Source organism: Methanoculleus sp. UBA291, from assembly GCF_002499755.1.
Lineage (GTDB): Archaea > Halobacteriota > Methanomicrobia > Methanomicrobiales > Methanoculleaceae > Methanoculleus > Methanoculleus palmolei.
Map to the genome: position 1 here is coordinate 1 of NZ_DANC01000018.1, position 43470 is coordinate 43470.

Consider the following 43470-nt stretch of genomic DNA (forward strand, 5'->3'; position numbering starts at 1 on the left):
TACAGCAAACTCGTTACGTTACCTACCTTTCAGAGGAGTTGGGCGGCAGAAAGGCGGTAATTGCGATCGACGAATTTCCATATTTAATTGAGCTGAACCGCGGAGTTGTATCAGTCTTTCAGAAGATCTGGGATGAACTCCTTGTAGAGAGCAATATATTCCTGATACTATGCGGCTCTTCAATGGGAATGATGGAAAACGAGGTTTTAGGTTACAAAAGCCCGCTATACGGGAGGAGAACAGGAGAATGGAATGTTTCATCGATGTCATTTAGGCATGTAAAATACTTCTATCCTGATTATGAAAAAGCCGATCTGTTCAGGGTATGGGCAATATGCGGAGGCGTACCTTTTTACCTTCAAAAACTTGACGGCTCCCTGACAGTCGAAGAGAATATAAAGGAAAAGATCCTCAAAAAAGGTGAAATCCTCTACAACGAGCCCGGAGTTCTGCTCAGAGAAGAGTTCAGGGAGCCGAAAATATATACACTCATCCTGAAATATCTCTCCCTTGGGTACAATAAACAGGGGGAATTATCTTCGGTCACCGGAATAGACAGGGGCAACCTTTCAAAATACCTTTCAGTGCTTGAAAACCTCCATTTTATTGAATATATACTCCCTCTTGGGAGAAGAAAAGGCGGAATCTATGAGATCAATGACCAGTTCTTCAGGTTCTGGTTCAGATTTGTATATCCGAACCTGTCGGATCTTGAAATGAGCCTTGTTGATGAAGTCTATTCCCGTATCTCTTCCGGGCTCAATGCCTATTACGGAAAGCAGTTTGAGCATCTGGTAATCGAACAGATAAAAACCAAGGAAATCCCCCTCCCTTTCTCATTTACTGATGTCAGGCCCTGGTGGCATAAAGAACATGAGATTGATGCAATTGTCACCAACCCGGAGAACAGGGAGATTTTATACGTGGAATGTAAATGGAAAAGTCTTGACAAAACCGGTGCCGAAAGGACCCTCTCAGGGCTTGAAAAAAAGTCATGCTATGTTCAGTGGAATAATGAATCCAGAAAGGAGTATTTTGCTCTATTTGCAAAGAAGATAGATGGAAAAGAAATTCTGCGTGAAATGGGATATAGTGTATTTGATCTTGATGATCTCTGAACAGAACTATTTTGGCAAGGTATAGGCATGATATACTCTCTCCATCGGCAGGCAGAGACAGACCGAGAAATGATTATTCCTGTTTGTATTCTTTTAAGAGTGTATACAAAGTATAATACTTCTCATACAACATTTGGATGAGAAGCCGGATAAAGAGATGTCCCTGATGACGTCAAAACAGATCCCGATCGTCGCCTCTTCATCCGGTACCGGGAGGATGACGGTGACCTCCGAATCGCCGGAGGATGGACGCGTTGGAGTCTCCGGTCCTCCCCCTCTTCATCCCGCCTCTCCCTGCGCGGGGCCGACCCGCCATCCGACCGATCGGTCGATGCCGAGCGTTTGTTCTATGGGCCGCTGGCGGTGGCAGGCCGGGGCGGACCTCCCGGACCTTGCAGGAAGGAGTTGTACCCCGGTCGGTTAGGAGCGTATCCGGCGGTTTGCGCGGGACTACTTCGGGGAGTATGCCGGGTACGCGCAGGAGTGCCTCTACTGCGCCCGGGGTCCGGCACGTCGCCCCCGGTGAGGCTCACTCCTCCTTCTTACGGACGCGCTGCCGGATGATCCAGGCTGCCGCCAGCAGGGCGAGGATACCGAGCCCGACGAGGCCGGGGATGACGATATCGCTAAGGTGGATAGGCACTCCGCAAATCGAGATAACAGGCGAGGCGATGCCGATGGCGACCTATTTTCCGGGAGGGACAAACACCCTGTCAGCAGCGATATCCCGGGGCCCGCGCATCGTCGTGTTGTAAAGATGCGCCCTCGTCTCCGGGGGCATGCTCTCCAGGAATTCAGGGCAGGTCATCTCATAGTACTCACCTACGGATGCGTTCTGCTCCAGTATCCGCTGGTATACCAATGCGTGCGATTCGTTGAAGGGGCACTCGACGGCGAGCTGCTGGCCTGCGGTCTCTTCAAAAACCAGCCCCGGCACAGAAGTAAGAACCGCCAGCAGTGCAAGGAGCAGGAGAGAGATCCGGGGACTGTGTGTCATCGACCTAGAGGTGGGCGTCCGGGATATAAGGTCGTGCCGGGACCTTTTCCAGCATCCCCGGTTTCCGGGTCTCCACTATCCATGCCTTCCCCCCGCTCACCCCCCGGTGAAACTCGCGATAAACCCGTTCTCCTTCATCCCGAGCACCTCCTCCGGCGTTCCGTCGGCCAGCACCTTCCCCTCCTCAAGGAGGCAGAGGCGGTCTGCGAGTTCGAGGACGTCGCGCAGGGCATGCGTGACGACGATGCAGGGGATGCCGGCATCCCGGATCTGGTCGCGGAGCTCCGTCCGCATCGCGCCTCGCGCCCGCATATCCACGGCCGCAAGCGGCTCGTCGAGGAGGAGGAGTTCCGGGTCGAGGATCAGCGCCCGGGCGAGGGCCACCCGCTGCCGCTGGCCTCCCGATAGCCGGCCTACGTTGACGCCGGATAGGTCGGAGAGGTTCATCGCGCGAAGGTGCTCCGCCACGGATCTGGCTATCTCCGGCTTCGGCACCTTCCTGCACCGGAGGCCGAACGCCACGTTCTCAAAGACGGTCATATGCGGGAAGAGAGCGTAGGACTGGAAGAGGTGGCCGATGTTCCGGTTCTCGGCAGGGATATCGATCCGTTGTCCGTCCGAGAAGAGCGCCCGGTCCCCGAGGGTGATCTCGCCTGCATCAGGCGTAAGGATGCCGGAGACGAGGTTCAGCACCGTGGACTTGCCCGACCCATTCTCCCCGATGAGGACGAGGGTCTCCCCCGACCGGACCGAGAGCGCGACATCGAGGGGAAAGTCCCGCAACTGCCTGATAACATGGAGAGAGAGCATCAGTACCTCCTCCGGGTGACGATCTTCACCGCGGAGATCACCGCAAACGATATCACGACGAGGATGATGGAGAGGCTGATCGCGGCGTTCATGTCTCCCTGCATGGTCGTATAAATCGCAAGCGGCATTGTCTGGGTACGGCCCTGGAAGTTCCCGGCAAACATGATCGTGGCGCCGAACTCTCCGAGCGCCCGGGCGAACGAGAGGATTGCCCCGGAGACGAGCCCGCCCCATGCAAGCGGAATGGTAATCCTGAGGGCGACAGTTCCGGGGGACGCCCCGAGGGTCCGCGCTGCATCCTCGTAGAGGCGGTCGATCGCCTCGAAGCTCGCTCTCGCCTGCCGGATGTAAAACGGCGAGGCGACAAAGACCTGGGCCGTGACCACCGCGAGGGTGGTGAAGGCGATCTGGATGCCGAAGACGTCGAGGTACTGCCCGACCACGCCCCGGCGCCCGAACGCCATCAGCAGCGCGAGGCCCGCCACCGCCGGCGGCAGGACCATGGGGAGGTCGGTGAGGGTGTCGACGAGCTCCCTCCCCGCGTAGTCCCGCCGTGCGTTCACCAGGGCAAGCGGCGTCCCGAAGAGGACGACGATCGCCGTGCTCACCGTCGCGGTGACGAGAGAGAGGGAGAGCGCATCGAGGACCACCGGTGCGGCAAGTGAACGAAAGAAAGCTTCCGGCGAGATGCGCAGGAAGAGCGAGACGACCGGCAACGTGACGAAGAGGAGGAAGATAACAAGAAGGACGGAGATGAGGAGGGCAAGCGCCGCCCTCCAGAACCGCGTCCGGCTGCCGGAGAGGAGAACCTCACGCTCAGGCAGGGATCGGGTCAAATCCATAGTCTGTCAGGATGGCGCTGCCGTCCGGACCCCGGACGAATGCTATGAACGACTCTGCTTCAGTCTTGCTCGGCGATTCCGCAAGGATGCCGAGCGGATAGGTGGCCTTGACGTTGTACTGGGCCGGGATCTCGATCCGCGTCACTTTGTCCAGGTCGTCCCTGGTGACGTCCGACTTGTAGACGATCGCCGCATCCGCCTCGCCGAGCGCCAGCTTGGGCACCACCGAACTCACCGCTGTCTCCTCGGAGATGACGTTCTGCATCACGGCTTCACGGTATGCCTCGCCGTATGCAGGGTCGGCAGCCAGTTTCTCGAGCATCTGCCGGGTGTAGTCGCCGAAAGGAACATCCTTGGTGCCGATGACGATCTTCACGCCCGACTTATTCAGGTCGGCAAGACCCGTGATCCCCGCCGGGTTATCGACCGGGACGATCAGGGCCAGATTGTTCTCGAGGAATGGGGCCACGGTGCTGTTGTCCATGAACCCCCCGTCCTGGAGGGCCTGCATGTGCTTCGTGCTTGCAGAGACAAAGATATCTACGTTCGCTCCCTGTTCGATCTGGGTGCGGAGGGTCTGCGAGCCGTCGAAGACGAAGTCGACCTTGACGTTCTCGTTCTGTGCTTCATATGCTCTCCCGATATCAGTGAAGGCCCCCGTGAGCGACGCTGCCGTAAAGACGGTCAGAGTCGTTTCCCCAGGAGCCTGCGGGGTGGTCGTACACCCCGCAACCAGGAGAGCGGCAATAATTAGAAGACTTACGGCAACAAGGGTTGCCGGAACTGACATCTTCATGCTACACCTTTCCTATAAAAGGGTTGCAGTTCCAGGTATTTAATTTAGTTTATTTTATACATTTATTAAATAAAATAGATTAACCGTTTCCTACAGTATTAAAAGGTATAGTGTCGCCGGACCTCGCCGCACAGAAAGGAGGGAACAGGCGGGCCCGAACCGGGAAAATGGCCCTCATCGGAGATCGACGCCGGGGCGAACGTGAAAACAGGGAAAATTCAGGCTTTATTTGAATGATCCTTGCAGAAATGAAGCAGGTTCTGATCAGGAACACCGTCGCTTCACTTCATCCAGGAGTTCGCGACGGACCCCCTCGATGCGCTCGTTCACCATCCGGGCGAGGGGGTCCTCGCCCATGGAATCGTAAAGCATTGGCCGGTGCGGCACCTCTTCGAGTGTCCGGGCCTTTGTCAGTTCCCCAATGACGGCCTGTGCCATGTTCGAGTACTCATCGCGATCGACCTTAGCCTTCAACCACCGGTACAGGTGGCCCGGCAGTCGCACACCCACCTGTTTGCTTGAAACGGTATCGGGGGACTCCATCTCCTATTTAGGTAGCCTGCAGAACAGTTATATCCTGTCATTTTTATTTTTCTATTGCGATACCATAGGATACCAATAGATACCATTAAACCTTCTTAGACCCGATCTAAATGCATGAGATGGAGCAAGCCGGTCAGCCTGTGCCTGCCGGAAAGCGTCCGACAGGCACAAAATGAATGGGGCTGCAGCACGACAGAGGGGAGCAACCACACCGGAAACAAGAGGGCTGATACGTGCACGTAATAACCCGTACCCAAAAGACACCGGGCTCATCGAACGCCGTCGGGGATACCGATGAGGGGACGTGCACTCCCGACCCCTTCTGCGGTTGCCAGCACCAGGACCCCGTTAACGGCAGTCGGGGAGCGCACGTCGCCCACCAGTGCCCCAGGTGCGGGTCCCCGGGAGAGTTCCACGGAACCGTCGATCTCTCCGACCGGGGCCTCTATGCCCAATACCGGTGCGCCGGGTGCGGCCACGGGTTTATGGTGAGAATGAGATGATACCTATAGATAACATTCAAGAGCATGGCATTCAGGGAAATTGACGATGAACTGTGGAGGATCGTCCAGAAGCACCTTCCTCCGACGAAGCCGCACGTCGGCCGACCCCGACGCGACCCTCGCGGGTTGTTCAACGGCATCCTCTACATCCTGACCACCGGCTGCACCTGGCGCGACATTCCGGTTAAATATGGCACGAAATCGACGATTCACCGGTATCACCTTGAATTGTGCGAGAAGGAGGTGTACCAGGCGATCTTCTTCGACCTGCTCCGTTCCGGGTATGAGATCCGGAAAACACGGAAGATCAAAAACCGGAAACTGCAGAGCGGTTTTCGTGTCGATCTCTCGCGCTGTGTGACGGATACCAACGATATCCAGGCGCAACAGGGGGATCGGCCGGTTGTAATGGCAATAAACCGGTAGACGGGAAGAACAGTCCCCCACCCGGACCATTCCGGGGGTTCGCCCCCGATCACCTCCCGGTAAACGGTGAGGTTGGCCAGGAACGTCTGCCGCAAGGTGTGCCCGGGATAAAAGCCGTTTCTCCGGGTAGACCTCCGGTGCGGCCCCGGCGACAGAAATTCTACGATAAGTATCCGATCGAGATGCACCAAGGGTTTTCGGGATCTTTTGGGACGACATCAGGAGATCTCCGAAAACGCCTTTCCGGGATGGGGACGGCCTGACAACGCAACGGCTCGGCACCTCTCCGCCGGGCGTTCTTCCGGAACAAAAAAATTTACGTCCCGATCGCCCAGCTGTTCATGTAGGTCTCCTGCTCTGGCGTCAGACGGTCGATCGAAAGACCGAGCGCGGCGAGTTTCAGCCGCGCCACCTCTTCGTCGATGGCGGAAGGGACGTCGTGAACCCCGGGAGCGAGATCGCGGCCGTGTTTTGCGATGAACTCCGCAGAGAGCGCCTGGACGGCGAAACTCAGGTCCATCACCTCGACCGGGTGGCCCATGCCCTTCGGTGTTGCAAGGTTCACGAGCCTCCCCTCGGCAAGGACATGAACGGCCATGCCGTCGAGCATGTAGGTGTCGATCCCGTCCCGGTGGACGGTGGAGTCCGCGTGGGATGCGAGCCACGCGACATCGATCTCCACGTTGAAATGGCCCGCGTTCGCAAGGATGGCCCCGTCTTTCATCTTCGGGAAGTGCTGCCCGGTGATGATGCCCGCATTCCCGGTGGTGGTGACGAAGATATCGCCGAGGGCCGCCGCCTCATTCATTGTCATGACATCGAACCCGTCCATGTGCGCTTCGAGCGCCCTCCGGGGGTCGACCTCGGTCACGATGACGCGGGCACCGAGACCCCGGGCCTTGCGTGCAAGCCCCCGGCCGCAGTAGCCGTACCCCGCGACGACGAACCGCTTTCCGGCGATGAGGACGTTCGTCGTTATCATGATGGATGCAAGTGCGCTCTCCCCGGTGCCGTGGACGTTATCGAAGAAATGCTTCATCGGGGTATCGTTGACGGCGATAACCGGGAATTCGAGCGCCCCGTCCCGTGCCATGGCGCGGAGCCGGTGGATGCCGGTCGTCGTCTCCTCGCACCCGCCGATGACCGAATCGAGAACGTCCTGCCGCTCGGTGTGGATGCGATAGATCAGGTCCATACCGTCGTCGATGGTGATCGCAGGACGGGCATCGAGCACCCGATCGATGGCCGCGTAGTATTCCTCGACGCTCGCACCCCGACGGGCATAAGAATGAACCCTATCCCGAGTGTTGAGCGCCGCCGAGACATCGTCCTGGGTCGAGAGAGGGTTGCACCCCGTGATATGCACCCCGGCACCGCCCGCCGCCAGGGTCTCGACCAGCACCGCAGTCTTTGCCTCGACATGCAGGGCCATGCCGACGGTCATGCCCGAGAACGGTTTTTCCTCGATAAACCGCTTCCGAATAGACGCAAGGACCGGCATATACTGCCGCGCCCACGCGATTTTGAGATCTCCAGATTCCATTAATTCCACCAGACCGGTATCTGTCCGGAGAGTTCTCCGGTTTGCCTGTAAGGGTATCTTTCGGGATCACTTAAAACTGAGGGGAGCGGCACAGGTTTCAGAGGAGCAGGATCGCCCGCGTGGATGTGCAACATCTATTGACAGATGTCCGCGAGGAGCATCCCCGGAATGTTCATCCGATGGATACGCTCATTGAACACGGATTTTCTCCGGATATCCCCTCGAGGGGGGGGAGGGAGGAGCATCCCCCCTCCCCGTCAGCCCCGCTCCCATTGACGATATCCAATGGAATACCACGAAGGCGCAACCGTGGTCCCGGGATAACGTCCCGCACACCGGATAGTGCGTCTGCCCGGTTCCTGCGGAACCTCGCAAGGTACACCTCGCACATACCAAACCCTCATCACCTCCCGCTCCCCAACCATTACCCATGGTTCTGACGAAGCGGATCATCCCCTGCCTGGACCTCAAGGACGGGCGGGTCGTCAAGGGCACGCACTTCGTCGGGCTGCGCGACGCGGGCGACCCCGTCGAGCTGGCCCAGCGCTACAACGAGCAGGGTGCGGACGAGGTGGTGTTCCTCGATATCACCGCCACCCGGGAGGACCGGGGCACCATCGTCGACGTCGTGCAGCGGGCGGCCGATGAACTCTTCCTCCCGCTCACCATCGGCGGAGGCATCCGGACACTTGACGACATGAAGCAGCTCCTCCGGGCGGGTGCGGACAAGGTAAGCATCAACTCAAGCGCCGTCCGGGACCCGGGACTGATCTCGCGGGGCGCCGAGCGGTTCGGCACCCAGTGCATCGTCGTCGCCGTGGACGTCCGGCGGAATTATGAAATGACGCCGGGAAAAACGCCGATCGCCCTCGCCGACGGCCGGGAGTGCTGGTACGAGGTCGTGACTCACGGCGGGAGTAGGCCGACCGGGCTTGACGCCGTCGCCTGGGCGCGAGAGGCCGAGGAACGCGGGGCCGGCGAGATCCTGCTCACCAGCATGGAGACCGACGGGACGAAGGAAGGGTTCGATATCCCGATCACCAGAGCAGTCTCGTCGGCGGTCGGGGTCCCGGTGATTGCAAGCGGCGGCGTGGGCACCCTCGAACACTTCTACGACGGGTTTACAAAAGGTAAGGCCGATGCCTGCCTCGCGGCAAGCGTCTTCCACTACGGTGAGTTCACCGTCCGCCAGGTGAAGGAGTACCTGGCGGAACGGGGTATCCCGGTACGGCTGTAAGGTCGAGCGCAAGCGCCGCCACCGGATGCTCGAGGTCGAACGCGGTTAAGACTGCCGGGTGGATCTCCCCGAACACCCCCGCAATCCTCCCGCCGACGACGATGTCCCCCCGGCGACCGTCGATGAACGCCGGGTCCGCCGACTCAACGACCGTGTAGGAAAGGGAGAGTTCCCGGCAGAGGGCATCCGCCGCTGCATACGCTTCAGAAAAATCGGCCCCGGGGTGGATGCTGACCGCAGCGACCTTCTGATACGTGACGCAGGCCTCGACCACGTCGCCCACCGCAAAGAGCCGTTGCGGGAGTTCGCGGTGCTTGTTCGCCTGGAGCATCTCCATGAGCAGCGGAAGGAGGTCGGTGCGGACCACCGTCTGCTCCTCGCTGATCGGGTGGAGCACCCGCAGGGTTCCGGGCAGGGGCTCCCGCTGCATGTTCGAATAGAGCACCCGTTCGTTCGTGAGGGTGAACGGCATCATCTCGAGGTATCCGAGACCGGTCATCACCAACCGGACGGCGGCCGCGATGGCGGTGGTCGGGTGCTCCTCTGCAATGGTTGAGGTTGCCGGGAGGACGGCATCGAAGTTTTCGAAGCCGTAGGCGATCGCCACGTCCTCAAAGATGTCCCAGTCGTGCAGAATGTCCGACCGGTAGCAGGGAACGAGGACCCGGACCCGCAGGTCTCCGTCGGGTTCGGCACCGAACCGCATCCGGCGGAGGAGCCGCGCCATCTCCTCCGCCGTGAGGGGGAGACCGAGGAGGGAGGCGCACTCCCCGACCGAGACCACCCGCTCGGCCGGCGCAAGCGAAGGGATCTCCCGCCCGTCGACGGCGACCGTCTCAATCGTCGCCCCGGCCTCGGCGAGCGCGGTGCAGATGATGTTCACCGCCGTCATCACCGCCTTTTGATCGGTGCCGGTGCAGTCGAGCAGAATGTTCTTCGTTGCCGTCGTGACCCGCGTCAGTTCCCCGTTGATGATCGGGGGGAACGAGAGAACCCGGTCGTCGGCATCGACGATCAACGGGAACCGGGCGAACCCCTCAACCAGGCGGGCGTAATCCCTGCCCTTCGGGTGGTCGGTAAGGATCTCGTCGAGGGTCATCTCCCGCTCGAAGTCCAGCGGAACGAAAGAGCGGCTCCGGGGTGAGGCGATATACCGGAAGGGCGGCGTGACCGCATCGAGGTCGTGGACGCCGATCGCCACTTTGGCCCGTCCGCGCCCGACCGCCCAGTGGAGAGCCTCCTGGAGGCTCATCAGGCTCTCGATCGCCTCTTCGTCGAGGTCGACGTTCCGGATCACCGCCGAACCCAGGCACGGCCGGATATCGGCAAGACCCGGGTCGACCGAGAAGGCGATGCCCGAGGGCCGGACGGTGTAGACCGGTAGGCCCTCCTCGATCCCGAGGAACCCGCGCATCGCCCGGGCAACGCCTTCGGGCGAGTAAAGGTCCGGCCGGTCCGGGAAGAACTCGACGTCCACGTGGTCTTCCTCAATCCGCTCGATATCGGCCCCGATCATCGGAACACGGTCGATGATCGTCTGTCGGTCGGTCCCGGTCAGCCGTTCCAGGTACCGGTAGGGTAACGTGATTACTGCCATCTCACCGCCTCCCGCCGTAGGTGGGCGTCTCCCGGACCCACTCGACGTCGCTCCGGTAGAGCTGCCGCAGGTCCCGGAGACCGAGTTTCAGCATCGCAACCCGGCTTATCCCGAGACCCCACGCGAGCACCGGGTGCTCGATCCCGAAGGGTGCGGTCACCTCCTGCCGGAAGACGCCCGCTCCCCCGAGTTCCACCCAGCCAAGCCCGTCGACGTAGACCTCGGGCTCCACGGAGGGCTCGGTGTAGGGGAAGTAGCCGGGCCGGAACCGGACCTTCTCAAAGCCCATCTTTCCGTAGAACTCCTTCAGGAACCCGAGAAGGTGGCGGAAGTTGACCCCCTCGTCCATCACGACGCCCTCGAGCTGCTCAAATTCGGCAAGGTGGGTGGGGTCGATCGCTTCCCGCCGGTAAACCCTGCCGATGCAGAACGCCTTCACCGGGGGCTTCGGGTGTCTCGCGAGATGCTGGATGGAGAGGCTCGTCGTATGGGTCCGGAGCACGCACTGCTGCGCCTTTTCCGCGCTCCAGACGCCGCCCCACCCGGTGGAAGAGGTCGCGCCGCCGAATTCGTGCATATCGCGGACGCGCTCATACCCTGCCGGGAGCGGCCAGCGCTCGCCAAGGAAGAAGGTGTCCTGCATCTCCCGCGCCGGGTGGTCCTGCGGCTGGAAGAGCGCGTCGAAGTTCCAGAACGAACTCTGCACGATCCCGCCCGCCATCTCCGTAAATCCCATATCAAAGAGGATGCGGCGCATCTCGTCAAGGAGGCGCTGGTAGGGGTGGATCTTGCCCGGGTAGACGCGCTTCGGCAATTTCCCGACGTCGTAGCGCCGGAGAGAGAGACCTTTCCACGCACCGGAGAGGATCTGGTCGCGGGTGAGCGTCCCCGTCTCTTCCTGCAGGTCAAGCCCTCCGGCGAGGAGGGCCTTCCCTCCGGGCGCCATCGAGACGATGTAGGTGACGGCCTCCTCCTCTGCGACGAGCCCGCGCCGAAGAAGATCGGCAACCCCCACGCTGTCTTCGACCGCACCGCTCTCGCCGAGCCGGGCAAACGCGGCCTCGTCGGGCCCCGGGGCGGAAGCGCCGGTCTTCTGCACGACCCCGTCCCGGATGGCGACCCAGCCCTTCTTCCGCATCCAGCCGATCCCGATCTTTGCAAGCGGGTGCCTCTGGAGGTCCCGCATAGGGATCGTCTCCCCGAAACTCTCCAGTAACTGCCGCTCGGGAAGGCCCTTCCCAAGGTAGGTCCGGCCCTCCTCCGTCGGAGTGAATCGCCGGGAAATGCGTTTTTCCACGTTCACAAGCCCCCGTTCACCGGCGAGATTCGCGTACTGCACCACCGCCTCCGGGCGGGCGCTCATCTTCTTCGCAAGAATAGTCGCGTCGGCGGACCCCGTCGGCCCCAGGGCGACCAGGAGTCTCTTCTCGTTCAGCGTCAATTCCACCGTTCACACCTCTTCCGCAAGGTGCTCGACCGCGTCCATTTTCTCCCGCAGATCCACGAGAAACGCCTGCACCCGCTCCAGCGTCTCCTTCTTGCACTGCCCGCAGGTGAGTTCGCCGCTCTCGCACCGGCGGCGTAAGTCGGCGAGTTCCACGTCGTCTTCGAGCATGTGGAAGAGGTTTAAGAGATAGACCGGACAGCGGTCGGGCTCGCCCCCAAGGCGCCGCTGTTCCTCAAGCGTCATCCGCCCCCCGGTCAACGCCGCCATAATCTTCTTCTTGAGCGACCGCTCGGACTCGTAGAACCCGATCAAACTGTCGGGTACGCTGCTCGACATCTTCCCGCCCTGAAGCCCGGGTATGAAGATGTGGTAGGTCGACGAAGGGAGGTAGAACCCGAACCCGCCGTGAGCGATCTCGATCTCCCGGACGGCGCCCTCCACCCGGTCCATCGAAAGACCGGTGACGTCCACATGGCCAGCATACTTCTTTGAGCCCGGGAACGCACGGGATACGGCCTCGAGAGCCTCTTCCGGGGCGTTCTTCGACCGAACGCTGATGTGATCGCCCCGGTCCTCGACCGTAAACATCCGGAGTTTGTAGGCCACGTCCCGGGTGAGCCGGATGTGCGGGTCCTGGTCGAGGCCGACCGGGACGACCGTCGGCGCCGGGCCCGCGTCGAGCTGCGGGAAGAGGATATCGGCAACCTGGGTGGCGACACTCACGGCGTGGGAGAGCGAGGTCTCGGGCCCGAACCCGTAGATCGCCGAGAGGTCCGAGAAGTTCACCTTCGTGGACGCCTCGAACGCCAGGTCCTTCAAGCGCTCGTTTTTGCTCTGGTAATAGGTCGTTCCCTCAAACCCGAGGGCGTAGAGGGCCTTGAGGTACTCTTTCCCGAACTCGCGGCACTTCTCCCACGAGAGGCCGCGAACCGCATGCGCCTCCCGGTCGGCAACGGCCACGTAGCCGTTCCCGCCCTGCCGGATGTGCCAGACCACCTCCTTCATGACCATCAGGTGCCCGAGGTGCGGGAGGCCTGAGGGCATGAACCCGGTCAGCACGTGAAACGGTGTGCGGTTCCGGATGGCATCGACAATCAGGCCGTAGTCCCGGTGTCCGACGACAACACCCCTGCGCATAAACGACGGTACCTCGGGAAGTCTGCGTGCGACCTCACCGATCGGCCCGATGCCGAATTCGGCAAAGAGTCGATCCACATCGATGGTCTGGTTACTCGACCACGGATTCATTTCGGACTGCATGGTCTCTGCTCACAGTTTGATTCGGGCAAATTCGACGTATCGGATATCGGTAGTGTATATGCAGGCAAACAACATCTTCTTTTTGACGCTATGCGCAAGCCTGACCGAGCGTGAGACCGCACTCATCGGCAGGGTGGTCCCGGACGGGACGGCATGGACGAGCATCTCGGAGTGAGGCTTTTTCCCGGAGTAGACACGGAAGTGATGGCCGAACTTGTATCCGGTTCTCGGGATGTAGCCCCTCCCCCGGAGGTCGGAGAAGACCCGCTCCTTTTCGCGGATCTCAACGTCCTTTTCGGCCACCGAATCGAGAAACTGCTCCGCAGTCATCGGTTCGCCGTCCCGCGTGACCGCAAGACAGTGCCGGCGCATGAGGTAGATCGACTCGACCGGGCGGAGGAGCAGCCGCCGGGAGTCAAGCCGTTTGCCGTACCAGTCCTCTTCAAGCGGCGTCCCCGGCGGCAGGTGGGCCAGCGCGTAGGTCCCGAAGAGGGAAGCCTCCACCGGCGGCATGCTGCACCCGGCCGGCTCTCCGACCCGGGGGAGGTCCTGCACACGCACCTCATAGTAGGTCAGCTCGTCCTCGTCGTCGACGACCGCGAGGAGGTACTGTTTGCGCATGTTGACCGCTGCAAGCACGTCCTGACCCAGTCGGTCGAAGTCGACGAGGTCCCGCTCGGAGAGAACCCGGATCAGGTACTGGGACCTCCCGACCCCGGGCCGGTGACCACGGCGGAAGACACGAAAATCGTGCGGACCGGGCTGAATCACGTACCCCCGCTCGCGGATGTCGCGGTAGACGAGGTACCTGCGGATAAAGTTCGGCTGACCGGCGAAGAGGCCGAGCAGGGCGTCGAAGTCAAAATCCTTTACGTCAATCTTATCTCGTTCTATGAGGTAGAGCGCCTCTTCGGGAGAGAGCCGGAGGCCGTCCCCCTCCAGCCTCCCGTAACCGCCCTGCTCATAGAGCGTGCGTCCCTCACTTCCGAGGCGCACCCAGGTTCCGTCGAATATCGCCGACACGTGCTAGAACTATTGGGAGTGCACGGACATTAAGGGATTGCCGACACGGTCCGGGGTGCCGAACCACCATGTTTTTTGCGTGCTGCACCTCACCAAGTGATGATCTTATGACGGAAAGACACCGATTCTTCTGGCAGCAGGGGATGGTCCTCGCGGCGCTGCTCCTCGCGGCGGCGCTGCCGGCAGGAGCCTTCGCCGCAAGCGAGGCCGCCCCGTCGGTCTCTTGGAACGTGACGTTCTCGCCGGAGAATAACAACAAGTTCGATGCCGTTGCACCGACCGCAGACGGCGGATATATTGCTCTCGGCTCCGCCCTTACGGAGGTCTACGGCGGCAAAGAAGACCTGCTGCTCGTAAAGACCGACGGCAACGGCACGCACGTCTGGAACCGGACATTCCCCGACATAGCGCCGGCCTCCGTCACAAAGACCGCTGACGGTGGATACATCATCGGCGCATACAACGTCTCCACGACCGGGTCGGACCAGAATATCACCTATCAGGGCAGTTCTTTCCTGATCAGGACCGACGACGCCGGGACCGAGAAGTGGCGGCAGGTCCTGTCCGGGATGATGGTCTCGTCCGTCGCAGAGACCCCTGACGGCGGGTACGCTGTCATCGGATGGCTCTGGAGCCGATCCGAATCGATAGACGACACGGCGGCAGCGATCGTGAAGACCGACGGCAACGGTACTCCCGTCTGGAACCGGACGTTCCCCGGCACCGCCGCGAATGCAGGGCTTGTGACCGCCGACGGAGGGTACGTCATCGGGGGCACGAAATCCCCCTTCAATAACGACCGGGGAGATGCCTTCCTCATCCGCCTCGACGCCGACGGCAGCACCCTCTGGCACGAGAATTACGGGGCCCCGACCATCTACGACATCAAGGAGGCTGACGACGGGCGGTTCGTCTACGCAGGCAACTACTGGTACGGCCTCGTTGACGCGAACGGGGAGGAGATCTGGCTCAAGAACATGGAGGGCCTCACCGGCTACGCCGTCGGCCTGCGGCCTTCCGGAGGCTACCTGATCGCAGGCACGGACCAGAGGAGCAGTGAGGGCTTCGCCTTCGGGACCGATGGAGACGGGGCAATTCAGTGGAACACGACGTTCCCCGCAACCGGGGTCTACGCGGCCGGCAACGCTCCCGACGGCGGTTACGTCCTTGCGGGCATCCGGTTCCTCTCGCCCGACACCAGCGCCGCCTGGCTGGTCGGCCTTGAAGAGCCGGCCGAACCCGCACCGACGACGCCGGGCTTCGGCGCAGCGGTCGCCGGGACGGCGCTTCTCCTCCTGGTCGCGGAAAGAAAGATGCGAAGGTAATCTCCCGCCCCTATTTTTGTGTGAAAAAGAGTCTTTCAGGAGTTTTTCCACCTGAGGTAAAGGAACACCCCCACCCCCACGATGAGGAGGGCAGCCAGGCCCGGGACGAGGGGCAGATCCCGGGGACCCTGCCCGGTCTCCGGCGGCGGCGGGGTGCCTTCCGCGACCACCTGCACCGCGCCGGTCCCGGGCACCTCGATAAAGAGCGCATACAGGCTGAAGTGAGAGACATTGGCCGTGACGCTCCGGGTCTCCGGGTAGACGGCGGTGGGGACATCCTCCCAGTCGTCCGCCGACCGGTTGAACCACCGTACCAGGAGTTTGTTCTGCCCGCTGCCGTTGTAGACGGCGTCCCACTGCCCTTCCGTGAAGTTGAATGCCAGGGTCGCCGCAGGCGAGAAGGCGGCCCCCTCCGGGCCGAGGGTGCAGGCATACCCGGCAAATGCATACGCACCCCCACCGGGCACCGGGGGTACGTCGGCCGGATCGAGGTCCCCGAGGGTCACCGCAAGAAGCGGTCCGCCGGCGGCATCAACCGCCCGGACCCCCTCCGCAATAGTGAGGGTCGCGATGCCGGCGGGAGAGGCGATCCGGACGATCTGATCCACGACGCCGGTCTCCCGGAGAGGCAGCTGGCCGGGCTCAGCCTCATCCGGGGGGGCGGAGGTCGGCGTCGGGGTCGCTGTTGCGGTCGGAGCCGGCGTGTTCCAGTCCGGGGCAACCCAGGCGAAACCGCCTCCTCCGCCACCCCCGCCTCCCGTTGAGGTCGCCGGCGGGGGCGGGGTTGCCGGAGCAGGACGGACGGAGATATACCCGGTCTTCACCGCGGTGCTCTTCCCGGCGGCGTTTTCTGCGGTCAGGTTGACGGTGTAGTTTCCGGCGGCCGTGTAGGTGTGCTTCGGGTTTTGAGCGGCAGATGTTGCCCCGTCCCCGAAATGCCAGAGCCAGGAGGACGGGACTCCGGCGGACGTGTCGGTGAACGCGACCGTGAGGGGGGCCGTACCGTTGGGCGGTTCGGCACGAAACCCTGCAGCAGGCGGACCCAGGACCTGGATCTGCCTGGTTTTTGTAGAACGGGCGCTGCCGTCGGAGATCGTCAGGTTGACGGCATACCTCCCGGGCTCCTTGAAGACGTGAACCGGGTTCCGTTCGGTTGAGGCGGCACCGTCGCCGAAGGCCCAGGACCACGACAGAGGCCCCCCGGTCGATGCATCGGCAAACCCGACCGCGAGCGGAGCGGGACCCGCGGTTACATTGGCGGTGGAGTCGGCAGAGAGCGGCCCGATGACCGTTATGTAGTCTTTCCGGACGGTTGTATTCTCCCCCGCGGCATTTGCAACAGTGAGAGAGACAGTGTAGGTACCGGGATTCCGGTACTGGTGAACTGGGTTCCGTTCGGCCGAAGACGCCCCGTCGCCGAAGGCCCATAACCACGCTCCGGGCCCCCCCGTCGAAGCGTCGGCAAACCGGACGGCAAGCGGCGCCCGGCCCTCGGTGACGTTTGCCGAAAACACTGCGGCTGGTCGTTCGATCACGGTAATATAGCCGCTCTTCGTCTCAACGTCGCTCCCTGCCGGGTTTTCGACCGCGAGCGAGACGGTGTAGGTGCCGGCCGCCGTGTAGGTGTGCTCCGGGTTCCGGTCGGAGGAGGTGCCGCCGTCGCCGAAACGCCAGGACCAGGCATCGATCTTGCCGGCCGAAGTATCCGTGAACCTGACTGTGAACGGCGCGGTCCCGCTCCGAACGTCGGCCGAAAACGATGCGATCGGGAGTTCGACAACGGTGATGTAGGCGGATTTTGTGATGCTCCCGCTGCCCGCCGCATTGCCGACGGTCAGACCGACGCTGTAGGTGCCGACCGCCGTGTAGGTGTGCTTCGGGTTTTGAGCGGCAGAGGTCGTCCCGTCGCCGAACTCCCAGAGCCAGGTGACGGGATTGTTCGCCGATTTGTCGGTGAACTGCACGGTGAGGGGGGCGCCGCCCGAGACCGGCGCGGCGGAGAAACCGGCGGCCGGGGGTTTTGACGGCTCTGCACGGATGAGATCGGTCTTCGCGACGGTGTCGGACCCGAACCGGTTGCTCACCGTGAGCGAGACGGTGTAGTTCCCCGGGCTCCTGTAGGTGTGCACCGGGTTCCGGTCGGTCGAAGACCCGCCGTCACCGAACTTCCACTCCCATTCCTCCGGATCGTCGTCGGACCGGTCGGTGAACCGGACGGTGAGCGGGACCGTGCCGGAGGTCCGGTCCGTCGAGAACTCCGCCTCCGGGGGAGCACCGCCGGTATAGGTGAAGGCATAGATGTCCGACCCAGAGCCGCGACCGTTCTGCCAGACAATCCGATTACCGCTGACGGCAGGGTAGAGTTGCTCGGTAGAGGAAGGAGCAAGGGACATCTGCGCCTCCACCCCCAGGGAGAGGTCGCAGAGGTAGATGTTCCACACCCCGCCACGGTTATCCTCCCAGGCAATGAGGTCACCGTCGATCACCGGGGAGACCTGCCCCGCAGGGTCGCGGGTGATCCGCGACTCCCGGCCATCCTCAAGGTCGTACATATAGATGTCGGGATTCCCCCACCCATTCCGGTAATCCTCCCAGACGATCCGATTCCCGGATATAGCCGGATATGTCTGCCGCGCACTGTCCCGGGTGATCCGCTGCTTCTCCCGGGCCTGGATATCATACGCCCAGATGTCGCCGCCCCCGGTGCTCTCCTCCCAGACGACGTACCGCTCGGAGAGCGCAGGCTTCCACTCGGTCACCGGCGAGCAGTCAAGGTAGGTCTTGCGATCGGTCTCGATGTTGTAGAGGCAGATGTCGACGCCGTCTTCCTGCGTATCGTACCAAACGACGTGGTCCCCGTAGATGACCGGCATCCGCTGGGCTTCCGGATCGTCGGTAAGCGCCTTCGTTCCCGTTGAGAAGCCAAAGAGGTAGACATCCGGGCTCATGTTCCGGTTGTCCTCCCAGACGATGTAGTCGCCCGAAACGGACGGGTATTTCTGCCCACCACCCCCGTCCGTGGCTCTCCGGCCTGTGTCGCCGGGGGTATCCGAGTAGTAGATATACTTCCCATCCCGGCCGTCCTCCCAGACGACCGTATCCCCATCGACATCAGGATGCTCCTGCGGTCCACCGGCGGTGCAAAAACGTACGAGTTCTCCCGGGGCCGCCTGCACCGCCAGAGCGGGCGAGACCAGCAGTCCAAGGACGATACAGACTATAATCAGCGTTTCACGTTCAGCCATCCTTTGATCACCACGATGAGAACGCCCCCTTCGTCCCATGCGATGGTGTTTGCATGCGCGGGAGCCGGAACAGGTCGTCTCCCGGGCATACAAACGAAATTCCCGCGGAATACCGAAGAATAGCCGGTATCCCGCCGGATAAAGGGTTCGTGAGTTGCAGGATGGCGGTATAAATATAAATCCCTTGCTATGGCCGACAGCAGGGGAGAGGGAACCTGATTATTATAAGAGGCACTGAATATTAATTAGATCGGGCGCCGCCAGGGTGTAATCGGCAGGCATACGCTCATGCACCCGCAAGTTCCCGGACCTTTGCGATATTCCCGAGATCGTCCCGCCGCTCGTCCACGGGCGTTTCGCAGATCAGGGGGAGGCCCCGGACGGCCGGATGGCGGAGGATGTGCCGGAATCCCTCCTCGCCGATGGACCCGAGCCCGATGTGCTCGTGCCGATCAAGCCCGCTCCCGAGAGCGCCTTTGCAGTCGTTGAGGTGGACGACCCGGAGGCGGGCAAGGCCGATCAGGTCCTCAAGCTCCCCGAAGACCGCATCGACTCCCTCCGCAGTCCGAAGGTCGTAGCCGGCGGCAAAAGCATGGCAGGTGTCGAAGCAGATCCCGACCCGCTCTGCCGCATCGAGCCCGTCGAGGATCCGGGAGAGGTCGGCGGCGGTCGTTCCCACGCTGTTCTTCTCCCCCGCGGTGTTCTCAAGGAGCAGCATCACGCCTCCCTCTCCGGCATCGGCGAGCGCCCGGTTGACGGCGGCGACAACCCGCTTCTGCCCCGCCTCCGCCCCGGCGCCGCGGTGGTGCCCGAGGTGGGTCACCAGGTAGGGTATCCCGAGGAGGGCGCAGCGCTGGAGTTCGCGGGTGAGCGCCGCGACCGACTTCTCATAGATCTCATCGTCGGGAGAGGCCGGGTTAGGGAGGTAAGGCATGTGGTCGACAACCGGACCGAGCCCGGATGCGCTCATCGCCGTCCTGAAAGCATCGACCGAATCAGGGTCAAGGTCCTTTGCCTTCCAGCCCCGGGGGTTCCGGGAGAAGATCTGAAACGTGTCGCAGCCCCGCTCGCGCGCTCTCTCGACCGCAAAGGCGATTGAACCGGCGATGGAGACGTGGCATCCCACCATTACCATAACCGTAACTCTCGACCCGGAAGCGTTTAGGCCTTCCCACGGCCGACCTCGCGGAGCACCGCCGCACCGAACTCCCGGGTGCCGGCGACACCGCCGAGGTCGCGGGTCTGGATGCCCGCACCGAGCACCCGGCGGACGGCCTCCTCCACGGCCGCGGCGGCGGCGGCATCGCCGAGGTGCGAGAGCAGCATCGCTCCGCTCCGGATCGCTGCGACGGGGTTTGCGATATTCCTCCCTGCGATGTCGGGGGCGCTCCCGTGCACGGGCTCAAAGAGGGCATGACGCTCCCCGATGTTCGCGCTCGGGAGCATCCCGAGCCCCCCCACGAGATAGGCGGCGGCGTCCGAGAGGATGTCGCCGAAGATATTGGTGGTGACGACCACGTCGTAGCGATCCGGGTGCATCAGGAGGTCGAGAGCGAGCGCGTCGATATAACAGGTCCTGCAGGGAACCCCCGCCCGGGCGGCCTCTGCCGTGCAGACCTCGACGAAGAGGCAGTCCGACTTCAGCACGTTCGCCTTGTTGCCGACGGTGAGGTGGCGGCGGGATTTCGCGAGGGCGCAGGCGTAGCGGGCGATCCGCTCGCTCCCCCGGCGGGAGACGACCCGGACGGTGCAGGCCCGGTCGGATTCCATCCACTCGATGCCGGAGTAGAGCCCCTCGGTGTTCTCCCGGACGATGACGATATCGACCCCCTCGCCCCGGATCGGCCGGACGTTCGCGTAGAGATCGAGTTCGCGGCGGATCTGGAGGAGGACGCTCCGGTAGCCGGGGTCGGGGGGCGTCGTGACGGCCCCGAAGAGGACGGCGTCCGCCGACCGGAGGTCGGCCATCGTCTCCTCCCCGCAGGCGTTTCCGGTCCGCTTCCAGAGCCCGTAGCCAGCCTCAACCTCGAAGAACTCGAGGTCCGGGCGCACGGCTTCGATGACCGCGCGGGCGATCGGCACGACCTCGCGCCCGATGCCGTCGCCCTCAACGACCGCGATCTTCGTCATTCTGCTTCCTCCATGCGGCCGCAACGTGCCAGACCGCCTCAGCGATCATCCTGGGCGACGCACCCCAGTGAACGACCTCGCCGAACCTGCCGTTCCAGCGCCCGATGCCGGACCGCTCGCTCCGGCAGCACCGGGCGATGAAAGGCTCGTCCGCCACCGCCCCGAGCGGGCAGATGCTCTCCACCGTGACCGTCTCGTCGTACCACTCCCTCACCAGTTCTTTCGCAGTAAGACACCCCGCAACCCGGTCGCCCGGCCGGAGCCGGTCCGCGTCGAGGGTGCGGGGGAAGCCGGCCGCGCGGCAGGGGTAGACGTCGGCTTCGATCTCCCGGATATCCCGGATATGATGCTCGAAGACGACCCCGAGGTCGCCGAAGAGCCCGGTCTTCTCCAGGTCCTGGAGCGTGGCTGAGAGGTGGGGGCGGGGCGGGGTGATGTCGTAGACGTGGATACGGAGGAGCCCCGAGAGGTCCGGGTCGAACACGAACGTGGTCTGTTCGTCGTGGCCGAAGAATACGGTGCACCGGCGCCCGGACCGGGCCGCCGCCTCCATCAAGAATGTTCGATCATGGATGTTCACGCGATCCGGGTAACGGTAGACCTCGTCGCCGGCGGCGAGCACCCGGGTCGAGAGCACCGTCCGTATCAGCCCGGTCTCGCCCGGATCGGTCTCCACCTCGAGCACCTCCATGCCGCTCGCGGTCTCCCGGACCAGGTAGCGCGAGAGGAAGTAGGCCCGGTTCCCGTACGGAGTGCCGGTCGCGGACCCGACGTACTTGCAGTGCGAAGGAAAGATCATCGGTGCGACCTCCAGTAGGGGACCAGCCCTCCGGCCCGGAGGATGGCGACCATCTTCGGGGAGAGCGGACGGGCGGGGTAGCGTTCCCCGTCAACCTCCACCCACCCGCTATCGAGGTCGAACGCAACGCGGGCGCCGTCGGTGCAGGAGACCGCGGCCTCGATCACCGGCAGGCCGACGTTGACGGCGTTTCGAAAGAAGATGCGGGCGAACGACGGGGCGACGACCCCGACCACCCCGGCTTCCCGGAGGGCGACCACCGCCTGCTCCCGGGACGACCCGCACCCCATGTTCCTCCCGGCGACGATGACCGCGCCCCTGATGCGGCCGGCGAGCGTCGGGTCGAGATCCTCAAAGACGTGCTCCGCCCAGACCGAACGGTCTTTCGTCCGGAGGTAGCGGCCCGCGATGATGAGGTCGGTATCGATATCGTTCCCGAGGCAGACCGCCGATCCGGCTCCCTGCATCATACCGCCTCCGGCACGGCAATCTCACCGGCGATGGCGCTCGCGGCGGCGGTGGCGACCGACGAGAGGTAGATTTCGCCGCCGACACCCATCCGGTTCTTGAAGTTCCGGTTCGCGGTGGAGAGACAGACCTCGCCCTCCCCGAGCACGCCCGCGTGCGCCCCGAGACACGGCCCGCACCCGGGCGTCGCCACCATGCACCCCGCGTCCACGATATCGGCGAGGACGCCGGTGGCGATAGCCCGGGAAAGCACCGCGCGCGATGCGGGGACAACCAGGGTGCGGACCGCCACCTTCCTCCCCCGGACGATGCGTGCGAACCGGGCAAGGTCCTCGTAGCGGCCGTTCGTGCAGGTCCCGACGAAGACCTGGTCGAGGTGCGTGCCGGCGAGGTCCTCCGCCTCCCGGACGGTGTCCACCCGGTGGGGGACCGCGACGAGGGGGACGACATCGGCAAGGTCGATATCGAGAGTCCGTTCGCAGCGGCAGTCTTCCGGCGCCTGGGGCGACGCCGCAAGGCCGTAACTCGCGAGGTAGCGGACGGTGACCGCATCGGCGTAGAAGAGCCCCGTCTTTGCCCCCGTCTCGACCGCCATGTTGCAGAGGGTCAGCCGTCCGTCCATGGAGATCCCCGCCGCCCCTTCGCCCGCAAACTCCAGCGCCCGGTAGGTCGCCCCTTCCATCCCGAGCCTGGCGACGCAGGCGAGGGCGACGTCTTTTGGCTCTGCAGCGCCGGAGAGCCTCCCGGAGAGGTGGACCGCGATCGTCTCCGGGACCCGGAACCACGTGGCGCCCGAGGCCCAGATCGCCGCCATATCGGTCGCGCCCACTCCGGTGGCAAACGCGCCGAAGGCGCCGAGGGTGCAGGTGTGGGAGTCGGCGCCCACGACGACCGTGCCGGGCCGGACGACCCCTTCGCTCATCACCTGGTGACAGACACCGCTTCCGGCGTCCGAGAGCGCTATTCCCGACCCTTTAGCATACCCCCGGAGTTCCGCCTGGAGCGTCGCCGTCGTCCCGGTGTTTGCCGGGACGATGTGATCGAAGACGAGGCGCAGACGCTCGGGATGGGGAAGCCGCTCGACCCCCATCTCCCGGAGCGCCGCCTGGGTAAGGACGCCGGTCCCGTCGTGGGCGAAGGCGATATCGACCTCGCGGTCCACGTACGCTCCCGCCGGTGCACCGAGGACCCGCTCGGAGAGCGTGCTCACGAGGGGACCCCTCCCTTTGCCTGCCTGAGGATCGTGCAGAGCACCTCCGGGGTGACGCTGCATTTCCCTTCGCTTTTTCGTTTGATCTGTTCGAGCACCCATTGCGCCTCGCGGTCGGAGAGTTCGAACCCATAGGCCTTTGCAACGTGCTCGAGCGCCTTCCTCCCCGTATGCTTTCCGAGGATGAATCGGCGTTCGCCGCCCACCATCTCAGGGGGGACGTACTCGTAGGTCGCCGGGTCTTCAAGGATGGCGGCGATGTGGATCCCGCTCTCATGGGCAAAGGCGTTCTCGCCGACGACCGGCCGGGTGCGCTCCGGGGCCAGGCCAGAGTACCGGGCGACCAGGCGCGAGACCTCCTGCAGGCGGGAGAGGTCGTAGCGGTCGACGCCGCCCTTCATCCGCAGGGCGACGAGCACCTGTTCGAGCGCTGCGTTCCCGGCGCGTTCCCCGATGCCGTTGACGGTGGTGTGGAGCTGGAACGCCCCCGCGGCCGCGGCCGTGACGGTGTTTGCGGCTGCAAAGCCAAGGTCGTTGTGGCAGTGGATACAGAGCGGGAAGGAAGCCTCACCAAGGATTCGGGAGACAACCGCGTGGATCTCGAGCGGCGTGAGGCACCCGACCGTATCCGCAAAACTGACGAAATCGGCACCGCATTCCACGCCGCGGGCGTACATCTCGACGAGAAACGCAGGGTCCGTCCGGGAGGCGTCCTCGGCTGCAAACCGCACCTGCACCCCGTGATCGGAGGCGAACTCCACCATATCGAGGGCGGCATCGAGCACCTCCTCGCGGGGCCGCCGGTACTTGTGCCGGACGTGGAGGTCGGAGGTCGCGATGAAGATGCTGACCATGTCCACATCGCAGTCAAGGGCCGCCTCGATATCGGGCCTGAGCGCACGCGCGAGGCAGCAGACCCGCGCAGAGAGACCGCTCCGGGCGATGGCGGCGACGCATTCCTTCTCCGCAGGGGAGACCACGGGAAACCCGGCCTCGATCACCTCCACGCCGATCTCGTCGAGCGATTCCGCGATAGCCAACTTCTCATCCCGGGTAAACGAGACGCCGGGAGTCTGCTCCCCGTCTCGCAGCGTTACATCACAGATCTCGATATGCCACGGTATCATGTCGTCCACCCTCGGGGCAGGCGCCTTCGATCACCACCGTCCGGGGCCCCTCCCGCGGGGGAGTGAGAGCCCGGTGAAGCGCCCCGACGTCGTCGGCGGCAGAGACGACCGGGTCGGCCCAGGCGATGTAGCGAAGGATGTCGGGGACGGGGTGACCGCCGGTCATCCCCATCCGGTTGTTCGCAAGGACGATACAGAGGAGCGGGAGCCCTCGTTCGTAGACGTCGATGAGGGCGGCGAGGCCCGAGTGCAGGAGCGCGTAGTCGCCGGTGAGCGCAACCCCCGTGCCGGTCGCCGCCACGGCAACCGACGAGCCGAGGCCGTAGGTGGCGACCCCAAGCCGGTAGGGCGGGTTCATCGCGAGGATCGCGCACCCGGCATCGCAGACGGCCCGCATTTTGCGCTTCCGGAGGATGGCGAAGGCGGGATGAAACGGGCAGTCCCTACAGAACGTCCGCGAGAAGCCCCGCGAGGAGAACCGCTCCGGCTCTCCGGGGGAGAGAGGAGGAGCGAGCAGCCGGTGCTCTTTGAGGAAGGGGCGACCGATCTCAGGGATCGCGGTCGGGTCCGTCGGGGGCGGATAGACGACGACGGGCCGGAATCCCCCATCCGGGCGCCGGTTGAGGGGCGAGGACCGCGCCCAGGCAAACATCGCCGCCGTCCGTAGGTCGCTTGCCTGCGCGCGGCCGGCCATCGTGAGGTCCGGGTCCGCGAGGCTCCCCTCCCGGTCGTTCCGGGGCACGGAGGGGTCCGGAACATCCGCGTCCAGGAGGTCGGGCACGACCCTGACGACGGCCACCCGTGAGAAGGTCTCGGAAGCCTCGAACGCCGCTTCGACGGCCGGACCGATCGTCTCGCCGTCGGGTTCCAGAACCGGCACCCGGGCCACCTCCCCGTAGTAACGGGAGTCCTGCACGACGTCCGATGCGGCCGCCCGCACGTCGTCGCCGACGACCACCACGACGCCCGCCCGGAGGCCCTGCGCGGTGGCGTGCACGAGCGGGTCCGCGCAGGCGTTGAGGCCGACGTGCTTGACGACCACAGCGGCCCTCCTCCCGGAGAGCGAATCGCCGAGGGCATACTCGAGCGCCGTCTTCTCGTTTATCGTGATCGCGGCCCCGGCCGAGGCGGCAACCTCGGATATTGGGTAACCGGGGACGGTGTAGCAGCAGTCGGCAGACTGGAGGAGCGCGAGAGCAAGCGCCGCCGCGCCCTTCATAGATCCCTCCCCGGCGCAAGGTCGCACCCCGTGCACGCCGCGCACATCGTCAGCGCCCGACGGGGGTCGAGGCCGGCGCGCCGGAGGACCCGCGCATGGGTCCCGCAGAGCGAGAGCAGGCGGTCGGCGGACGGGCGGGACCGGCCGGCAAGAGACCCCGCCGGGGTGAGCGGGCGGAGGACCGGGATGACTCCGGCCCCGGCAAGCTCCTCCATCACCCGCTCCAGGTCTTCGTCGGTCTCCCCGAGGCCGACGAGGATGTTCGAGTAGACCCTGCCGCGCCCGAAGAGCGCGACGGACGACGAAAGCGCCTCCCGGACCGCTTCCCACGAGAGGCCCGGGCACATATCGGCAAAGAGTGCTTCCGTTGCCGCCTCGAGGTTGAACTTCACCTCGGCGACACCGAGAGCATGGAGCCGGGCCGGAGTCTCCGGCCCCGGGTAGATCGAGACCCCGATGGGAAGACCGAACGGCAGAAGCGCCGCCACGACCTTGCAGACGTATGCCTCCTCCTCCTCGATCGAGGCGGCGACGCCGCTCGTGATCGAGATAGCATCGACCCGGTCGACGACGTCCTCGACCATGCGGGCGATCTCGTCGACCTCCTTGCGCCGCCCGGGGAGACCCGGCACCGGACAGTAGCGGCAGTGGAAGACGCACGTCCCGCTGACCGTGATATAGGCCTGGCGGGGACAGTGAAGAGCGACCGGCTCGAATCGGCCGCGAATCGTATCGCCGTCGATGCTGAGGTCCGCCGCGCCTTCCCCCCGGTGGACGAACTCGATGAGGCTCGCCTCGTCGATACCGACCCGGACCCTTCGATCGCCGACGGAGAAGAAGAGTGAACCGGTCGTTCCCGCCGAGGGGCCAGCGGCCGAGCGGGAGACGTATCGGTCTATTGGTTCGCCGGAGACGCGAACCGAACCGGCCTCAAGCAGCCGGGCCTTTAACCGGACCCATTCCATAACGCCAGCGCCTCCTCATACCGCGTATAAAACGGGATCGCCGCCACCGCTCCGACCGCACCCCGGCCGTCCATGACGATCGCGAGCCGCCGGTCGGCGAGAGAGGCAAGGTCGTCGGGGGAGACCTCGCCCCGCTTTACGCGGCAACCGAACTCCTCAAGCGGGGCGGGATCGAAGCCGCGCCAGACCGCCATCCCGGTCTCATCCGAGAGCGTGTACTCCATAAGGCAGTCGCGGTAACGCCGGACCAGTCCCGCGGGATCGGAAGTGGCGAACTCGCAGGCGACGGCGACGCAGTTCTTGGTCCGGTAGGGAACCGGATAGAGCTGCACGATGGTGTGGGAGAGGTAGCGCGAACGGTCGTCCTCAACGGCCCGTGCGATGTTGTGGGCGAGCGTCCAGGTGGCGCCCTCTTCCGGGGTATCGGTGTCGTCGACCCCGATGATCACCCGCTCGCGGCGGGGAAGCCAGACAGTCGACCCCGCGAGCCGGCCGCCGCCGGCAGGGTCGCAATTCTTGCGAACGACGCCCGCCGCAGCGGCACGGCAGGCGGACGCCCCCACGCCGCCGCCGCCGAGGCCGCGGTAGGTAACGGCGATCTCGTCCCCTTTGACGGAGACGCCGGCGATCCCCGCCGGAAAGACGGAACCTTCGAGCGCGAGGTCAACGTCGCCGGTCAAAAGATGATAGCGGTTGGTCGCACCGACGGTGCGGATCGAGCGAACGAGCGGGCTCTGTGCATAGTGGCTCTTCACCCACATTGCTCCGCCGGTGCAGTCAAAGAACTCGATGAGTTCCACATGATCCCCGCTCTCGTCGGTCACCGCCACGATCTGCGGATACCGCACGATGTACGGATCAGAAAGTCTCTCCATACAGACCGGCCGCCTCAACGCCCTTGTTTCCCCAGAGAACGGTTCCCAGTGCTCCGATCCGGCCCTTTCGGGCGTTCGAGTCGATGAACCGAATACCCATCCGGGCCGCCTCCGCTTCCGCGTCGGCGAGCGTCAGAAGTTCGGTCTTGACCCGCCGGAGGTAAGGGGACTCTGCCGCAAACGCAATCCCCCGGTAGACGGCGATGCCGGTGTCCTTGCTGACCGCACCCGACTCGATGAAGTCGCGGACGTACTCAAGGAGCGCGTCCACCCGTCCCGGACGGACCGCAAAGTTCAGGGCTGACCCGACACAGTTGGTGGTCTTCTTCGGGACCTCCGGGTTCAACTGCACGAGGCGCATGTCAAGATACTCCACCCCCGGGATCTTGCAGGCCTCGGCGCATTTGAGCGCGAGCACCCAGGTGGCGCCTTCTTCGCGGGTGTCGGTATCATCGATCCCGACCGTCACCTTCTCGTAGAGCGGCGAGACGATCCGCACCCGACAGACCCGGGCGCCGCCGATCTGGAGGTCGTCCTCAGAGGGGTACTCCGCCCGGATCACGCCCGGCGCCTGCGGCAGGCAGGCGGCAACGCCGACACCGGCGCCTGCAATCCCTGACCAGGTCGTCACCACTTCGTCCCCGACGACCTCGACCCCCTCGAGCGCCTGGCCGCCGATCTCTTTGCTCGCGGCCCCGAACTTCACCGGAGATAAACCCAGCCGGGCAAGCACCGTCATCGTCGTGCCCTCGACATGGCAGGACCGGACCGCGCCCTTTGCACGCATCCGGTTCGCCGCATCCCACTCGATGGTTCCCCGGGCCCGGCAATGCTCGCGGATCTCCGCAAGACCGGCTTTCTGGTCGACCATGGCAAGGTACTTCATCGAGAATAACGACCCGAACCGGGTCCTGACTTCATCGGGCGTGAGCGTGATCATGGTTGTCACCGAAATTATCGTTAACAAGAATGTCGTTATCAACGATATTTAAGGGGATCGATCGGGGTGAAGGCGGGCAGGATGGTGTTCACCGATCGCACAGAACGAAAAAACGGTGGGATGTTCCAGAAAGGGTATTTTCAGGCATCATTTTGGCCGACCGCCATCTCTTGAACGGAAATTGTAATCCAGATCCACCTGTTCCGAAAAAGCCCATGCTCGCATCCGTGACCAGATTGCCCCCCTCTGATTTGGGGTATTAGCATATTTCTCCTTTGGAGCGTACTTCCCGTCTTCTCTGCGTTCAAGGTACCCGGTCAGATAATCACTAACTAAAACGTTCATCTCCGACTCGATCTTATTGATCAGATCATTTCTCTTCCTCGGATCGATCTTTCTGGCCAGTCGCTCAAGGCCCGCATCTGCCATCTCAGCTGCAGTCTTTCCCGTGCTGTTTGGAGCAAATATCTGCAGCACAATGTCTATTAACCCAACCCTCACCCCATTCTTATCATGGACGGACTCGGGTACAAAAGCGATAGGCAGTTCCGGCAATCTTGAAAGGAGGGTTCCGTCGGCTGCGATGAGAGATTCCCGGAGCCGCACATTCCTGACTCTCTCGGCTTTTTCGACCCTGAGTTGCTCCAGGAGCAACAACTAACAGAAATCGCCGTCATCGACATGTTCCAGCCTGCCACTCATAACATCCGGTGATCCCTGGGCGGGAGGTATACTGTAGATGGCGAGACTATTGCAGTCCAGGTATTGATACTTCTGTAGTTTTCCTGCTTTTGACTTCGTGTTTGTCGTCAGTTCCAGGACGAACCAGCCGGATTCGCCACTGGCGCAGATGTCGGGATCGAACATCTTCCCGGCATCAGGATCGTTCTCCTTTTTCAGGCTACGATACGATAGATTCACTTCGATCACATAATCACGGATGCCCGCCTGCGCAAAAGGGCCCGTAAAAGATAACTTTGGATAGATATGGAAGAGTTGAATGGCGTTTCGCCACAACAACATCCGATTATCAGGGTGTTCAGGCAAAAAGTTCGACCCCGTCGAAGGTTATCGTTGTCCTCCCTGCATTATCTTCGCCCTGAAGTGCTGCGATGCGCGGCGCAGCGTTCACACAGCCGTTCCCGGGTATCGTGAGATGAGCAAAATCCTCCCCCAGGCTTATTGAAACCCTATCCCAGGTGTGGAGATCAACTCCTTTAAACCGTTTAAATGTATCATTATCCCGGGTCTCCGTTTCAACAAGCCATAAATTCATATTCCCTTTGCCGCTTGAAACAACTTTTGAGAACGCATCGAGATCGATCCCCTGAGAGAAATCCAGTTCAAATGCACCCATCTTCTTATCTCTCAGATCCGTCGCCTCTTCGATAGCCTCCTCATACGTTCTTGCTGTGGTGATGATCGACAGGAGAACCTCGTCGATGTCTTCGGCTTTCTGAATGGTGACCTTCCCGTTGCTGTACCACTTCGCCGCGATCACCACTCTGCCCTCCCGCCTCTTCTGCCACCGGGCGCTGTGGATGGCGAATCGTTCTTTTGCCACTTCGAGAACGTCATCAAAGTCTTTGATTGCGTTACTCGCCCCATGCCACAGCTTCAGGCTGAAGTATCCGGCATCATCCTCCGGGGAGAGACCATCGGAGTATTTGATACCCAGACCTTTCTGATACCACTCGTCGCTCCTCTCCCAGTGCAGGAGTTGCTGTCTTGATAACCAGCACCTGTCAAGGCCGACGTTCTCCCTCACCCATTTTTCGACAAGCGCATCCGACTCTTTGATGCCCAGAACGCTGTACAAGATCCACACCCGGGAGCGCGTCTTATCCAAGAATATACTATAAGGAGAGGTGCCGCCGCGGTTGATGTACCACCCCTTCCGGTCCAGTGTATCCCATCTCCCGAGCGGACAGCCAAAATCGGCAAGAGATCCGCTGTTGCTCTCCAGGAGGTATGCTTTCAGCTGGGGGGACCGTGCCGCACCGTACCCTGTCGTTTCCCTGTTATCGTCTAACCCTGCCTGCAGCCAGGTCCTTAGATCGTACAGGTCATGTATTCCGGACATACTCTGCTCATCCCACGATTGGTCAGTTGAGGTTGCTCTCAGACTATGGGTGGTACCGATAGATATATATACGTTACACAAGAGGACGGCGTGTTCACAGATCAGCGCCTTTTATCCGCAAGGTCCGGCCCGACCGGAGACGCGCAGGCGAGAGACCTAGAAATCACAACAGAAAAATGGTTTAGAGGTAATCAGCCAAGACATCCTTCAGGGCAAACTTAAACGGCCCGAGGCTGCCGCCGAAGTTTCCGGCACTGATGAACTTCACGCCCGGCACCAGGCTCGCCGCACGGATGCCCTCCGCCATCGCGGTCTTGACCGAGTCCTCGTCGACGCCGTCGATGACGATCTCGTATATTGCTTTCACGCCCTCGGGGACCTTGCTTCCCTCGACTCTGTCCCGGAGCGTCGGGCAGTAGGCCTCGTTCGTGCTGGCGCCCATGAACTTGTACTTCTTGCTCCCCATCTTCGAGCCGCTCGCGACGATGCCGCCGGGGAAGGACGTGATGACGCCGCAGACGCCGCTGATGGCGTCGACCGCAGCCTCTGCAGCCATCAGAGCAGCCATCTGGTTCTCGCTCATGATGAAGAAGTTACCGCCTGCAACACCCTTGACGGCGCCGAATTCCTCCTCGCCGATATACTCCCCCTCCATGATCGGGATGGCCCATACCGTCCTGCCGCCGACCTCGCGCTTCTCCTCGAACCCGTCGCCGAAGAAGTGGAGTTTGATCGGGAGTTTCTCCGGGACCTCGGCGACGACGTCGGCGAGACCGTCGAAGACCGCCGTTGTCGGCGCGGTGAGGACGCACTCGGAGATGCGCGTCAAAACCTGCTCTTTAAGTTTCTTCTTGCTCGCACAGATCAGAATCGCGTAGCCGGGGCGTCCGTCGGGGGTCTCGTCGGGGGAGACGAAGCAGTCGATACCCGCCTCCGCCGGACATCCGATGGTGGAGGTGGCAAAGCCGACGGCTTCCACTGCTGCCCTGTACGCCCACTCCTCAGTGACAGCGGTGATGACGGGCCGTGCCACCCAGGTCGGGAACGCTTCTGCATAGGTATCATCGATTGTAACGCCATTCAGTTCCATGGATAGAACACACCTTCGTTTGCTACAATGTCACGATGTAGACAGAATAAGGTTTCTTTTTTTCCCCGGCGGCGCGGCAGACGGGCGCACGGGAACCCCGGCCGCTCACGCCGCCCGATTAATACCCGGGTACGGAGAGGTGCGGGCACGGGACCCGAACGATTTTCCCGGGCAGGTCCCGGGCATTCAACACGGAGAGAAAAACCAATGAATACAGAAACGGTTGGTATTCACACCGCGCAACGATTAACCGGCGCTCCCCGGGATGCGGACAGGCATTACACCCGGCACCCCGGAAGATCCTGTCAGTTCTCATCGCTCCATGACCGGGGAGGCCACCGATTTTCATCAGGAACCCCGATCACAAATTTAATACTTTCGATTTCCTCTCGTCCCCGGAGGTCCATCCAGCATCGAGATTTGAGGCAGCGGATTAACATAACAATTTTTTTAATTTATAAAATTTGACAGATAATCATAGTTCTTGAATATAAGACTGCCGAATTTCAGAAAGTTTATGTATATTCTTTGACTATTCTTTTTATATCGATTTTTAATCGATCAGATCTGGTGCGTGATACCATGGCATTTGCATTGCACATCAATATGGAACGATGTACAGGCTGCAACAACTGCGTGGTGGCATGTCCGGTCGACGCTCTCGAACTTTACACCGAAGATCCGGTAACGAAGGAGAAGATCTACAAGGTCAAGGACGGCAAGGCCGTCATCCTTGATTTCAACTCCGAACTCTGCGCCGGTTGCGGTGTGTGCGTCCAGGCATGCCCCTATGGAGTCATCAAGCTTGTAGGACCGTGGGAGAGTCAGGCAAAGGCCCGAAAAGTGGAAGTCTAGGAGTGATATGAGAATATGGCACTGTTTCCAAAGTATTCCAAAACGCGGGACGGACAGAATGTCATCATGGAGCAACGGCTCCTGAAGGCGGTCAATAACCTGATCCTGAACGCAGAGACCTGCACAGGTTGCGGGATCTGTGCCGACGCCTGCCCCGAGGAGGCAATCGTCCTCGGACCCGTAGGTGCGGCACGCCGTGGAGCGATTGATTACGCAGCGCCTGTAGACGTCAACCCGGAGAAATGCTCGTATTGTGGCGTCTGTGTCATCATGTGCCCCTTCAATGCAATGACGCTCAAGGTCGACGGGGAGGAGAGGCTCCCGATCCTTGAGAAGGAAGGGTTCCCCACATACGACATGGTCACCGTCATCGACGAGGAGAAGTGCGACCGGTGCACCGTCTGCGAGGAAGTCTGTCCGCGGGATGCCATTGTCCGCGATGTCCCGACATTTGAGGGCGGCGACGAATCCGGCAAGCCGCGTCAGGCGGCGCTGCAGACCAAGACCTCATTCGTCGTCGACACCGAGAAGTGCAACGTCTGCGGCATCTGCGGCGAGCTCTGCCCGAGCATCACCGTCGTTCGCATCCCGAAAAGCCCCGAGACCGGCAAGATCGAAGGGGACGTCAAGTGGGAAGAGACCACCTGTGATGCATGTAAAGTCTGCGTGGAAGCCTGTCCTCAAGAGGCAATCACCGTAGAACGCGAAGTCATCAGCGACAAACTGCCCGGCAAGGTCGACATCGAGCAGGACAACTGTTGTACCTGCACCTGGTGCGTCCGGACCTGCCCTGAGGAAGCAATCACCGTTGAGAAGCTCTTCGAGGGAGACCTTGAGATCAACCCGGAGAAGTGTCCCGGAGGTTGCTCGACCTGTGTTGAGGTCTGCCCCTGCAACGCGCTCTACCTCCCATCCCCGCTCCCGGCAAAGGAGATGAAAGGCAAGATTGAGCCGAACATCGCCATCAACAAGGACTTCTGTATCCTCTGTGGCGCCTGCGTCAATGCCTGCCCGAGCGAGGATGCAATTGTCCTGCGACGGACGGGTATCCGGATGCAGGATAAAGAGACGGACCTCTTCAAGAGGATCAAGGAGAAGCTGCTCACCCCGAGAACATCGAAGGTCAAAGAAACCGCCCCTGGCGAGATCGAGGTCAAAGTTCTGGGAGAAGCGCAAGAGGCGTGAGGGATAGCCAATGGCAGTAAAGAAAGACTATAAGGATCAGAAACTCGCTGAGAAACTCCGGGACCGGAAATACTACGTTTCCGAAAGTAATCCGGAGTTTACCAAAGATGTGGAGAAACTCGGGCAGACGGCCGCCCACATGTGCTACCAGTGCGGCACCTGCACCGGTTCGTGCCCCTCGGCACCCCGGAGTTCGTACCGTATCCGTCTGTTCATGCGGAAAGCTGTCCTCGGCCTCGAAGAAGAGGCCCTCACCGACCCGGACCTCTGGCTCTGCACCACCTGCTACAGCTGCACCGACCGGTGCCCGCGTGACCTCGCGCCGACGGACGCCATCATGGCCATGAGAAACCTCGCGTTCAGGCGGGACATCGTTCCGCGCAACTTCCTCCAGACCGTCCAGTTGATCTATAAGACCGGCCACGGCGTCCCGAACAACGACGCAAACCGGGCCGCCCGGAAGAGACTCGGCCTTGAGGAAGAACCTGAGACAACACACAAGTACCCCGAGTACCTGCCCGGTATTCGGAAGATCCTCGACCACTACAGACTGAAAGAGCACGCAGACAGAATTCTCGCGGAGGGTGAGAAACCATGAGCGGGAGCAACCATCAGTATGCATTCTTCCTCGGATGCATCGCCCCGAACCGGTATCCGGGCATTGAGGCAGCAGCCGTCCGGACCAGCAAGAACGTCGGCATCGACCTCCTGCCCCTCAAGGGCGCAAGCTGTTGCCCGGCACCCGGTGCATTCGGCTCTATCGACCTGTACGTCTGGTACGCAATGGCGGCCCGGAACCTCGTGCTTGCCGAACAGATGAAGATGGACATCGCTCTGATCTGCAACGGGTGCTACAAGTCCATCTGGGAAGTCAACCACAAACTGAAGCACAACGACGAACTCCGCGACGGAGTCAACGAAGTGCTCAAAGAGATCGATATGGAATACAAGGGGACCGCCGACGTCTGGCACCTCGCCGAACTCTACTACGACCCCAAGATCGTGGGCGTCAAGAAGCTTGCCGAAAGCGTCCGGCGTCCCCTGACCGGTTCGAAGGTCGCCGTCCACTACGGGTGCCACCTGATGAAGCCAGCCAAGGAGCGGCACTTCGGCAACACCGAGACCCCGATGTGGATGGAAGAACTCGTCGCCGCACTCGGCGCAGAGCCGGTCCAGTACCGCAACAAGATGCAGTGCTGTGGTGCCGGTGGCGGTGTTCGCGGATACGACCTCGCGCACGCGCTCGATATCACGAACGAGAAACTGACCAATATGGAGGAGGTAGGCGTCGATGCAGTCACCGAAGTCTGCCCGTTCTGTCAACTCCAGTTCGACCGCGGCCAGCTCGAGATCAAGGAAAAGTTCGGAACCGAACACAGGATCCCCGTCCTGCACTACAACGAACTCCTGGGACTGGCACAGGGCATGAGCCCGGACGAGCTCGCACTCGACCTCCATGCCGTAGACGTTGAACCGTTCCTGAAGAAGATCCTGTGAGGTGCAAAGACATGGCAGAAGTCAAGAAGAACGAAGAGCCAAGAATTGGCGTTTTTGTGTGCCACTGTGGTACCAACATTGCGGGCTCCATCGACGTCGAAGCGGTAAAGGAGTACGCCAAGACACTCCCGAACGTCATCGTCGCCGATGACTACCAGTACATGTGCTCGACCCCCGGCCAGAACAAGATCGCGGAGGCCATCAAGGAGCAGAACCTTACCGGTATCGTCGTTGCGGCATGTTCACCCCGTCTGCATGAGCCCACGTTCCGTAACGCAACCAAGACAGGCGGCTTGAACCCCTTCCGGTTCGAGATGGCGAACATCCGCGAGCAGAACTCATGGGTGCACATGCACCAGCCGGAGGAGGCTACCGCAAAGGCTAAGGACGCAGTCAGGATCGCCGTAGCAAAGGCATCCCTCCTCGAGGACCTCGTCCCGAAGAGCGTCCCCGTGGAGAAGACCGCGATGGTCGTCGGCGGCGGTGTCGGCGGCATGCAGGCAGCGCTCGACCTTGCGAACGCCGGGATCAAGACCTACCTCGTGGAGAAGAGCCCCACGATCGGCGGCAGGATGTCCCAGCTCGACAAGACTTTCCCGACGCTGGACTGCTCGCAGTGTATCCTGACCCCGAAGATGGTGGACGTCTACCGGAACGAGACCATCGAACTCCTCACCTACACCGAGGTCGAGGCGGTCGAGGGATACATCGGCAACTTCGACGTGACCCTCCGGAAGAAGGCACGCGGTGTCCTCACCCCGAAAGAGGCAGAAGCCCGCGGCATCGTCGGCGGCGGCTGCACCGGCTGCGGCGACTGTGCGAACGTCTGCCCCGTCATCAAGCCGAACCCGTTCGAGCTCGGCATGGCGCCGAGAAAGGCGATCTACATCTACCACCCGCAGGTCTCCCCGCTGATCTACACCGTCGACTTCGACGCCTGTGTCAAGTGCGGTCTCTGCGTCGAGTCATGCGGCGATAAGAAGGCGGTCGACCTCGAGGCAACGGACGAATTCATGACCGTCAAGATCGGCACCATTATCCTCGCCCTGGGCTACGACATCTTCCCCATCGAGAAGAAACTTGAGTGGGGTTACAAGAACTACGACAACGTCATCACGAGTCTTGAGTTCGAGCGGCTGATCTGTGCATCCGGCCCGACCGGCGGCCATCTCGTCCGCCCGAGCGACGGCGAAACCCCGAAGAGGGTCGCGTTTGTCCTCTGCGCGGGGTCCCGTGACTCGACCGGCGTCGGCAAGCCTTACTGCTCGCGGTTCTGCTGCATGTACTCGCTCAAGCATGCCCACCAGATCATCGAGAAGATCCCCGGCGCGGTGCCGTACATCTTCTACATGGATATCCGGTCCTTCGGCAAGCAGTACGAGGAATTCTACTACCGTATCCAGAACGAGGGTGCAAAGTTCATCCGCGGCCGGGTTGCAAGCATCACCGAAGACCCGGTGACCAAGAACCTCCACGTCAACGCAGAAGACACCCTCCTCGGGCGGCCTGTCGACATGGAAGTCGACATGGTCGTGCTCGCAGCCGCCATCCAGCCTACCGCCGAGACCGAAAAGACCCGGAGACTCTTCGGGGTATCCTGTTCGCAGGACGGCTGGCTCCTTGAGGCTCACCCGAAGCTGAACCCATGCGGCACCACCACTGCCGGCGTCTACCTTGCCGGCGTCTGCCAGGGACCCAAGGATATTCCCGACACGGTCGCTCAGGCAGAGGGTGCGGCATCCGCGGCATCCATCCCGATCCACAGAGGACAGGTGGAGCTCGAGCCCTACTTCGCCCAGTGTATCGAGGAGAAGTGCGCAGGATGCGGACTCTGTGTCAATCAGTGCCCCTACAGCGCCCTCTCGCTCGTCGAGAAGAACGGCCGCACGGTCATGCAGGTCACGGAAGCCAAGTGCAAGGGTTGCGGAACCTGCGGCGGGTTCTGCCCCGGGGGTGCAATCTGGATGCAGCACTTCGCAACACCGCAAATCGTGGCGCAGATCGATGCATTCCTCCTCGGAGGTGAAGAGTAAATGGCTGATGAGAACTGGAAACCAAAGATTATCGCCATCATCTGCAACTGGTGTTCCTACGCAGGCGCAGACCTTGCCGGCGGCGCTCGTATCCAGTACCCGCCAGACATCCGTTCCATCCGCGTGATGTGCACGGGACGGATCGACCCCCTCTTCATCCTGAAGGCCTTCCAGGACGGGGCGGACGGCGTGCTGGTCTCCGGGTGTCACTTCGGTGACTGCCACTATCTTGAGGGCAACTTCAAGGCTGCAAAGAGGATGTTCCTCTTGAAGAGTGTCCTCAAGAACATCGGTCTTGACGACAAGCGTCTCAGAATGACCTTCGTCTCCGCATCGGAAGGTGCAAAATGGGGCACGGTCATGACGGACGTCGTCAAGACCATCCACGAGCTTGGTCCAAGCCCGCTTAAAGAATTTGCCAAGTAAATATAATAAAACAATAATAATAGACAGGGGATGAATAACAATGGCAATCAATGTAAATCTGATCACGGGTCGCACCATCCAGCAGGGGGTGTCGATGGAGGCGGGGAAGGAAAAACCCGCCTACACCGACGCCTGCGGGATTATTGAACTGGACCCGGCGGACTTTAAGAAGCTGGGAGCTTTCCGCAACACGAACGTACGTGTCACCAGCAACTACGGAAGCGTCGTCGTCAAGGCGGTCGAGGCAACCCAGGGTCCCCATCCCGGTGTAGCATATATACCGATGGGTCCGTGGGCAAACATGATAGTCAACCCGAACACCTACTCAACGGGGATGCCCACATTCAAGGGTACCCCCGTCAAGGTAGAAGTCGCCAAGAACGAACCGGTTCTCAGCTCACTGGAACTGGTGCGTAAGGCATGCAGGGGTGAACTAGCATGACAAAGACGGTAACCGACGTAGTCTGCCCGTTCTGCGGGACACTTTGCGACGACCTCGAGGTCGTCGTCAGCGATGACGGAAAGGAACTTCACGACGTATACAACGCATGCGCCATCGGCGCCGAAAAGTTCCTCCACTCTCAGGCAAAAGACCGCATCACCCACCCCCGTATGCGACAGGAGGATGGGTCCTGGAAGGAGATCTCCTACGAGGAGGCAGTCGACTACACCGCCCGGATGCTTACCGAAGCAAAGAAGCCCCTGATGTACGGCTGGAGCTCCACAAACTGTGAGGCCCAGTCTCTCGGGTCCGAGATCGGTGAACTTGTCGGAGCGGTCATGGACAACACCGCGACCGTCTGCCATGGAACATCCCTTATCGCGGTTCAGGATATCGGTATCCCGAGCTGCACGCTTGGGGAGGTCAAGAACCGGGCCGACCGCATCCTCTTCTGGGGCTGCAATCCGGCACACGCCCATCCGAGACACATGTCCCGATATTCTATCTTCCCCCGGGGATTCTTCACCGGCAAGGGTCATGCGGGCAGGAAGATGATCGTCGTCGACCCGCGTGTCACCGACACCGCCAAGATGGCGGATATCCACCTGCAGATCGAGCAGGGAGAAGACTACGAACTCCTCGACGCACTCCGTGTGGCGCTCAAGGGCGGGGAACTCCCCGACGTCGTCGCCGGAATACCGAAAAACAGGATCAACGAGGTTGCCGAGACACTCAAGAGCGGCCGCTTTGCGATCATCTTCTTCGGTATGGGCGTGACGCAGTCGCTTGGAAAGAACCACAACATCGATGCGGCCATCGCGCTCACCCGTGACTTGAACGAGTACACGAAAGCCGCCATCATGCCGATGCGCGGGCACTACAACGTCACCGGCTCCGGCCAGGTCTGGGGCTGGCAGTTCGGGTTCCCCTTCGCGGTGGACCTCTCCCGCGGATTCGCGCGGTACAACCCCGGTGAGACAACCTCCAACGACCTGCTCCGCAGGAACGAAGTGGATGCCATCTTCGTCCTCGGAAGCGATCCCGGCGCGCACTTCCCGTTCAGTTCGGTGAAGAAGATTTACGGCCTCCCCTCGATCGCCATCGACCCGCATGAGACCCCGACCACCGAGGTCTGCAAGGTCCATGTCCCGGTCGCCTTCGTGGGCGTCGAGGTGGGCGGATGCGCATATCGGATGGACAACGTGCCGATTGAGACGAGAAAGGTCGTCGAACCCCCGGAGGGGATGATGACCGACGAAGAGTTCCTCGGGCGTGTCCTCGCACGCGTCAAGGAGATTAAGGGGGTGTAAAACGATGGCAGAATATCTCATCAAGAACGGCTTCGTCTTCGACCCGGTCCTCGGGATCAGGGGAGATGCAACCGATATCGCCATCAAGGACGGCAAGATCGTCGAAGCCGATGCGGTTAAAAACCCGAAGGTCGTCGACGCCACAGGTAAGACCGTCATGGCCGGCGGTGTCGATATTCACGCTCATGTTGCCGGCCCGAAGGTGAATATGGGCCGGAACTTCCGCCCGGAAGATAAACTCTTTGGCTACAAGCCCGGACACGGCATCGAGCGGATGCAGGGTGGGTTCTCGGTCCCGACAACGATCCGGACCGGCTACACGTACGCCCACATGGGCTACACCACGGTGATGGAAGCGGCCATGCCGCCGCTCTACGCCCGGCACACCCACGAGGAGATGCGGGACACGCCGATCCTCGATCAGGGCGCCTATCCGGTCTTCGGAAACAACTGGTTCGTGCTCGAGTATCTGAAGAACCACGAGATCGAGAATACCGCGGCCTACATTGCCTGGCTCCTGCGGGCCACGAAGGGCTACGCGGTCAAGGTCGTCAACCCCGGCGGCACCGAAGCCTGGGCATGGGGCCTGAACTGTGAGAACATTCACGACCCGGTCCCCTACTTCGACATCACCCCGGCAGAGATCGTCAAGGGGCTCATCGAGGCGAACGAGTACCTCGGTCTCCCGCACTCGATGCACGTTCACACGAACAATCTCGGAAACCCCGGCAACTATACGACGACTCTCGATACGTTCAAGCTCTCCGAAGGCCTCAAGCCGAACAGCAGGTTCGGCCGCGACCAGGTGATGCACCACACCCACGTCCAGTTCCACTCCTACGGCGGGGACTCCTGGGCGAATGTGGACTCAAGAGCAAAGGAGATCATGGACTACGTGAACTCTCACGACAACATCACCATCGACATGGGTCAGGTGACGCTCGACGAGACCACGACCATGACCGCCGACGGACCGTTCGAGCACCACCTCACCGAGTTGAACCACTTAAAGTGGGCAAACGCCGACGTGGAACTCGAGACGGGGTCCGGTGTCGTCCCGTACATCTACAGCCCGAACATCAAGGTCTGCGGTATCCAGTGGGCCATCGGCCTTGAACTCGCCCTGCTTGCAAAGGATCCCATGCGGGTTTTCCTGACCACCGACCACCCGAACGCCGGACCGTTCTTCCGCTACCCGCGGATCATGAAGTGGCTCATGAGCACTGAAGCGCGCAAGCAGCAGTTCGACGCGCTTAAGTACCGGGACAAGGTCATCGATGCGACCAACCTTGCCGGCATCGACCGCGAACTCGACCTCTACGAGATCGCGCAGATGACCCGCGCAGGACCGGCGAAAGCGCTCGGCCTTTCGCACATGTACGGCGGGCTTGCCCCCGGTCTCGAAGCGGATGTCGCCGTCTTTGACTTCAACCCGAACAAGCCTTACGCGCCCGACGATATCGAGAAGGCGTTCTCGAATGCGAGGTGCCTCTTCAAGTCGGGTGTCCAGATCATCAACGACGGCGAGATCGTCTCGAACGGCAACAAGCGGACCCTCTGGGTGAACGCTCACGTCAACGAGAACCCGCAGGTGATGCGGGATGTCAAGGAGAAGTTCCTCCGCTACTATACCGTCACCCTGAACAACTACGAAGTTACCGGGCACTATCTCCAAAACCCGTACGTGATTGAGGTTGATGCCACACAGTGAGGTGCAGGAAGGATGGAAACAGTTACACTCACCATAAAGAACCAGCCCGAACTGTACCTCGAGGCCGACACCATCAGCCCCGATACGTTCGCCGGGAAGAAGACGGAAGAGATTGTCGACCTCCCTGTATACATAGGGAAGGAACCGCACCGGCTCGGAGACTTCTTTGAGGTCGCCGGCCGGACCGGGGCAACCCCGGCCGAGACGAAGATCGTCGTTAACGGCGACCTCTCCCGGGTCAAGTATATCGGCATGAAGATGACCGACGGCGAAGTCGTTGTGAACGGCGACGCCGATATGTATGTCGGCGCCTGGATGCAGGGCGGCAAGATCACCGTGAACGGAAATGTCGACGCCTTTGCCGGAACCGGTATGAAGGGCGGCGAGATTGTCATCAAGGGCAACGCGGGAAACTACCTCGGTGCGGCATACCGTGGCGACTGGCGCGGCATGCAGGGCGGCAAGATCACCGTCATGGGCAATGCCGGGAGCGATATCGGCACGTTCATGAACGGCGGGGAGATCGTCGTCGGCGGCGATGTCGACGTTCACGTTGCCACGCATGCCGAGGGAGGCAGGATCGTCGTCAAAGGCAATGCAAAGAGCAGGCTCGGCGGCCAGATGGTGGAGGGGGAGATCTACGTCTTCGGCAGCATCGATCGCATGATGCCCGGGTTTGCATACCGCGAAGATGTCGATCTCGAGGTGGACGGCACCAAAGGGCGGTTTGCCCTCTATGAGGGCGACCTTGGGGAGCGCCACCGAAAGAGGAAAGGCCAGACGATCTACGGCAAATTATACCAGCAGATCCAGGCCTGAATACCTTTTTTTTCTATCACGTCCACGAAATAGTCTGAAAATCGTAGAGTTGATGCGAGATGTTTTAAAAATGTAGCACGACGTGTTACCGTAGAGGGGGTTTCATATCACCCAAAAAAGGGGCACAATATATACGCTATTCTGTCTAATCGGCCATTATTCAATGGATCGTTAATATTTCACGCATGGGATATATTTTAGTGGAGACATAAATAGCAATGCTTATATCGTCAGAGAAGGTTACTATCTTTTTGTCCCACGAGGACGTGCAGTAGTCACCAGCAGCCACAGTCAGCGATGCTTTTAGCGTTCAGTTCACAGTTCCCGATTGTATGCACTTAAAGAGGGTAATGGAGGAAAATTATGGCAAAATACAAGGAAACTATTGACCTGTACGATGATGCAGGCAAGCAGTTGAAGAGCGGCGTGCCGCTCGAGAAGATCAGCCCGCTGGTCAACCCGGCGACCCGGAAACTCATCGACCTCACCAAGAGGACGGTCGCAGTCAACCTCAACGGGATCCAGGATGGCCTGAAGACCGGAAAGGTAGCAAAGGGGAACGTTCTCGGCCGCGAGATGAACCTGGATATCGTCGGCAACAAAGACGCCATCATCGCCAAGATCAAGGAGATGGTCCAGGTCGAAGAGGGTGACGACACCCAGATCCGCGAATTCAACGGCGGTAAACTCATCCTCGTCGAGGCTCCCAGCACCCGCCTCGAGGCCGCGGCCACCTACGATGCAGCGATCACCTCGGTCGCAGCCGCGACAACCTACGCGATTGTCGAGCAGTTCAACATCGGAGCGTTCGACGCACCGATGGTCAAGTCGGCAGTCTGGGGTTCCTACCCGCACACGATGGACCTCTCCGGCGCCAACGTCACATCCATCCTGTCGATCCCCCAGAACAACGAAGGTCTCGGCTACGCGCTCCGGAACATCCCGGTCAACCACACCGTTATGATGACCGGCAGGAACGCGATGCAGGGTGCCGCACTTGCGTCCACCTTTGAGCAGGCAGGAATGTTTGAGATGGGTAACGCCATCGGACCGTTCGAGCGCGCCCAGCTGCTCGCCTACGCCTACCAGGGCCTGAACGCGAACAACCTGGTCTACGACCTCGTCAAGAAGAACGGGGCAACCGGAACCATCGGTACCGTCGTCCAGAGTCTTGTCGAGCGGGCCATCGACGATCGGGTCATCGCCCCGGGGAAGAAGAGCGGCTACTTCCAGTTCTACGACACGAAGGACCCCATGCTCTGGAACGCCTACGCTGCTGCGGGAACCATGGCGGCCACCATGGTCAACTGCGGTGCCGGACGGTTCGCCCAGGCGGTCTCCTCGACGCTCCTGTACTTCAACGACCTGCTTGAGCACGAGACCGGGCTCCCCGGCTGCGACTACGGCCGTGTCATGGGTACCGCCGTCGGGTTCTCGTTCTTCAGCCACTCGATCTACGGCGGCGGCGGCCCCGGTATCTTCAACGGCAACCACGTCGTGACCCGCCACGCCGCCGGTGTGGCCATCCCGTGCGTGGTCGCCGCTGCTGCACTCGACGCCGGAACCCAGATGTT

At 61.8% G+C, this 43470-nt stretch carries 41 protein-coding genes; 16 read left to right on the forward strand and 25 right to left on the reverse strand.

Going from position 1 to position 43470, the window contains the following annotated elements:
- Positions 1 to 1118, forward strand: a 1118-nt coding sequence (locus BP737_RS03750) for an ATP-binding protein (RefSeq protein WP_342685943.1), incomplete at its 5' end; no start/stop codon positions are given.
- 685 nt (positions 1119 to 1803) lie between these two features.
- Here BP737_RS03750 and BP737_RS03755 read toward each other — a convergent pair.
- The 5 genes from BP737_RS03755 to BP737_RS03775 form a co-directional block, all read right to left on the reverse strand.
- Positions 1804 to 2115, reverse strand: a complete 312-nt coding sequence (locus tag BP737_RS03755; RefSeq protein WP_292409162.1) for a hypothetical protein — start codon at positions 2113 to 2115, stop codon at positions 1804 to 1806.
- Positions 2116 to 2211: 96 nt separating this feature from the next.
- The gene (locus BP737_RS03760; protein WP_292409160.1) at positions 2212 to 2925 is read right to left on the reverse strand and encodes a sulfate/molybdate ABC transporter ATP-binding protein; all 714 of its coding nucleotides are present in this window, start codon (positions 2923 to 2925) and stop codon (positions 2212 to 2214) included.
- On the reverse strand, positions 2925 to 3767 hold the full coding sequence (locus BP737_RS03765; protein WP_292409159.1) for an ABC transporter permease: 843 nt from the start codon (positions 3765 to 3767) through the stop codon (positions 2925 to 2927). The genes BP737_RS03760 and BP737_RS03765 overlap by 1 nt, the downstream gene beginning before the upstream one ends.
- Positions 3742 to 4563, reverse strand: coding sequence for a molybdate ABC transporter substrate-binding protein (gene modA / locus BP737_RS03770; RefSeq protein ID WP_292409157.1), 822 nt, complete (start codon positions 4561 to 4563; stop codon positions 3742 to 3744). The genes BP737_RS03765 and modA overlap by 26 nt, the downstream gene beginning before the upstream one ends.
- A 264-nt stretch (positions 4564 to 4827) precedes the next feature.
- Positions 4828 to 5001 (reverse strand): hypothetical protein, encoded by a 174-nt coding sequence (locus tag BP737_RS03775; RefSeq protein WP_292409155.1) that lies wholly within the window; start codon positions 4999 to 5001, stop codon positions 4828 to 4830.
- A 338-nt stretch (positions 5002 to 5339) separates the two neighbouring features.
- Here BP737_RS03775 and BP737_RS03780 point away from each other — a divergent pair, with 338 nt between their 5' ends.
- A complete protein-coding gene (locus BP737_RS03780; RefSeq protein WP_292409154.1) occupies positions 5340 to 5609 on the forward strand; it encodes a hypothetical protein in 270 nt (89 codons plus the stop codon).
- Positions 5610 to 5633: 24 nt separating this feature from the next.
- The gene (locus BP737_RS03785) at positions 5634 to 6035 is read left to right on the forward strand and encodes a transposase (RefSeq protein WP_292409153.1); all 402 of its coding nucleotides are present in this window, start codon (positions 5634 to 5636) and stop codon (positions 6033 to 6035) included.
- A gap of 316 nt (positions 6036 to 6351) precedes the next feature.
- Here BP737_RS03785 and BP737_RS03790 read toward each other — a convergent pair whose 3' ends face one another.
- Complete coding sequence (locus tag BP737_RS03790) at positions 6352 to 7578, reverse strand: adenosylhomocysteinase (protein WP_292409152.1); 1227 nt, start codon at positions 7576 to 7578, stop codon at positions 6352 to 6354.
- Between the two features lie 430 nt (positions 7579 to 8008).
- Between BP737_RS03790 and hisF the strand changes: the two genes are divergently transcribed.
- Positions 8009 to 8815, forward strand: a complete 807-nt coding sequence (hisF, locus tag BP737_RS03795) for an imidazole glycerol phosphate synthase subunit HisF (RefSeq protein ID WP_292409151.1) — start codon at positions 8009 to 8011, stop codon at positions 8813 to 8815.
- On the opposite strand, the gene pheT is transcribed toward hisF, so the two are convergent.
- Genes pheT through endA form a run of 4 tightly spaced genes read right to left on the reverse strand, consistent with a single transcriptional unit; the run spans position 8757 to position 14142 of the window.
- On the reverse strand, positions 8757 to 10412 hold the full coding sequence (gene pheT / locus BP737_RS03800; RefSeq protein ID WP_292409150.1) for a phenylalanine--tRNA ligase subunit beta: 1656 nt from the start codon (positions 10410 to 10412) through the stop codon (positions 8757 to 8759). The two genes, hisF and pheT, sit on opposite strands and share 59 nt — an antisense overlap.
- A 1-nt stretch (position 10413) precedes the next feature.
- On the reverse strand, positions 10414 to 11859 hold the full coding sequence (locus tag BP737_RS03805) for a phenylalanine--tRNA ligase subunit alpha (protein WP_292409149.1): 1446 nt from the start codon (positions 11857 to 11859) through the stop codon (positions 10414 to 10416).
- 3 nt (positions 11860 to 11862) lie between these two features.
- Positions 11863 to 13119: a tryptophan--tRNA ligase gene (locus BP737_RS03810; protein WP_292409148.1), complete on the reverse strand. Its 1257-nt coding sequence runs from the start codon at positions 13117 to 13119 to the stop codon at positions 11863 to 11865.
- Positions 13120 to 13128: 9 nt separating this feature from the next.
- A complete protein-coding gene (gene endA, locus BP737_RS03815) occupies positions 13129 to 14142 on the reverse strand; it encodes a tRNA-intron lyase (RefSeq protein ID WP_292409147.1) in 1014 nt (337 codons plus the stop codon).
- A gap of 107 nt (positions 14143 to 14249) precedes the next feature.
- Between endA and BP737_RS03820 the strand changes: the two genes are divergently transcribed.
- On the forward strand, positions 14250 to 15467 hold the full coding sequence (locus BP737_RS03820) for a hypothetical protein (protein ID WP_292409146.1): 1218 nt from the start codon (positions 14250 to 14252) through the stop codon (positions 15465 to 15467).
- Between the two features lie 35 nt (positions 15468 to 15502).
- On the opposite strand, the gene BP737_RS03825 is transcribed toward BP737_RS03820, so the two are convergent.
- From BP737_RS03825 to fhcD, 15 genes are all read right to left on the reverse strand, one after another.
- Entirely contained in the window at positions 15503 to 18712 is a 3210-nt protein-coding gene (locus BP737_RS03825; protein WP_342685944.1) for a PKD domain-containing protein, read from the reverse strand.
- A gap of 286 nt (positions 18713 to 18998) precedes the next feature.
- Positions 18999 to 19847, reverse strand: a complete 849-nt coding sequence (locus tag BP737_RS03830; RefSeq protein ID WP_292409142.1) for a deoxyribonuclease IV — start codon at positions 19845 to 19847, stop codon at positions 18999 to 19001.
- Between the two features lie 26 nt (positions 19848 to 19873).
- Complete coding sequence (locus tag BP737_RS03835; RefSeq protein WP_292409140.1) at positions 19874 to 20842, reverse strand: isocitrate/isopropylmalate dehydrogenase family protein; 969 nt, start codon at positions 20840 to 20842, stop codon at positions 19874 to 19876.
- On the reverse strand, positions 20820 to 21641 hold the full coding sequence (locus BP737_RS03840) for a DUF7714 family protein (protein ID WP_292409138.1): 822 nt from the start codon (positions 21639 to 21641) through the stop codon (positions 20820 to 20822). The genes BP737_RS03835 and BP737_RS03840 overlap by 23 nt, the downstream gene beginning before the upstream one ends.
- Positions 21638 to 22108 (reverse strand): 3-isopropylmalate dehydratase, encoded by a 471-nt coding sequence (locus BP737_RS03845; RefSeq protein WP_292409166.1) that lies wholly within the window; start codon positions 22106 to 22108, stop codon positions 21638 to 21640. Before BP737_RS03845 ends, BP737_RS03840 begins: the two co-directional genes overlap by 4 nt.
- A complete protein-coding gene (locus tag BP737_RS03850; RefSeq protein WP_292409136.1) occupies positions 22108 to 23319 on the reverse strand; it encodes an aconitase/3-isopropylmalate dehydratase large subunit family protein in 1212 nt (403 codons plus the stop codon). Before BP737_RS03850 ends, BP737_RS03845 begins: the two co-directional genes overlap by 1 nt.
- Positions 23316 to 24446 carry a homocitrate synthase family protein gene (locus tag BP737_RS03855; RefSeq protein ID WP_292409134.1) on the reverse strand — a complete coding sequence of 377 codons (1131 nt, stop codon included), beginning with the start codon at positions 24444 to 24446 and terminating at the stop codon, positions 23316 to 23318. Before BP737_RS03855 ends, BP737_RS03850 begins: the two co-directional genes overlap by 4 nt.
- Positions 24418 to 25665 (reverse strand): thiamine pyrophosphate-dependent enzyme, encoded by a 1248-nt coding sequence (locus BP737_RS03860; protein WP_292409132.1) that lies wholly within the window; start codon positions 25663 to 25665, stop codon positions 24418 to 24420. The genes BP737_RS03855 and BP737_RS03860 overlap by 29 nt, the downstream gene beginning before the upstream one ends.
- Complete coding sequence (locus BP737_RS03865) at positions 25662 to 26630, reverse strand: radical SAM protein (RefSeq protein WP_292409131.1); 969 nt, start codon at positions 26628 to 26630, stop codon at positions 25662 to 25664. The genes BP737_RS03860 and BP737_RS03865 overlap by 4 nt, the downstream gene beginning before the upstream one ends.
- Positions 26612 to 27505, reverse strand: coding sequence for a methanogenesis marker protein 11 (gene mmp11, locus BP737_RS03870; protein ID WP_292409129.1), 894 nt, complete (start codon positions 27503 to 27505; stop codon positions 26612 to 26614). The genes BP737_RS03865 and mmp11 overlap by 19 nt, the downstream gene beginning before the upstream one ends.
- A complete protein-coding gene (locus tag BP737_RS03875) occupies positions 27489 to 28445 on the reverse strand; it encodes a tRNA(Ile)(2)-agmatinylcytidine synthase (protein ID WP_292409164.1) in 957 nt (318 codons plus the stop codon). The genes mmp11 and BP737_RS03875 overlap by 17 nt, the downstream gene beginning before the upstream one ends.
- A 147-nt stretch (positions 28446 to 28592) precedes the next feature.
- Positions 28593 to 29102 carry a hypothetical protein gene (locus tag BP737_RS03880; protein WP_342685945.1) on the reverse strand — a complete coding sequence of 170 codons (510 nt, stop codon included), beginning with the start codon at positions 29100 to 29102 and terminating at the stop codon, positions 28593 to 28595.
- Entirely contained in the window at positions 29103 to 29462 is a 360-nt protein-coding gene (locus BP737_RS03885) for a hypothetical protein (protein ID WP_342685946.1), read from the reverse strand.
- Between the two features lie 22 nt (positions 29463 to 29484).
- Positions 29485 to 30528: a hypothetical protein gene (locus BP737_RS03890; RefSeq protein WP_292409123.1), complete on the reverse strand. Its 1044-nt coding sequence runs from the start codon at positions 30526 to 30528 to the stop codon at positions 29485 to 29487.
- Between the two features lie 181 nt (positions 30529 to 30709).
- A complete protein-coding gene (fhcD, locus tag BP737_RS03895) occupies positions 30710 to 31618 on the reverse strand; it encodes a formylmethanofuran--tetrahydromethanopterin N-formyltransferase (RefSeq protein ID WP_292409121.1) in 909 nt (302 codons plus the stop codon).
- Between the two features lie 582 nt (positions 31619 to 32200).
- On the opposite strand from fhcD, the gene BP737_RS03900 reads away from it, so the two are divergent.
- From BP737_RS03900 to mcrB, 11 genes are all read left to right on the forward strand, one after another.
- A complete protein-coding gene (locus tag BP737_RS03900) occupies positions 32201 to 32473 on the forward strand; it encodes an indolepyruvate ferredoxin oxidoreductase subunit alpha (protein WP_292409119.1) in 273 nt (90 codons plus the stop codon).
- 15 nt (positions 32474 to 32488) lie between these two features.
- On the forward strand, positions 32489 to 33658 hold the full coding sequence (locus BP737_RS03905) for a 4Fe-4S binding protein (protein WP_292409117.1): 1170 nt from the start codon (positions 32489 to 32491) through the stop codon (positions 33656 to 33658).
- A gap of 10 nt (positions 33659 to 33668) precedes the next feature.
- Positions 33669 to 34256, forward strand: a complete 588-nt coding sequence (hdrC, locus tag BP737_RS03910) for a CoB--CoM heterodisulfide reductase subunit C (protein WP_292409115.1) — start codon at positions 33669 to 33671, stop codon at positions 34254 to 34256.
- Positions 34253 to 35155, forward strand: a complete 903-nt coding sequence (gene hdrB / locus BP737_RS03915; RefSeq protein ID WP_292409113.1) for a CoB--CoM heterodisulfide reductase subunit B — start codon at positions 34253 to 34255, stop codon at positions 35153 to 35155. The genes hdrC and hdrB overlap by 4 nt, the downstream gene beginning before the upstream one ends.
- A gap of 11 nt (positions 35156 to 35166) precedes the next feature.
- The gene (locus BP737_RS03920) at positions 35167 to 37188 is read left to right on the forward strand and encodes a CoB--CoM heterodisulfide reductase iron-sulfur subunit A family protein (RefSeq protein WP_292409111.1); all 2022 of its coding nucleotides are present in this window, start codon (positions 35167 to 35169) and stop codon (positions 37186 to 37188) included.
- A complete protein-coding gene (locus BP737_RS03925; RefSeq protein ID WP_292409109.1) occupies positions 37189 to 37614 on the forward strand; it encodes a hydrogenase iron-sulfur subunit in 426 nt (141 codons plus the stop codon).
- Positions 37615 to 37654: 40 nt separating this feature from the next.
- Positions 37655 to 38056 (forward strand): molybdopterin dinucleotide binding domain-containing protein, encoded by a 402-nt coding sequence (locus BP737_RS03930; protein WP_292409107.1) that lies wholly within the window; start codon positions 37655 to 37657, stop codon positions 38054 to 38056.
- A complete protein-coding gene (locus tag BP737_RS03935) occupies positions 38053 to 39366 on the forward strand; it encodes a formylmethanofuran dehydrogenase subunit B (RefSeq protein WP_292409105.1) in 1314 nt (437 codons plus the stop codon). The genes BP737_RS03930 and BP737_RS03935 overlap by 4 nt, the downstream gene beginning before the upstream one ends.
- 4 nt (positions 39367 to 39370) lie before the next feature.
- Entirely contained in the window at positions 39371 to 41077 is a 1707-nt protein-coding gene (locus BP737_RS03940; RefSeq protein ID WP_292409103.1) for a formylmethanofuran dehydrogenase subunit A, read from the forward strand.
- Between the two features lie 12 nt (positions 41078 to 41089).
- A complete protein-coding gene (locus BP737_RS03945) occupies positions 41090 to 41896 on the forward strand; it encodes a formylmethanofuran dehydrogenase subunit C (protein WP_292409100.1) in 807 nt (268 codons plus the stop codon).
- Between the two features lie 363 nt (positions 41897 to 42259).
- Positions 42260 to 43470 (forward strand): coenzyme-B sulfoethylthiotransferase subunit beta (mcrB, locus tag BP737_RS03950; RefSeq protein WP_342685947.1); only part of this gene is annotated, 1211 nt, incomplete at its 3' end.

Coding starts and splice junctions, on each gene's coding strand:
- BP737_RS03765 (WP_292409159.1), bottom strand. CDS start 3,767: ATGGATTTGACCCGATCCCTGCCTGAGCGTGAGGTTCTCCTCTCCGGC.
- BP737_RS03820 (WP_292409146.1), top strand. CDS start 14,250: ATGACGGAAAGACACCGATTCTTCTGGCAGCAGGGGATGGTCCTCGCG.
- hdrB (WP_292409113.1), top strand. CDS start 34,253: ATGAGCGGGAGCAACCATCAGTATGCATTCTTCCTCGGATGCATCGCC.
- BP737_RS03935 (WP_292409105.1), top strand. CDS start 38,053: ATGACAAAGACGGTAACCGACGTAGTCTGCCCGTTCTGCGGGACACTT.
- BP737_RS03890 (WP_292409123.1), bottom strand. CDS start 30,528: ATGTCCGGAATACATGACCTGTACGATCTAAGGACCTGGCTGCAGGCA.
- modA (WP_292409157.1), bottom strand. CDS start 4,563: ATGAAGATGTCAGTTCCGGCAACCCTTGTTGCCGTAAGTCTTCTAATT.
- BP737_RS03900 (WP_292409119.1), top strand. CDS start 32,201: ATGGCATTTGCATTGCACATCAATATGGAACGATGTACAGGCTGCAAC.
- BP737_RS03940 (WP_292409103.1), top strand. CDS start 39,371: ATGGCAGAATATCTCATCAAGAACGGCTTCGTCTTCGACCCGGTCCTC.
- mmp11 (WP_292409129.1), bottom strand. CDS start 27,505: ATGGAGAGACTTTCTGATCCGTACATCGTGCGGTATCCGCAGATCGTG.
- hisF (WP_292409151.1), top strand. CDS start 8,009: ATGGTTCTGACGAAGCGGATCATCCCCTGCCTGGACCTCAAGGACGGG.
- BP737_RS03845 (WP_292409166.1), bottom strand. CDS start 22,108: ATGCAGGGAGCCGGATCGGCGGTCTGCCTCGGGAACGATATCGATACC.
- BP737_RS03925 (WP_292409109.1), top strand. CDS start 37,189: ATGGCTGATGAGAACTGGAAACCAAAGATTATCGCCATCATCTGCAAC.
- BP737_RS03860 (WP_292409132.1), bottom strand. CDS start 25,665: ATGAAGGGCGCGGCGGCGCTTGCTCTCGCGCTCCTCCAGTCTGCCGAC.
- BP737_RS03840 (WP_292409138.1), bottom strand. CDS start 21,641: ATGATCTTTCCTTCGCACTGCAAGTACGTCGGGTCCGCGACCGGCACT.
- BP737_RS03835 (WP_292409140.1), bottom strand. CDS start 20,842: ATGACGAAGATCGCGGTCGTTGAGGGCGACGGCATCGGGCGCGAGGTC.
- BP737_RS03775 (WP_292409155.1), bottom strand. CDS start 5,001: ATGGCACAGGCCGTCATTGGGGAACTGACAAAGGCCCGGACACTCGAA.
- BP737_RS03930 (WP_292409107.1), top strand. CDS start 37,655: ATGGCAATCAATGTAAATCTGATCACGGGTCGCACCATCCAGCAGGGG.
- fhcD (WP_292409121.1), bottom strand. CDS start 31,618: ATGGAACTGAATGGCGTTACAATCGATGATACCTATGCAGAAGCGTTC.
- hdrC (WP_292409115.1), top strand. CDS start 33,669: ATGGCAGTAAAGAAAGACTATAAGGATCAGAAACTCGCTGAGAAACTC.
- BP737_RS03825 (WP_342685944.1), bottom strand. CDS start 18,712: ATGGCTGAACGTGAAACGCTGATTATAGTCTGTATCGTCCTTGGACTG.
- BP737_RS03790 (WP_292409152.1), bottom strand. CDS start 7,578: ATGGAATCTGGAGATCTCAAAATCGCGTGGGCGCGGCAGTATATGCCG.
- BP737_RS03760 (WP_292409160.1), bottom strand. CDS start 2,925: ATGCTCTCTCTCCATGTTATCAGGCAGTTGCGGGACTTTCCCCTCGAT.
- BP737_RS03865 (WP_292409131.1), bottom strand. CDS start 26,630: ATGGAATGGGTCCGGTTAAAGGCCCGGCTGCTTGAGGCCGGTTCGGTT.
- BP737_RS03905 (WP_292409117.1), top strand. CDS start 32,489: ATGGCACTGTTTCCAAAGTATTCCAAAACGCGGGACGGACAGAATGTC.
- BP737_RS03945 (WP_292409100.1), top strand. CDS start 41,090: ATGGAAACAGTTACACTCACCATAAAGAACCAGCCCGAACTGTACCTC.
- BP737_RS03875 (WP_292409164.1), bottom strand. CDS start 28,445: ATGATCACGCTCACGCCCGATGAAGTCAGGACCCGGTTCGGGTCGTTA.
- BP737_RS03810 (WP_292409148.1), bottom strand. CDS start 13,119: ATGCAGTCCGAAATGAATCCGTGGTCGAGTAACCAGACCATCGATGTG.
- BP737_RS03855 (WP_292409134.1), bottom strand. CDS start 24,446: ATGATACCGTGGCATATCGAGATCTGTGATGTAACGCTGCGAGACGGG.
- pheT (WP_292409150.1), bottom strand. CDS start 10,412: ATGGCAGTAATCACGTTACCCTACCGGTACCTGGAACGGCTGACCGGG.
- BP737_RS03785 (WP_292409153.1), top strand. CDS start 5,634: ATGGCATTCAGGGAAATTGACGATGAACTGTGGAGGATCGTCCAGAAG.
- BP737_RS03755 (WP_292409162.1), bottom strand. CDS start 2,115: ATGACACACAGTCCCCGGATCTCTCTCCTGCTCCTTGCACTGCTGGCG.
- BP737_RS03920 (WP_292409111.1), top strand. CDS start 35,167: ATGGCAGAAGTCAAGAAGAACGAAGAGCCAAGAATTGGCGTTTTTGTG.
- BP737_RS03830 (WP_292409142.1), bottom strand. CDS start 19,847: ATGGTAATGGTGGGATGCCACGTCTCCATCGCCGGTTCAATCGCCTTT.